Origin of the sequence: Pseudomonas sp. URMO17WK12:I11 (assembly GCF_007677725.1) — a bacterium.
Classification (GTDB): domain Bacteria; phylum Pseudomonadota; class Gammaproteobacteria; order Pseudomonadales; family Pseudomonadaceae; genus Aquipseudomonas.
In genome coordinates this window covers 533338-591008 of sequence record NZ_VEDF01000001.1, presented here as the reverse complement: position 1 = coordinate 591008, position 57671 = coordinate 533338, and the positions used below count along the sequence as shown (strand labels likewise).

The following is a 57671-nucleotide window of genomic DNA, read 5'->3' as shown; positions in this document are numbered from 1 at the left end:
GCTCCAGGAGCGCCGCTTCTGCCGCTTTGCGTCCCGACACGTCGATCGATGAGCCGATCAGGCCGATCACATTGCCGTGCTCATCGAGCAGGGGCGCCTTGACCGAAAGCCAGGTGCGCTCGGAGCCGTCAGGCAGGTCGACGCGCTCTTCGATCTGCACGGTCCTGCCGCCGCGCATGACCTCCTGGTCGGTTTGCATCACTTGCCGGGCCTGACCTTTGTCTTCCAGAAATTCAAGGTCGGTCTTGCCCAGATAGAACTCGGGCGGCTTGCCGATCAGCTCGGTGGCGCCGTGGTTGGCGATGAGCATCCGGCCCTCGAGATCCTTGGCATAGACCACCCCCGGCACGGCAGCGGTGAACGAGCGCAACAGGGCCGAAACGCGGTCGCGTTCGGCTTCGGCGGCGCGTCGCGATTCGATGTCCACGAGCACGCCGGGGAAGCGCACCGGATGCCCCTGGGCATCGAGCTGGGCATGCCCGGTGGCTTCGATCCAATGATACTGGCCATCATCGTTGCGCACCCGGTACTCACAGCGAAACGCGCCGCCGCGCGCCATGGCGTCTTCGATGTCCCTGGATACCCGCTCGCGATCCTCTGGATAAATCGACGCGAAGGCCTCGGCAATCGGAATGCCCGCCTCGCACTTTTGCGCAGGGATGCCAAATGAACGGGAGAAACGTTCATCTGCCGTTACCCGATCATTGGGAATGTCCCATACCCAGGACCCTACGACGCTGGCGGCTTCGAGCACCAGGCGCAGTTTTTCGGACGAATCATCCGAAGTTGTTTCGTTCACGGTTTGTAACCTGCTCAATGGGCTGAGCGCTGTTGCGCCAGCCCGTGTTTATCCATGACTCACCTCGGCCGCGACCGGGGGACCCTCGCTCACGTCATGAACGATTGAACCGAAGAAGACTGACAGACACTCTGACCGCAACGCAATGGCCCCGTTCTGTACCCGTGCGGCAAAGTCATCGTCCACCCGACAGCCCCCTTGCCCGCGCCCTTGAAGCATTTGCGCTGCCTGGCGAACCCATGGCATACATGCAGGTCCAGGTGTTTACCTGCCCGCTTTCGCGCCTATCGAGGAGATCCCTGCATGAGCACGTCCCCCTACGTACCGCCCAAGGTCTGGCGTAACGACGCAGCAGCCGGTGGCCAGTTCGCCAGCATCAACCGGCCAGTCGCCGGGCCCACGCACGATAAAGAGTTGCCCACTGGCGAGCATCCATTGCAGCTGTACTCCCTGGCCACGCCCAATGGGGTCAAGGTCACTATTTTGCTCGAAGAGTTGCTTGCCCTGGGTCACAGCGGCGCCGAATATGACGCCTGGCTGATCCGTATCGGTGAGGGCGATCAGTTTTCCAGTGGCTTCGTCGCCGTCAATCCCAACTCGAAGATCCCTGCCTTGCTCGATCGCAGCGTCGAGCCGCCGGTGCGGGTGTTCGAGTCGGGCTCGATCCTGCTCTACCTGGCAGAGAAATTCTCCGCCTTCCTGCCCACGGACCATGCGGCCCGCAGCGAGTGCCTGAACTGGCTGTTCTGGCAGATGGGCGCTGCTCCCTACCTGGGCGGCGGCTTCGGTCACTTCTATGTGTATGCACCGCTGAAGATCGAATACGCCATCAACCGCTTCACCATGGAAGCCAAGCGTCAACTCGATGTGCTGGAGCGGCGCCTGGCCGAAAGCCGCTACCTGGGCGGCGATGAATACAGCATCGCCGATATCGCCGTGTGGCCATGGTACGGCCAATTGGTGCGCGGCAACCTGTACAACGCCGCCGAGTTCCTCGCCGTGGACGAGTACCCGAACGTCCAGCGCTGGGCGCAAGAGATCGCCGAGCGGCCTGCCGTACAGCGCGGCACGCGGGTCAACCGCACGTGGGGCGACGAGGCCAGCCAGGTGCCTGAGCGCCATAGCGCAGCGGACCTCGACTAGCCAGCCTCGACAGGGTCGCACCGCGGCCCTGACGCCTGCCTGAAGGCGCATCACTGCCTGGTTGCAACCAGCCATTTCTGCGGCGCAAACCTCCCTGTGCCCATCCCTTCTTGTACACTCCTGCGCACTAGCCCCCACCTGCACAAATTTTTGGTGAACGCATGATCGAGGTAACCGAGGTTTCCATCGCCGAGCTGCGCGACGCGCTCGAAAACGGCCGCACTACCGCAGTCGAGTTGGTCAAGGCCTACCTGGCCCGCATCGACGCCTATGATGGCGCGGACACGCCCACTGCGCTGAACGCCGTGGTGGTACGCAACCCCGAGGCCCTCAAGGAAGCCGAAGCGTCCGACGCCCGCCGCGCCAAGGGCCAGACCTTGAGCCCGCTCGATGGCATCCCCTACACCGCCAAGGACAGCTACCTGGTCCAGGGCCTGACCGCCGCCTCTGGCAGCCCAGCCTTCAAGGACCTGGTGGCCCAGCGCGACGCTTTCACCATCGAACGCCTGCGTGCCGCGGGCGCTGTGTGCCTGGGCAAGACCAACATGCCACCCATGGCCAACGGCGGCATGCAACGTGGGGTGTACGGGCGCGCCGAGAGCCCGTACAACGCCCGCTACCTGACCGCGCCGTTCGCCTCCGGCTCGTCGAACGGCGCCGGTACCGCCACTGCGGCCAGCTTCAGCGCCTTTGGCTTGGCCGAGGAAACCTGGTCCAGCGGCCGCGGGCCTGCTTCGAACAATGGCCTGTGCGCCTACACCCCTTCGCGCGGGGTGATCTCGGTACGCGGGAACTGGCCGCTGACGCCCACCATGGACGTGGTGGTGCCGTTCGCCAGAACCATGGCCGATCTGCTGGAAATTCTCGACGTGGTGGTCGCCGACGATGCCGACCCACGTGGCGATCTGTGGCGCCTGCAGCCTTGGGTGCCGATTCCGGCCGCCTCGGCGGTGCGCCCGGCCTCGTACCTAGACCTGGCGGTCGACGCCAGCGCCTTGAAGGGCAAGCGCTTTGGCGTGCCACGCATGTACATCAACGCCGACAGCGATGCCGGCACCTCGGAAAAACCCGGGATCGGCGGCCCCACTGGCCAGCGCATCCACACCCGCGACAGCGTCATCGCGCTGTGGCAGCAAGCCCGCCAGGCGCTGGAAGCTGCCGGCGCCCAGGTACTGGAAGTGGACTTTCCGCTGGTGTCCAATTGCGAGGGCGACCGCCCGGGCGCGCCGACCGTCTACAACCGCGGGATCGTCAGCAAGCAATTCCTCCATGATGAGCTGTGGGAGCTGTCAGGCTGGGCCTTCGACGATTTCCTGCGGGCCAACGACGACCCGCGCCTCAACCGCCTGGCCGATGTCGATGGCCCGCAGATCTTCCCGCATGATCCAGGCACCCTGCCCAACCGTGAAGACGACCTGGCAGCGGGCATGGACGAATACGTCAACATGGCCAAGCGCGGCCTGAAGACCTGGGAGCAGATCGACACGCTACCCGATGGTCTGCGCGGCCTTGAACACACCCGCAAGATCGACCTGGAAGACTGGATGGATGCCCTTGGCCTGGATGCCGTGCTGTTCCCAACCGTGGCCGACGTGGGGCCGGCTGACGCCGACGTCAATCCGGCCTCGGCGGACATCGCCTGGAGCAACGGGGTATGGGTCGCCAATGGCAACCTGGCCATCCGTCACCTGGGGGTGCCGACCGTTACCGTACCCATGGGCGTGATGGCCGACATCGGCATGCCGGTGGGCCTGACCTTCGCCGGCAAAGCCTACAGCGACAACGCCCTGCTCAGCTTCGGCGCCGCCTTCGAAGCCACCGGCTCGCGCCGCCAGGTCCCGCCCCGTACCCCACCCCTGAGCTGACGCGCGTCGCCCTGCGCGCCGACTTGCCGGCGCGGGGCGAAACGGGTATGACTGCCTTCTACATTTATAGATGCGTCGCATTAGAAGGCTGTCATGACCCTGCACATCCAGACCCCGCTTTTCGAATCCCGTCCCCTCTCGCTCGCTGCAGGCCGCGCCGTGTGGCTCAAGCTCGATGCCCTGCAGCCGTGCGGCTCGTTCAAGCTACGGGGCGTAGGCTATGCCTGCGAACTGCACCACGGCCGCGGTGTCCGGCATTTCGTGTCGTCATCGGGGGGCAATGCGGGGCTTGCGGTAGCTTACGCGGGGCGTCAGTTGGGCGTGCCGGTCACCGTGGTGGTGCCTGAAACCACCACGGCGCGGGCCAAGCAGCTGTTGCGCCTGGAAGGCGCCGAGGTGGTGGTGCACGGCAGTTCCTGGCAAGAGGCCAACCAGTTGGCGTTGACCTTGGTCGGCGCCGAGGATGCGTTCATTCATCCCTTCGATGACCCGCTGCTGTGGGCTGGCCACGCCAGCCTGATCGACGAAGTCGCTGCCAGCGCCTGCAAACCCGATGCGGTGGTGCTGTCGGTGGGTGGCGGTGGGCTGCTCAGCGGTGTGGTCGAAGGCCTCAAGCGCAATGGCTGGAGCGATGTGCCGGTGCTGGCGGTGGAGACCGAGGGCGCGGCTTCCCTGCACGCCGCCATGCAGGCCGGGCACACCGTGGAAATTGAGCGCCTCGCCTCGGTCGCTACCTCGCTGGGCGCCAAGCGCGTCGCCGAGCAGGCCATGCGCTGTGTCGAAAGCCATCCCGTGTACAGCCACCGGGTCAGCGACAAGGCCGCGCTGCTGGCGTGCAAGCGTTTTCTCGACGATCACCGGGTGTTGGTCGAACCGGCCTGCGGGGCTGCGCTGGCACTGGCCGCCGATGCTCAGGCGCTGGCCGATTACCGTAATGTGCTGGTGGTGGTGTGCGGCGGCGCCACGGCGACGCTCGAACAGATCGATACCTGGTTGGCCACTGCCCAATAGGGGCACACCGCCACGGGCTCACGCCAGCAGGGGCACGATGCGCGGTGCCAGCCCCTGCCCAGTTACTTCGATGATCGCCACCGTCACCGGCAACTTGAAGCGCCGTGGCCCGGCACTGCCAGGGTTGAGGAACAAGCGCGAGTCACGCCACTGGATCAGCGGCTTGTGCGAATGCCCGGTAATCACCATTTTCAGTGCGTCGTCCAGCACTGCGGGCACATCGGCGATATCGTGCACCAGCAACGTCGGATGACCGCCAAGGTCCAAGCGCAGCTCATCGGCAATGCCTGCGGCCCACGGCAGCTTCACATCGTTGTTGCCGCGGATCACCTGCACTGGCGCAAGCGCGCCGAGTGCATCGAGTACCTGGGGCTTGCCGATATCCCCGGCATGCACGATCAACGCGCAGCCGCGCAGTGCCTCGAGCGCCTCAGGGCGCATCAGTCCATGGGTGTCGGCAATAACGCCAATTCTCATCAGTGTTCACTCGTTGTCAGCCTGAATAAAAAAGCCCGTGACGGACACGGGCAAGAGAGCACCAACGCAGATCGTTCGCCATGCGCCTCAGGCTTTGTGCAAGGCCTCTTCCTTGTGCATGGCCAGGTGACCGGTCTTGTCGCTCTTGACCTCGTACTGCGGCTCGTCCTTCGAGCAATGCCGCTGCCGCCCGAGAAATTCCACATCCTCGGTGTGAACCTTGACCACTTTGCCGTCAATCATGCCGGCCTCGGAATTCCACCGTACGTGGTCACCGCGCTTGAACGTGTGGCTCATCGAATTCTCCAGTTATCGGTGGGCAGATGATTACGATGTTCATACTGTCTTGATCTACTGAACCCGTACTCATCCGATTAATTCACTCGACGTGCACGCGTGCAGACGAAATGCGCATCCCGCCCTTTCGATCTGCGGCCAGTGAAGGCACAATGCGGGTCTTTTTTTTGGCCGGCCTGGCCGGGGGCCTTTAAATGATCAAGACGCCGTACTACCTCATCGACAAAACCAAGCTGCTGAGCAACATGGAGAAGATCGCCTACGTGCGTGAACACTCCGGTGCCAAGGCGCTGCTCGCGCTCAAGTGCTTCGCTACCTGGTCGGTGTTCGACCTGATGCAGCAGTACATGGATGGCACGACGTCCTCGTCGCTGTTCGAACTCAAGCTCGGCCGGCAGAAATTCGCCGGCGAAACCCACGCCTACAGCGTGGCCTGGGCCGATGACGAAATCGATGAGATGCTCGAGAACTGCGACAAGATCATCTTCAACTCGATCGGCCAACTGCAGCGTTTTGCCGAACAGTCCGAAGGCAAGGTGCGCGGCTTGCGCGTCAACCCGCAGGTGAGCAGTTCCGACTACCTGCTGGCCGACCCGGCGCGCCCGTTCAGCCGCCTCGGCGAATGGGACCCGGCGCAGATCGAGCAGGTGATTTCGCAGATTTCCGGCTTCATGTTCCATAACAATTGCGAGAACGGTGATTTCAGCCTGTTCGACAAGATGCTCACGCACATCGAAGAGCGCTTTGGCCACCTGCTGCACCAGGTCGAGTGGGTAAGCCTGGGTGGGGGTATCCACTTCACCGGCGAAGGCTACGCCCTGGATGCTTTCTGCGCCCGCCTCAAGGCGTTCTCCGAGCGCTATGGCGTGCAGGTCTACCTGGAACCGGGCGAAGCCGCCATCACCAACAGCGCTTCGCTGGAAGTGACCGTGCTCGACACCCTGTACAACGGCAAACACCTGGCGGTGGTCGACAGCTCCATCGAGGCGCACCTGCTCGACCTGCTGATCTACCGCCTCAACGCCAAGATGGCGCCCAACGACGGTGAGCACACCTACATGGTCTGCGGCAAATCGTGCCTGGCCGGTGACATCTTCGGCGAGTATCAATTCGAGCGCCCGCTGGCCATTGGCGACCGCCTGTCGTTCATCGACACGGCCGGTTACACGATGGTCAAGAAAAACTGGTTCAACGGTCTGAAGATGCCGTCGATCGCGGTCAAACAACTCGACGGCAGCGTCGAGGTGGTCCGTGAGTTCGGTTTCGACGACTACCTTTCCAGCCTGTCCTGAGACAGGCCTCCCAAGTAAGGAGCAACAGGTAAATTGAAGAAGAACGTTCTTATCATTGGTGCAGGAGGTGTCGCCAAGGTGGTGGCCCACAAGTGCGCGCAGCATAACGACGAACTGGGTCGTATCGCTATCGCGTCACGGAACATCTCCAAATGCCAGGCCATCATCGACAGCGTCAAGGCCAAGGGTAGCCTCAAGGTGCCCGCCGACATCCAGGCCTTCTCGCTCAATGCCCTCGATGTCGAAGCGACCAAGACATTGATCCGCGAAACCGAATCGCAGATCGTGATCAACGTCGGTTCTGCGTTTCTCAACATGTCGGTGCTGCGTGCCTGCATCGATACCGGTGTCGCTTACCTGGACACCGCCATCCACGAAGAGCCGGGCAAGATCTGCGAGACCCCGCCGTGGTACGGCAACTACGAGTGGAAACACCTCGAAGAGTGCCAAGAAAAGAACATTACCGCCATTCTCGGCGTCGGCTTCGACCCGGGTGTGGTGAACAGCTACGCGAAACTCGCGCAGCAGCAGTATTTCGACAGCATTGATTCGATCGACATTCTCGACGTCAATGCTGGTTCGCACGGCAAGTACTTTGCCACCAACTTCGACCCGGAAATCAACTTCCGCGAGTTTACTGGGCAAGTCTGGAGCTGGCAGAACAGCCAGTGGACCAGCAACAGCATGTTCGAAGTCAAGCGCACCGACGATCTGCCGGTGGTGGGCTCGCAGAACCTGTACCTGACCGGGCATGACGAAGTTCACTCGATCTCGAAGAACCTCAACGTGCCGAACGTGCGTTTCTGGATGAGCTTCGGCGAGCACTACATCAATGTGTTCACCGTGCTGAAGAACCTCGGGCTGCTGTCCGAACAGCCGGTGAAGACCGCAGAAGGCCTGGAAGTGGTGCCGCTGAAAGTGGTCAAGGCGGTACTGCCTGATCCTGCTTCGCTGGCCCCAGGCTACACCGGCAAGACCTGCATCGGTGACCTGGTCAAGGGCACCAAGGATGGTCAGCCGCGCGAAGTGTTCATCTACAACGTGGCCGATCACGAAGAAGCCTATGCCGAGACCGACAGCCAGGGCATTTCCTACACGGCGGGGGTTCCACCGGTGGCTGCAGCGCTGCTGGTTGCCCGCGGCGAGTGGGACGCCAAGCGCATGGTCAACGTCGAGGAATTGCCGGCTGAGCCGTTCCTCAAGGCCCTTGACGTGATGGGCTTGCCCACCCGCGTTAAGGATGAAAAGGGCGATCGTCCATGGGACGCTGAAGCCTAAGCTGTGATAACGAAGGGGCGCCAAGATGGCGCCCCTTCTGCTTTCCAGGTACATGACCCTACGCACCCGGCGCCCTGCCGGAAACCCTTCTGGCTTCATGGATCTACGCTTGCCCCTACGATTGAGTCCTACCTCAACCCGTCAAGAGGCATGATTCATGGAAGCTGAAGTACTTTACCCGCACTGGGTCGAAGAAACGTTCTTCGGCAAGCTTTACGTCGACATCCGCGAGCAGCAGATGCCGGTAAGCATCCTGGAGACCAAGCGCGAAGTATTTTATGGACTAGACGAGTATTCACCGCCCCCTACGGTCAGCAAATTCTATCTGGCGGTAAGTTCCAAACCGGCATTCACTTGCCTTTTCAGGATTGATAAAAGCCAGCGCGAGCGGCTGCGTTATCGATTGCTGAAGCCCACGGCCAATGAGCACTTCGCACTGGACGCCAAGGGAAACATCATCATTAGCGATCAACACCCGCGAAGCTTCGAGCTTGAAGTGCTGTCAGCGACCACCGACACCGTGCGAGGTTCGCTGTTCTGTGACAAGCGACCAATTGGCCTGGCCAAGCTGGCCCATGACAATGGACCGGCTCACGTGCTGCAGCAAGGTGCCCATGAGGTCTGCGAGTTCATAATCGAGCGCTGTTGAGGCGCGGCGGCTTTGCCAATTCGATGTTCACCGCCAGCACCATTCAATATCGCAAGGAGTTTCCCATGCCAGCAGATCGACAACCCAGTCCGTGGATAAAACGCTCTTCCTTCATTGGGAAATTGTATTTACTGGATAACGCAGAGCGTATTCCCGTTTCAGTGACGACGTCTGGACTCTTCGACGTTGCTGCTGACGACTGGCTGCAATCCTCAGCCGGCAGCTCGCCGGCGGCCATGCTGTTTCACTATCACTCGCAGACGCCCGAACGGCTTAACTACACGATTTCGCTACTGGATAAACGTTCGGCCACCTTGGATGTCAGCCGCAACCAATACCTTGGTTTCTACGCCAAGCAGACGCGCATTAACTTCTTCAAGCTGCAGCCCTTGAAGTGGAACAGGGATTCACTGCGCTGCCTGATTCGCGACCACCAGGGCCACAAGGTCAAGCGTATAGCCGGAGCACCCGCCGACGTGACACAGGCTGCCTACCTGACGGTGGGCGACGGCGTCGAGCATGAGTTTATGGTGGTACGCATCGATTGATACGTTGCAGAGCATGCATCGAGCGTCGTTGCAGCGGCCTCTGCAAGCCGTGACCGTCTGGCCCCTGGGACTTGCAATCAGACCCGGCGGTCAATACTGTATGAATAGTCAGTATCTAGAGACGACGCCATGCAGCTCATTGCCAAACTCGGCATTCTCGCCGACGCCGCCAAGTATGATGCCTCCTGTGCCAGCAGCGGTGCGCCCAAGCGTAGCTCGCGCGGCAGCGGCGGCATGGGCGCGACCGATGGCATGGGCATCTGTCACAGTTATACCCCCGATGGCCGCTGCGTCTCGCTGCTCAAGATCCTCCTGACCAACTTCTGTCTCTACGATTGCCAGTATTGTGTGAATCGCCGCTCCAGTAACGTGCCGCGCGCGCGTTTCAGCCCGGAAGAAGTGGTGCGTCTGACCCTGGATTTCTACCGGCGCAACTGCATCAGCGGCTTGTTCTTGAGCTCAGGCATCATTCGCTCGGCTGACTACACCATGGAGCAGCTGATCCGCGTGGCGCGCCTGCTGCGCGAAGAACACAATTTCCGCGGCTACATCCACCTCAAGACCATCCCCGATGCCGACCCGTTGCTGATCGAAGAAGCCGGACGCCTGGCCGATCGTTTGAGCGTGAACATCGAGCTGCCCACCGATGCCAGCCTCAAGCGCCTGGCGCCAGAGAAGCACGCGCATACCATCCGCCAGGCCATGGGGGTCATTCATCAAGGCCAGCAAGCAGTCGCCGGCGAGCCGAGGGCGCCCAAGTTTGCCCCCGCCGGGCAAAGTACCCAAGTGATCGTCGGTGCCGATGCGACGGACGACAGTACGCTGCTGCGCAATGCCGAGTCGCTGTACCAGGGCTATGGGCTCAAGCGCGTGTATTACTCGGCCTTCAGCCCAATTCCCGACAGCCCTGGCAGCGTGCCCCTGGCGGCACCGCCGCTGCTGCGTGAACACCGCCTGTACCAGGCGGACTTCTTGTTGCGCGGATACGGCTACAAGGCCGGCGAGCTGCTTGGGCAGACTGGTAACTTGGCGCTGGACATCGACCCCAAGCTGGCCTGGGCACTGGCCAACCGTGAGGTGTTTCCGCTGGATGTCAATCGCGCTGAGCCTGCGCTGCTGGCGCGCATTCCGGGAATCGGCCTGCGCAGTGTCCAACGGCTGGTTGAATTGCGTCGCGAACGGCGGGTGCGCTACGACGATTTGATCCGCCTGCGCTGCGTGCTGGAAAAAGCTCGGCCATTCATCGTCACCAGCGACTACCGCCCGGCCGAAGCGGAACTGCGCAGTGGCTTGCTGCGCTCGCGCCTGCGGGAGCCGCAGGCGCCCGTGCAAATGGGTCTGTGGGGGTGATTGCACTCGATTGCGATGACCAGTTCGGGACGTGGCGCATCCAGGCCCGAGCGCTGTTGGGCCACGGCATCGACCCGGCTCAGGTGACGTGGGCGCAAGGCCCCATGCAGGACTTGCTGGCCGTGCCGGCGACGTTGCCCGAGGGCCCCGGTCCGTTCCGCGCCAAAGTGCCCGCGGCGCTGCTGGAGCAATTGGAACAGGCCGCTCGCTATCGCGGTGAGCAACGCTGGAACCTGCTCTATGAGATTCTTTGGCGCGTCGCCCACGGTGACCGCACGGCGATGTTGGCCGGCGATCGCATTGGCAGCGAATTGCAGCGGCGGATCAAGCAGGTCAGGCGCGAGGCGCACCACTTGCATGCGTTTGTGCGCTTCGTACCGCTGCCGCCTAACCTGGCGGAGCGCCTGCAGTTGGACCTGGTCGCGTTTCACGAACCCGCCCATGACATTCTGCAGAGCGCCAGCGCGCACTTCGCCGACCGACTGGGACGCCAGCGCTGGCTGATCGCAACGCCCCACGATGGCATCCGCTACGATGGCAAGGTGTTTGACTACCGCCGCCACTGCCCAGAAGAATGGCGCCAATGGGCCGAGAACGCCGACGATCCTGGCGCTGATTTGTGGCTTACCTACTATCGGCATATCTTCAATCCCGCTCGCCTGAATCCGGATGTATTGCGCCAACACATGCCTGGCCGCTTCTGGCGCCACCTGCCTGAGGGCATGCTGATTCCGCAGCTTGAGGGGCTGGCCCGCCAGGGTAAACAGCGTGATGGCCAAGCGCAGGAAGTTGCCAAGCAACGCGGTAAGACTATTCTCGGTAAAGCCTAGGTTGTGAAAATTTTGTAATGGATTGGCCGCCGGCCTATCCAAGGTGCGACACATCCTGACAAACTTACTGCTAATCGTTCTCATAAACAGTAACATTAGCAGTTATCAGGAGCCGCCTCGTCATGCCGTTGCCCCTCGCGCACACGCGCCCCTCTTCCGCTCGCAACCTGCTCGCCATGGCCGTATGCATGGCCGTTGCCTCCCCCAGCTTTGCCGACGAAGCGCCCACCACGCTGGAGCTGGGTGCGACTGAAATCAGCTCGGACGTACTGGGCAGCACGACCGAGGGCTCAGGCTCGTACACCACCGGGGCCATGTCGACAGCGACCAAGCTGCCGCTGAGCATGCGCGAAACGCCCCAGGCAGTGACGGTGATCACCCGTCAACGCATGGACGATCAGGCCATGACCACCATCAACGATGTGGTCAAGGCCACCCCAGGGCTGTTCCTCGACTACTCCAACGGTCCGGGCCGTCAGGCCTATTCGGCCCGTGGTTTCAACATCGATAACCTGATGTATGACGGCATCCCCAGCGGCTACACCGGCTGGGTGGTCGGCGCGCAGCCGAACCTGGCGATGTTCGACCGGGTCGAGGTGGTGCGCGGCGCCACGGGCCTGGTGACCGGTGCCGGCAACCCATCAGCCGCCATCAACCTGGTGCGCAAACGTCCGCTGGCGGAGCAGAAGGTCACCTTGACCGGCGCCGCGGGTAGCTGGGACGACTACCGGGGCGAGATCGACGCCTCCAGCCCGCTCAATGACAGCGGCAGCGTGCGCGGCCGAGTGGTGGCCTCCTACCGCGATGCCAACAGCTTCATCGACGGTGTCGAGGACGACCACGGCCTGTTCTATGCCGTGACCGAAGCCGACCTGTCCGACGATACCAGCCTGATGGTCGGGTTCTCGCATCAAAAGGACAAGACCAACTACTTCTGGGGTGCCATGCCCACCGCCCTCGATGGCCACCACATGGGCTTCTCGCGCTCCTACAACCCGGGCACCGACTGGGAGAACAAGGACCAGGAGATCGACACCCTGTTCGCCGAGCTGCGCCATCGCCTGGCCAACGACTGGCAACTGCAGGTCAATGCCAACTATGCCCAACAGCAAGCCACCTTCACCGGTTCCTACCAGTCGCGCTGGGCTGGCCTGGGCGCTCCGCTGTCGCGGACGGTCTACCAGTCCAAGCACCAGGAAAATCAGGCGGGTCTGGATGCCTTCGTCAGCGGCCCGTTCGAGCTGCTCGGGCGCAGCCACGAGCTGGTGATCGGCGCCAGCAAGCGTATCTACGACATGGACACCCGCAACTACAGCCCCTACGACACCAACTGGCCGCTCAACGGTGGCAAGCCGGACTTCGTGCACACCGGCAACAAGCGTGAAGTCACCACCCAGGATGGCGTGTACCTGACCACCCGCCTGAGCCTGGCCGACCCGCTCAAGCTGATTCTCGGCGGGCGGCTGGACTGGTACGACTACGACAACCGTGATGGCGACGGCGACTACAAGGTGACGCGCAATGTCACCCGCTACGCCGGGCTGATCTACGAGCTGGACCAGCACCACTCGGTCTACGTCAGCTACAGCGATATCTTCACTCCGCAAAGCGAGAAGGATACCAGCGCCACGCCCGTCAAGCCGATCGTAGGTAAAAACTACGAGGTCGGCATCAAGGGTGAATACTTCGACGGCGCGCTCAATGCCAGCGTGGCCCTATTCCGCGTCGACCAGGAAAACCGCGCCACCCAGGTGATCGTTCCCAACTGCCCGCAAACCTCCTGCTACGAGGCCTCCGGCGAGGTACGCAGCCAGGGCATCGACATGGAACTGCAAGGCGCGCTGACGCCGAACTGGCAGATCGGCGCCGGCTACACCTACGCGCGGGCACACACCATCAAGGATGCGGCCAACCCCGGCAAGGTCAACCAGCGCTTCGATACCGATACCCCTGAGCACATGTTCAAGCTCAACACGGTGTACCACTTCCAGGGTCCGCTGGAGAAGCTGCGCGTGGGTGGCAACATTTCGTGGCAGAGCCGTATCTACAATGACTTCACCGTGGCCGATGGCAGCGAGTACCGGTTGATCCAGGGCGCTTATGCGGTGACCGACCTGATGGCCGGCTACCGGGTCAACCAGAACCTCGACCTGCAGCTCAATGCCAACAACGTGTTCGACCGCAAGTACTACTCGGCAGTGGCCATGTCGGTGGACTACGGCGGCGATACCTGGGGCACGCCGCGCAACCTGATGCTCACGGCCAAGTACAGCTTCTGAGCCTCGGGCCAGCCTGCCCGCACGCAGGCTGGCCTTGCCGCGCTTCGAGCCGAACGATCCGCGCGCTATACCGTCATAACTTGGGCCGGTGCCGCCACGCAGAGAGGATGCGAAATGACCCAGCCCGACCCGTCTTATGTGAAATGGCTTGAAGAGCGTTCCATGCTCAAGGCCTCGCAGGAGCGAGCCACTCAATATTCCGGCCAGTCCCGTCTGTGGCAGAACCCCTACGCCGAAGCGCAACCGCGCCGCGCCACGGAAATCGCCTCGGTGTGGCTCACCGTATACCCCGATGCGATCATTGCCCCCGAAGGCTGCTCGGTGCTCGCGGCGCTGGGCCACCAGGCGCTGTGGAAGCGCCTGTCCGAGATTGGCGTGCAGGGGGTTCACACCGGGCCGATCAAGCAATCCGGCGGCGTGCGTGGGCGTGAATTCACCCCTAGCATCGACGGCAACTTCGACCGCATCAGCTTCGACATCGACCCACTCTACGGCAGCGAACAGGAGCTGGTGCAGATGAGCCGCATGGCGGCTGCGCACAACGCCGTCACCATCGACGACCTGATCCCCTCGCATACCGGCAAAGGCGCCGACTTCCGCCTGGCCGAGCTGGGCCACGGGGCGTATCCCGGGCTCTATCACATGATCGAGATCCGCGAAGAAGACTGGTCGCTGCTACCGGATGTGCCCGCAGGCCGGGACGCAGTCAACCTGGCGCCCGCGCAGTGCGACGAACTCAAGGCGCGCCACTACATCGTTGGCCAGTTGCAGCGGGTGATCTTCTTCGAGCCTGGTGTCAAGGAAACCGACTGGAGCGCCACGCCGCCGATCACGGGGGTCGACGGCAAGACTCGACGCTGGGTGTACCTGCACTATTTCAAGGAGGGGCAACCGTCGCTGAACTGGCTGGACCCAAGTTTCGCCGCCCAGCAAATGATCATCGGCGACGTCCTGCATGCGCTGGACTGCCTGGGCGCCCGCGGCCTGCGCCTGGACGCCAACGGTTTTCTCGGCGTGGAAACCCGCGCCAGCGGCAGCGCCTGGTCGGAAAGCCACCCGCTGTCGATCGTCGGCAACCAGATCATTGGCGGCATGATCCGCAAGGCTGGCGGCTTCAGCTTCCAGGAGCTGAACCTGACCCTGGACGACATCGCGCAGATGTCCAAAGGCGGTGCCGACCTGTCCTACGACTTCATCACCCGCCCGGCGTATCAGCATGCCCTGCTGACCGGCGATACCGAATTCCTGCGCCTGATGCTCAAGGAGATGCATGCCTTCGGCATCGACCCGGCGTCGCTGATCCACGCCCTGCAGAACCACGACGAGCTGACCGTGGAGCTGGTGCACTTCTGGACGCTGCACGCCCACGACATGTACTTGTACAAAGGCCAGACCTTGCCGGGCAACATCTTGCGCGAGCACATTCGCGAAGAGATCTACGAGCGGCTTTCCGGTGAGCATGCGCCGTATAACCTGCGCTTCGTCACCAACGGCATCTCTTGCACCACCGCCAGCTTGATCACGGCGGCGCTGGGAATGCGCGACATCGAGCAGCTGTCTGCCAGCGACATCGAACTGATTCAGAAACTGCACTTGCTGCTGGTGATGTACAACGCCATGCAGCCGGGTGTGGTGGCGTTGTCTGGCTGGGACATGGTCGGTGCCCTGCCCCTGCCTGCCGAAGCGGTGGCCGAGCGCATGGGCGACGGCGATACCCGCTGGATCCACCGCGGCGGCTACGACCTGGCCGGTCTCGACCCGCAGGCCGAGGCATCGGTTCGCGGCATGCCCCGAGCCCGCGCTCTGTATGGCAGCCTCGACAGCCAGCTGGAGAATCCCGACTCGTTCGCCAGCAAGGTCAAGAAGCTGCTTGCGGTGCGCCAGGCCTACGGCATCGCCACCAGCCGCCAGGTGCTGGTACCAGATGTCAGCAGCCCTGGGCTGCTGGTGATGGTGCACGAGCTCCCGGCCGGGCGCGGAATCCAGATCAGCGCCTTGAACTTCAGCCAGGAGGTCATTGCCGAGGAGCTGCTGCTGACTGGCTTTACCCCAGGCCCGGTGGTGGACATGATCAACGAGACGGTCGAAGGCGACCTGACCGAGGATGGGCGCCTGATGGTCAATCTGGACCCCTACGAGGCCTTGTGCCTGCGTATCGTCAACAGCAGCGGCCACGTCTGAGGCGCGATGCCGGCGCCCGAGCCGGCACCCTCGCCTTGCTTTTGCCGCGCCACAGGCTTAGCGTGCGGGAAATTGTTTTCCCGTGCGCAGGAGCTCTTCATGTACACCGGCATCGTTCAAGCCGTGCGTCCTCTGCTTGAGGTGACCCGCCACCCGGGCCACCACCAATTCACCCTCGACCTGACCCCAGCGCTGCTCGAAGACCTCAAGATTGGCGCCAGCGTCAGCGTCGAAGGCACCTGCCTCTCGGTCACCGAGATCCACGGCAGTCAGGTGCGCTTCGACGCCATGAACGCCACTCTGGAGCGCACCAACCTGCGCTTTTTCAAGCCAGGGCAAGGGGTCAACATCGAACGCTCGGCCAAGATGAACGCCGAAGTCGGCGGTCATCTGATGGCCGGTCACATTGCCACCACCGCCGAGATCGTCGCCTTGGTGATCGAACCGACTGGGGCCTTCATTCGCTTTCGCATGCCGGAACCCTGGGACAAGTACGTATTCCCCCGGGGGTTCATCGGTGTCAATGGCTGCAGCTTGACCGTGGCCGATGTCGAGGACAGCGTGGTGACCATCAACCTGATCCCGGAAACCCTGCGCCAGACCACCTTCCCCCGCTACCAGGTGGGCGAGCTGCTGAACATCGAGGTGGATCACCAGACCATGGTCCTGGTCGATGTGGTGGAACGCACCATCAAGAGCACCCTGGCCCGCGAACTGCCTCGCTGAGGTCTGCGCATGCTGCCCTCCGCTCGCCCTGCCCGCTCCGCCAAACGCCTGCAGCTCGAGCGCCGGCGCGGCCGCGTTGGGCTTGGCCTGGTGGCTGGCCTGTCGGTGCTGGCAGGCATGACCGACGCCATCGGCCTGTTGGCGCTAGGCGATTTCGTCTCGTTCATGAGTGGCAATACCACGCGCCTGGCGGTGGCCATCAGCGAGGCTGACGCGAGCATGGTGCTGCGCCTGAGTGCTGCCGTGCTCGGCTTCGTTGCCGGCAACGCGCTGGGCGTGCTGTTGGCACGGGCCAGCCAGCGCCGCGCGTGGCCACTGCTGTTGGTGGTAACGGGGCTACTGGGCCTGGCTGCCAGCTGGCCTGGCACGACCACGCTGGCGCCGCTGCTGAGCGCGATCCTGGCCATGGGCATGCTCAATGCGGTGGTGGAACAGGTCAACGGCTTGCCCATCGGGCTTACCTACGTGACCGGCGCGCTGTCCAGATTCGGCCGCGGCCTCGGGCGTTGGCTGCTCGGCGAACGTCGCGCTGGTTGGCGGGTGCAACTGGTGCCTTGGGCGGGGATGCTGCTCGGCGCTGCCCTGGGCGCCTGGTTACAACAGCGGATGGGCCTGCAGGCCATGGCCGGGAGTGCTGCTCTGGCCTGCCTGCTGGCCCTGCTCTCGGGCCTGATTCCGCGCGTGTGGCAGCGCGGCTACATGCCTCGCTGAGCCTCAGTCGATGCGCGGGTGTTGCTGCACCAGCAGCTTGCGCTTGGCCTCAAGCTCCGCAATCTGCTCGTCGATGTCTTCGATCTTCTGCTCGATATTGTCGTGGTGCTCTTGCAGCAGCTCGCGCGCCTCGTTGATGTCCGAGGCGGCTGGGGCCGCGCCGCGCAGAGGCTTGTTGGCGGTTTCCTTCATGGTCAGGGCAGTGATGAGGCCAACCACGGCGATGACCATCAGGTAGTAAGCGGGCATGTAGAGGTTGCCACTGGTTTCCACCAACCAGGCCGCAAGCGTGGGGGTGAGGCCGGCGATCAGCACCGAGATGTTGAACGCGCTGGCCAGCGCACTGTAGCGGATGTGCGTGGGGAACATCGCCGGCAGGGTCGAGGCCATCACGCCAATGAAGAAGTTCAGCAGCACCGCGATCATCAGCAGACCGGCGAAGATCAATCCCAGTACGCCGCTGTTGATCAGCATGAAGGCCGGAATTGCCAGGGCGAACAAGCCGATGCTGCCGACCATGATGAAGGGCCGACGGCCGAACTTGTCGCTCAGCAGGCCGATCACCGGCTGCACGAACAACATGCCGACCATGATCGCGATGATGATCAACACGCCGTGGTCTTCGCTGTAGTGCAGGTTGTGCGACAGGTAGCTGGGCATGTAGGTGAGCAGCATGTAATAGGTGACGTTGGTCGCGATGACCACGCCAATGCAGGTGATCAGACTGCGCCAGTGCTTGGTCGCCACTTCCTTGAACGACACTTTCGGGCCGGACGCCAGACCCTCGCGGTCCCCCTGCTCAAGCTTCTCGACGTGTTGCTGGAACGCCGGCGTTTCTTCCAGCGCATGGCGCAGGTACAGGCCGATGATGCCCAGCGGCAGCGCCAGGAAGAATGGCAGGCGCCAGCCCCATTCGAGGAACTTCTCTTCACCCAGCACGGTGGAGATCAGCACCACTACCCCAGCGCCGAGCACGAAGCCTGCGATCGAGCCAAAGTCCAGCCAACTGCCGAGGAAGCCGCGTTTGCGATCCGGGGCGTATTCGGCAACGAAGATCGAAGCGCCGGTGTATTCACCACCGACCGAGAAGCCCTGGGCCATCTTCGCCAGTAACAGCAAGATCGGCGCCCAGATACCAATCGAGGCGTATGACGGTATCAAGCCGATGGCGAAGGTGCTCAGCGACATGATCACGATGGTGGCGGCGAGGATTTTCTGGCGACCGAATTTGTCGCCCAGTGCGCCGAAGAACAGACCGCCCAGCGGGCGGATCAGGAATGGCACCGAGAAGGTAGCCAGCGCAGCGATCATCTGGATGCTGGGGTCGGCGTTGGGGAAGAACACCTTGCCCAGGGCGTAGGCGACAAAACCGTATACACCGAAGTCGAACCATTCCATGGCGTTGCCCAGCGCAGCGGCGGTGATCGCCTTGCGCATCTTGGCATCATCGACAATGGTGATGTCTTTCAAACCGATCGGTTTGACGCTTTTTTTGCGGGATCTCATGCCTGTTTTTTCCTGTTACTGAAGGCTCTATGGCATCAGATACAACAGGACACTAAATAATTCAGCGCTTAGTGTTTTTTTGTGCGTGCGCCCCGTCAGGCCGAGCAAAAACGGTTCCGCACGCGCGGCACAAGGGTCGATGACAGCCCTGCGCTGCTGCTACAGCGCAGGGCCAGGCGGCGGTCAGATACCGTCGCGGGCCAGGTCCATGGCGAAGTAGGTCAGGATCAGATCGGCCCCGGCGCGCTTGATCGCGCCAATGCTCTCGCGCATGACCCGGCCCTCGTCGATCGCACCCGCCAGGCCGCCGAACTTGATCATGGCGTACTCGCCGCTGACCTGATACGCCGCCAGCGGCAAGCGCGACGCGGCGCGAATGTCGGCAATCACGTCCAGGTAGGCACCGGCCGGCTTGACCATGAGCACATCGGCTCCTTCTTGCTCATCGAGCAGCGACTCGCGTACCGCTTCACGGCGGTTCATCGGGTTCATCTGGTAGCTCTTGCGATCACCCTTGAGCGCGGTGCCGCCAGCTTCGCGGAACGGACCGTACAGCGACGAGGCGAACTTGGTGGAATAGGCCATGATCGCCGTGTCATGGAAACCGGCGCCGTCCAAGGCGCTACGGATGGCCTGGACCTGACCGTCCATCGCCGCCGAAGGAGCAATGAAATCGGCACCTGCGGCAGCGGCAATCACCGCCTGCTTGCCCAGATTGGCCAAGGTAGCGTCGTTGTCCACGCCGTGGTCATGCAGCACCCCGCAATGGCCATGGCTGGTGTACTCGCAGAAGCAGGTGTCGGACATCACCACCATTTCCGGTACGGTGTCCTTGCAGATGCGCGACATGCGCGCCACCAGGCCGTTCTCGTTCCAGGTGTCGCTGCCGGTGGCGTCGAGGTTGTGGGAAACGCCAAAGGTCATCACCGACTTGATGCCGGCGCGGGCGTAACGCTCGATCTCCTGGGCCAGACGTTTCTCCGGAATGCGGTTGACACCCGGCATGCTGGTGATCGGCACGAAGTCATCGATGCCTTCCTCGACGAAGATCGGCAGGATCAAGTCTTCGAGGCGAAACTCGGTTTCCTGGAAAATCGTGCGCAGGGACTCGTTCTGGCGCAGACGGCGTGGGCGAACGGAGGGGAAACGGTTGGACATGACAGCTCCAGGGAATTTGAACGGCGTATACCTTATGCCTGTAGCGGGCCAGTGAAAAGGCCAAATGACGAGATAGTGCCTTGCGTCAAAGGCAACAGCCGCCAGCTGCCTTTGTCGCAGACGCAAGAAGGCTTTTGCAAAACGCCACCGTCCTCACCGCCTCACTGCAACCACGGCGGCGTCGGTTCCTCGGCTTTGCCTGACCCATGCTCGGCCTCATCACGCGCGGCCCTGCGGCGTGCTTCGTCGCGCAGGGTGGCGTCGATCTCGCGCATCACACCGGCGACGTCGGCGGCCTGGGCGTCATCCTCGAACTGGCCGGTCAGTGGGCTGTCCGCACGCAACTCGCCGGCTTCGTACAGCGCCCACATTTCATCGGCAAAGCGAGTGGTCTTAAGTTCGGGTGCGAAGCGGCCGAAATAATGCGCCATGTTCGCCACGTCGCGCTGCAACATGCTGAACGCGTGGTTATTGCCCGCCGCGTCCACTGCTTGCGGCAGGTCGATGATCACCGGGCCGTCAGGGCCGAGCAGCACATTGAATTCGGACAGGTCACCATGCACCAGGCCTGCGCAGAGCATCAGCACGATCTGGCGGATGACGAAGGCGTGGTACTCGCGCGCTTGATCGGCATCCAGGTGCACGTCATTCAGGCGCGGGGCCGCATCGCCGTCGGCGTCGGTGACCAGCTCCATCAGCAGCACACCGTCCTGGAAGTCATAGGGCTTGGGTACGCGCACGCCGGCACTGGCCAGACGGAACAACGCCGCCACTTCGGCGTTCTGCCAGGCATCTTCGGCCTCTTTGCGGCCGTACTTGCTGCCTTTGGCCATGGCCCGGGCCTGGCGGCTGTTGCGCACCTTGCGCCCTTCCTGATACTCGGCTGCCTGGCGGAAGCTGCGTTTGTTGGCCTCTTTGTAGACCTTGGCGCAGCGCACCTGGGCACCGCAGCGCACCACGTAGACGGCCGCTTCCTTGCCGCTCATCAGGGGCCTTAGTACTTCGTCGACCAGGCCATCTTCGATCAGTGGTTCGATTCGTTTTGGTGTCTTCATCAGGCTGCGTTCGGGGTCCTGGCTGGGGTGGTGGACATCCTCTCACAGGTGCGCAGGAGTTGCTCGTTTGTCTGCAGCGGCCCTTGCGCAATCGCGCCTTGTCGCACAAGGGCCGCCAGCGTCAGGCCAGCGCCTGGCGAGTATGCTCGCCGTTGACCAGGCGCAACAGGCCCAGCGGATTGCCATCGCGCAAGGCCGGCGGCAGCAGCGCATCGGGGTAGTTCTGGTAGCACACAGGCCGCAGGAAGCGGTCGATGGCCAACGTGCCCACCGAGGTGCCACGCGCGTCCGAGGTAGCCGGGTACGGCCCACCGTGCACCATCGCCTCGCTGACTTCGACACCGGTCGGGTAGCCATTGACCAGCAACCGCCCCGCCTTGCGTTCAAGCACCGGCACCAGCGCCGCGAATTGCTCGAGGTCGGCGGGCTCGGCGATCAGCGTCGCCGTGAGCTGGCCGTGCAGCGCCTCGAGGGCCAGGCGCAGTTGCTGTTCATCCGCAACTTCGACCAGCACCGTGGTCGGCCCGAACACTTCTTCTTGCAGCAGTGCGTCGCCTTCGAGCAACAGGTGCACATCGGCCTGGAACACCTGCGCATGGGCCTGTTCGCCGCTCTGCTGCGCACCGGCCAGATGGCGGATGCCCGGATGCTGGTGCAAACGCGCCAGGCCCGTGGCGTAGCTGCGCAGGGTACCAGCGTTGAGCATGGTCTGGGCCGGCTGATCAGCCATGCGGGCGCACAAGGCGGTAACGAAGGCTGACCATGCCGGACTGGCGATACCGACCACCAATCCTGGGTTGGTGCAGAACTGCCCGCAACCGAGCACCACCGACGCCGCCAGCTCGCTGGCCACCTGCTCGCCCCTGCCCTGCAACGCAGCCGGCAGGACCACCACCGGATTGATGCTGCTCATCTCGGCGAACACCGGTATCGGCTGCGCACGCGCGGCAGCCAGGTCACACAAGGCGCGCCCGCCCTTGAGCGAGCCGGTGAAGCCTACCGCCTGAATGGCCGGATGCCGCACCAGCGCTTCACCGACGCCGGCACCAAAGATCATGTTGAACACACCTGCCGGCATGCCCGTGGAGACGACTGCACGCTCAATCGCCTCGCCCACATATTCGGCGGTCGCCATGTGGCCGCTGTGCGCCTTGACCACCACCGGGCAACCGGCGGCCAGAGCCGCGGCGGTATCGCCTCCGGCGGTGGAGAACGCCAGCGGGAAATTGCTCGCGCCAAACACCGCCACCGGACCGACGCCGGTGCGGTACTGGCGCAGGTCCGGGCGTGGCAGCGGCTGACGCTGGGGCAGCGCCGTGTCGATGCGTGCGCCCAGGTAGTCGCCGCGGCGCAGCACCTGGGCAAACAACCGCAGCTGGTTGCTGGTGCGGCTGCGCTCACCTTGAATACGCGCGGCGGGCAAGGCGGTCTCGCGGCATACCGTGTCGATGAAAGCACTGTCGAGCGCATCGACCTCGGCCGCGATGGCGTCGAGGAACTGGGCACGGCGCTCTGGCGCCAGGCTGTGATATTCAACGAACGCCTGCTCGGCAGCGCGGGCGGCAGCATCGACCTCTTCGGGCGTTGCCTGGGTGAACTGGATTGGCAGTGCCTCTGCGGTGTGCGCATCGAGGCTCTGCAGCCGCACGCTGCCGGTGGCACTGCGGCGGCCACCAATGAAATTGCTTCCCGACATGGCTGTCTCCTGTGGCGAGGTTTGAAGGTTCATAGGCTTTTCACCTGGCCGGGGCGCAGGGCCTGCTCGGCAGCGACGATGCCGTTGCGCAGGGGCTGACCGAAGGCATCTAGGCTGACTTCGAAAGTGTCCCCGGGCCGCGCCTGAATGCCGTCGGCGAACGACAGCGTTGCGGTGCCGAAATAATGCACGTGCACATCGCCAGGGCGCAGGAACTGGGGGTACTTGAAATGATGAAACTCAAGGTTCTCGAAGCTGTGACACATGTTCTGCTCGCCGGACAGAAACGGCTTGCTCCATAGCGCCTGGCCGTCGCGCAGGATGCGGCTACGGCCCTCCAGGTGCGCCGGCAGCGCGCCCAGGCGCAGCTCCGGACCGAAGCTGCAGGCACGCAATTTGGAATGGGCCAGGTAGAGGTAATTACGCCGTTCCATCACATGGTCGGAAAACTCGTTGCCCAGGGCATAGCCCAGTCGAAACGGCGTGCCACATGGGCCGATCACGTACAGGCCCACCAGCTCAGGCTCCTCACCGGCGTCTTCGGCAAACGCTGGCAGCGGCAGGTCGGCACCAGGGCGCACGACGATGCCGCCATCGCCTTTGTAAAACCACTCCGGCTGTGCGCCCTGCTCGCCCGCAGCGGGACGCCCGCCTTCAAGGCCCCACTGGAACATGCGCATGCTGTCGGTGACTGCTCCGTCGGCCTGTTGCTGGTGCATCTTGTCGCGGGTGGCGGCGCTGCCCAGGTGCGTCAAGCCAGTGCCGGTGACCAGGCAATGGGCCGGGTCGGCATGGTCCAGTGGCGGCAGTACCCGCCCCGCGGCCAGCAAGGCGAGGTAATCGTGCACCTCCCCGAGGCCCGCCACCTGCACCTGAGCCGCCAGGTCACGCCCGGCGGCGATGGCCTGCAGCGCCAGTTCGCGGGTCGTGTCGACACCGCAGATTTCCAGGGCGCGCTCGCCCTCCACCACGCCGACCCGGCGCTGACCGGCGGCGGTTTCGAATTGGATCAATCGCATGCTTGAGCTCGCTTGTCGGTTGCAATGTTATCGGATGCCAGGCGCTGACGGCGCTCCAGGCGGTTGTAGACGACCCCGGTCAGCACCAGCCCGAACAGCATCACGACAGCCAGGAAGTACAAACCCGAGGACAGCTGCCCGGTGTGCTCCTTGAGCGCGCCGATGCCGAACGGACCCAGGTAACCACCGAGGTTGCCGATCGAGTTGATCAGGGCGATGCCGGCTGCTGCGCTGGCGCCGGAAAAGAAGCGTCCAGGCAAGGTCCAGAAGATGGCGGTGCAGGAAAACAGCGCGAAGGCGACCAGGCACAGGGCTGCCAGTTGCAACGCCGGCACGCTCAGCCAGGCGCTGAGGAACAGGCCCAGCGCACCCAGGGCATAGAGCAGCGCCAGATGCCCATAGCGGTCGTTGAGGCGGTCGGAGCTGCGCGGGATGATCAGCAGCCCGATGATGCCGAACAGGTACGGTACTGCGGACACGAACCCGGTCATCAGGTCACTGCCGCCAAACTGGTGGATCAGTGTGGGCAACCACAGGCCCAGGCCGTAGATGCTCAGGGTCACCGGCAGGTAGAACAGTGCGAGCAACAGCACCCGACCATCCTTCAAGGCGTGCAGCGGGTTGCCGTGCCGGGTCTGGCCGAACTCGCGCAGGTCGTTGGCCAGCTGCGCTTGCAGCCAACTGCGTTGCGCGTCGGTCAGCCACCGCACCTTGTCCGGCCCGTCAGGCAGCAGGCGCAAGGTCGGCCAGGCCAGCAGCACGGCAGGGGTACCGATGCAGATGAACAACCACTGCCAGCCATGCAGCCCCAGGTTGCCATCAAGGCCCAGCAAAGCCCCGGACAGCGGCCCGGTGACCAGCATCGCCAACGGCTGCGAAAGAATGAAGAAGCCCAGGATCTTGCCGCGATGACGCACCGGGTACCACTGGGTGATGTAGTACAGCACGCCGGGGAAGAAGCCCGCTTCGGCGGCGCCGAGCAAGAAGCGCATGACATAGAAGCCGTTAGGGCCAGTGACGAACGCCATACCGATGGTGATCGCACCCCAGGTCAGCAGAATGCGGGCGAACCAGCGGCGCGCGCCGAAGCGGTCGAGCATCAGGTTGCTGGGCACCTCGAAAAAAAAGTAGCCGATGAAGAAAAGCCCGGCACCCATGCCATAGGCCGCATCGCCGAGACCGATATCGGCCCCCATGTGCAGCTTGGCAAAGCCCACGGCCGAGCGATCGACATAGGCCACCAGGTACAGCAGGACCAGGAAGGGGATGAGTTTAAGCGTGATCAGGCGGACGAGCCGCTGCTCCTGAATCATGGCGAAGTCTCCGATTGTTCTTGTAGTGGGGACAGCACATGGCTGGGGTCTCCACGGGGGAGCTCCAGCGCGGTGGCCAGATCATATAGTAATACTATTTAAAACGACAACCCTTCACACCGGCGCTTTTTGTAGTTACATTTGGCCCATAACGACAATTAGTAATACTAATAAAGGTGACTGCTATGTCTGATCCCAAACGCCCCCTGCGCTCGGCCCAATGGTTCGGTACCGCCGACAAGAACGGTTTCATGTACCGCAGCTGGATGAAGAACCAAGGCATTCCGGACCATGAGTTCCAGGGCAAGCCGATCATTGGCATCTGCAACACCTGGTCCGAGCTGACCCCGTGCAACGCGCACTTTCGCAAAATCGCCGAGCACGTGAAAAAAGGCGTGCTCGAAGCCGGCGGTTTTCCCGTGGAGTTCCCGGTGTTCTCCAGCGGCGAGTCCAACCTGCGCCCCACCGCCATGCTGACGCGCAACCTGGCCAGCATGGATGTCGAGGAAGCCATTCGCGGCAACCCGGTCGATGCCGTGGTATTGCTCACCGGCTGCGACAAGACCACGCCGGCGCTGCTGATGGGGGCGGCGAGCTGTGACGTGCCGGCGATCGTGGTCACCGGTGGGCCGATGCTCAACGGCAAGCACAAGGGCCGCGACATCGGTGCCGGGACCATCGTCTGGCAGATGCACGAGGCGTACAAAGCCGGGCAGATCGACCTGAACGAATTTCTCTCGGCCGAAGCTGGCATGTCGCGTTCGGCCGGTACCTGCAACACCATGGGCACCGCCTCCACCATGGCCTGCATGGCCGAGGCGCTGGGCACCTCGTTGCCACACAACGCGGCGATCCCGGCGGTGGATGCGCGCCGTTACGTATTGGCGCACCTGTCCGGCATGCGCATCGTCGAAATGGCCTTCGAAGACCTGCGCTTGTCGAAAATCCTCACCCGCGAAGCGTTCGAAAACGCCATCCGGGTCAACGCCGCCATCGGCGGCTCGACCAACGCGGTGATCCACCTCAAGGCGATTGCCGGGCGCATCGGCGTCGACCTGCAGCTCGAAGACTGGACCCGGGTCGGTCGCGGCACGCCGACCTTGGTCGACCTGCAGCCATCCGGGCGCTTCCTGATGGAAGAGTTCTATTACGCAGGCGGCCTGCCTGCGGTGATTCGTCGGCTGGGCGAGCACGCCCTGCTGCCCCACCCCGAGGCACTCACCGCCAACGGCAAGAGCCTATGGGACAACTGCCAAGCTGCACCGCTGTACAACGAAGAAGTGATCCGGCCGATCGACCAGCCGCTGGTGGAAGACGGCGGGATTTGCATCCTGCGCGGTAACCTGGCGCCCAAGGGCGCGGTGCTCAAACCCTCGGCCGCCACCCCGGCGCTGATGCGTCACCGTGGCCGTGCCGTGGTGTTCGAGAACTTCGAGGACTACAAAGCCCGCATCAACGACCCGGACCTGGACGTCGATGCCAACTCGGTGCTGGTGATGAAGTACTGCGGGCCGAAGGGCTACCCCGGCATGGCCGAGGTCGGCAACATGGGCTTGCCCGCCAAGCTGCTGGCCCAAGGCGTCACCGACATGGTTCGGCTGTCCGATGCGCGCATGAGCGGCACCGCCTATGGCACCGTGGTGCTGCATGTGGCGCCGGAGGCCGCCGCCGGTGGCCCGCTGGCGGCAGTGCGCGAAGGCGACTGGATCGAACTCGACTGCCAAACGGGGCGCCTGCACCTTGAGGTCAGCGATGAGGAACTGGCCGGCCGCCTGGCCGACCTGCAAGCGCCGCCGCAGTTGATCAGCGGCGGCTACGCCAAGCTGTACCTCGACCACGTCATGCAGGCCGATGAAGGGTGCGATTTCGACTTTCTGGTCGGCTGCCGCGGTTCGGCTGTGCCCAAGCACTCGCATTGAGCGCCTCAGCGCCCTGCTTCGCCCGCCCCGGCAGGCGAAGCGGTCGCCCCGCCAGGCAGTGATGCTATGATGCCGATCCCGCTCCGATGGACCGCCAACGCCGCACATGAATTACCGCCAGCCCACCAAGCGCAAAAGCATGCATGCCACGTTGGTCCAGGACCTGGGCCTGCAGATCGTCTCCGGGCAGCTGCAGCCCGGGCAAAAGCTGCCTGCCGAAGCCAGCTTGTGTGAAGCCTACGCGATCAGCCGGCCGGTGTTCCGCGAGGCCATGCGCGCCCTGACCGCCAAAGGCCTGATCGAGGCTCGCCCACGCGTCGGCACTTTGGTGCGTCCGCGCCATGACTGGCACATGCTCGACCCCGATGTGCTGCATTGGCTGATGCAGGCCACCCCGCAGCAGGAGTTCTTCCACACCCTCTCCAGCGTGCGCTGGGTCATCGAGCCAGCCGCCGCCGCGCTCGCGGCGACCAATGCCAGCCCTGCCGACGTCGAGTCGATCAGCGAGGCCTACCAGCGCATGGAAGCCGCTCGCAGCCATGAAGAGCGCCTGCAGCCAGACCTGGATTTCCATGCCCGCATCGCCGATGCCACGCACAACGACCTGCTCGCCTATCTGTGCAACATGTTGTCGCTGGCGCTGCGTGAATCGGTGCGCTACTCCAACCAGCGCCCCAATTTCGACGAGTTGGCCCTGCCCCGGCACAAGGCCATTCTGACCGCCATCCAGAACGGTGACGCCCTCGGCGCGCGGCATGCGGCGCTGGTGCAGCTGGAAGATGCGCGGGTGGCGTTGAGCAAGGTGCTGGGGCAGGATCCGATTGGGTAGCTGCTTTTACAGGGCTGAACGGCGCTGCGTCAGGGCGCGACGACTGCGCTCAGCGGTCCATGACTTGAAGAGTGCGAACCTGGGTGGGCAAGGCAGGAAAAAGGAACGCCAATAGTAGCCTGGCCGGCTGCCGCTTTTGCATCGACTAAACGACTATCACGTCAGAGTCTAGGTTCTGTACGAAATCCCGGGAACCTGAATCGACGCCCCTTGGAAGCTGAAATTCTGTGGGGTTCGCCGCCATCTACGGAAAGGAATTCTGTAATGGCAAAGCGGTACGAATTCTCGGACGACGCCTGGGTTGTGGTCTCCAATCTTTTCATCGAAACCCATGGCCGGGGGCGACCGCTTCGGAGCAACCGCTTGATGCTCGATGGCGTGCTCTGGGTGGCTCTGCTCTGGTGCTACTTGGCGAGATATGCCGGATCGATTTGGCCCATGATCAACGGTGTATCATCGATTTCGGGGCTGGCGAAACCAGGGGACGTTCGATCAGATGCTCAAACGCTTGCACCTGCGATTGAATGAGCAAGGCTCGATCGATCCTCAAGCCTGGATGATCGACCAGCCGCAGTACGTGCAACCCGAGCTTCATCTGGCGCCGGGAAAAAAAGGCGGTCTGACGAGCCTGCCGATCACGCTTTAGGCCGCAGTCGCAGCGGCCTGACAACCAAAATCCACATGCTCTGCGACGCCAGTGATGAAAAACTGACGTCAACAAAATCACGCCTCAACGCCACCCTCAGCCCAACCGCTCGACATGCGCCGGCGTACGGCGCATCAGCACCTGGCCATTGCGCACCGATACCAGCGCATGACCTTGGCTACGCACCATCTCGTAGTCATCTGGCGCCGAGAGAAGCAGCAGATTGGCCGGGCGGCCCACTTCGATGCCATAACGCTCGCCCAGATTGAGCGTGCGGGCGCTGTTGTCGGTGATCAGGTCCAGGCAGCGCTGCAGGTCTTCGTAACCGAGCATGTGGCAGATGTGCAACCCGGCTTCGAGGATGCGCAGGATATTGCCGTTGCCCAAGGGGTACCACGGGTCGACGATCGAGTCCTGACCGAAGCATACATTCATCCCGGCGCGGTCGATTTCGGCGACGCGGGTCAGGCCGCGACGCTTGGGGTAGCCGTCATAGCGCCCTTGCAGGTGAATGCTTTCGGTCGGGCAGGACACGAAGTTGATTCCCGACATTTTCAGCAGGCGGAACAGCTTGTAGCAGTAGGCGTTGTCGTAGGAGCCCATGGCCACGGTATGGCTGGCGGTGACGCGCGCGCCCATGCCGCGCACCCGCGTCTCCTCGGCCAGCACTTCGAGAAAGCGCGACTGCGGATCGTCGGTTTCATCGCAGTGCACATCGACCAGGCAGCCGGTGCGCTCGGCCAGGTCCATCAGGAACTTGATCGACGACACGCCTTGATCGCGGGTGTTCTCAAAATGCGGGATGCCGCCGACCACATCGGCGCCCATGGCCACCGCTTCGGTCATCAAGGCGCGGCCATTGGCAAATGACTCGATGCCTTCCTGGGGAAACGCGACGATCTGCACGTCGACCCAATCGCGCACCTGCTCGCGCACTTCGACCATGGCCTTGAGTGCGGTGAGGCTGGGATCGGTCACATCGACGTGGGTGCGTACGTGCTGGATGCCATGGTCCACCAGCATGCCGATGGTTTTGGTAGCACGTGCCTTGATGTCCTCGTGGGTGGTCAGTTGCTTGCGTTCGGCCCAGCGTTCAATGCCTTCGAACAAGGTGCCGCTCATGTTCCAGTTAGGCTCGCCGGCCGTCAGCGTGGCGTCCAGGTGAATGTGCGGCTCGACGAACGGCGGCACCACAAGGTTCTGCTGGGCATCGAGGTCGCCAGGTGCACCAGGCGCCGCGCCATCGCCCTGGGCCACGATGGCGGCGATGCGCTGGCCCTGCACCTCGATGCGGTACAGCCCTGGCTTGCCCCGCAGGCGGGCATTGATGATGTTCATGGCGTTGCTCCTTGGCTGTTGTTCTCAGGCTCGCCCAGGGGGTAGCAGGCTCGATAGTCACTATCGACAGCACCAATTTCTAAGCGAGGCAGGCAATCAATATTCTAGCTCCATCGAAACATACACCCTTTCTGGAGCTTCCCGATGACCGCCACGGCCCGCTTGCTGCTCGCTGCCCTGACCGCTACCGCCCTTGCCGTGCTCACCGGTTGCGCCAACCACCCCGAATTGCGCCCCTACACCGCGCAAGAAACCCGCCAATTGCAGCTGGAGTCGCTGCAGCGGCGCGGGCTGTCACTGGATCAATATGAATTGCACAAACGCGTGATCGAGCGCTCGGGCAGTCAGCAAGTGGTCACCGAATCGGCCGAAGCCGACCTGGCCATCAAAGGCTGAACAACCGCGTCGGCGCCTGGCGGCTAGCGCCAACGGTCGCGTGGCGACCGGCACAGGTAGCGCCGCGGTGGCCGACGCAGGTATGCTCGAGCGCTCAAGAGCAAGCCTTCCAGGACGGTGACCATGACCAGGCCACTGCTGATGCTGACTGCGGCCTTCCTTTGCAGCCCGGCACTGCATGCGCAGCAAATCCAACGTCAACTTGGCGATTTCGATTTCAAACTCGGCACCACGCCCTCGCGCAGCATGGCGCAGGGCTTGATCTCGCCGAGTGCGGTCGGCGCCTTTCATGGCGGCCTTGACCTGAGCCACCCCAGCGGCTGGTACATCGGCCAATATGCCCCAAGCATGGGCATGACGCCCGATTCGACCCTGCGCCTGGACAGTTACCTCGGCTACAAGCACCACTTCGACAGCACCCTGGGCTATGAGGTCGGCCTGATTCATTACAGCCAGCCCAAGCTCACGGATGCAGACAGCTACGCACTGTATGGCGGTATTTCGGTGATGGGCAGCCGCTTCGGCGGCGCCTGGCGCGACAATCCCGACAACCGCACCGGCACTCTCTTCGCCGACTTCGGCCGGCTGCCGCTGTTTGACGTCGACCTCACCGTCAAGGTCGCTCACCACAGCCTGGGCACACCGTTCACCATCGGCGATGGCAGCCGCGTGAGTGGCTTCTCTGACTGGTCGCTGGAGCTGTCACGGCCCTGGTTGGGCCTGGATCTCAACCTGATCTACAGCAACTCAGACCTCAGCGGCGGCGGCTGCGATGCCTACGCCGGGATCAATGCCTACTGCGAGAGCGTGGTTACGCTCAAGGCCCAGCGCAATTTCTTCTGATGCGCTGCAGCCTGGAAGCGCGCAAGCGCATGCCGGCTAGATCCCGCCACCTGCCAGCAACTCGGTCATCACCCCGGCCAGCGCCTTGACCATCGCATCGGCGGTCGGCTTGTGCACGATCACGATCTCGTAGCTGTTCACCTCCGGCAAGCCCTGCTGCGCGCCTAGCACCCGGTGTTCGCCGCTGGCCGCGCGCGGCGGCAGCAGGCTGATGCCCATGCCATCGGCGACCGCCGCCTGGATGCCGCTGAGGCTGGAGCTGGTGAAGCTGATGCGCCAGCGCCGGCCCATGCCTTCGATGGCGCTGATCATGTCTTCGCGGTAAAGGCCTCGCGGTGGGAACGTCACCAGCGGGACCGGGTCGAGCTCGAAGGCCGGGAGTCGCGCGCTGTCGATCCACTGCAAGCGTTCAGGCCAGCAGGCCACGCCCTCGCGGCTGTTGCGCCGTTGCTTGAGCAGCACCAGGTCAAGCTCACCATTGTCGAAGGCCTGGCTCAGGTCACGGCACAGGCCACTGGTGACCTCCAGCTTGACTTGCGGATGCTGGCGGCTGAATGCCGACAGTGCGTTGGTGGTGCGCCCGCCGACAAAGTCCTCAGGGACGCCCAAACGTACGGTGACGCCGACCATGGCGCCGGCCAGGGCTTCGAGCATTTGGTCGTTCAGCGCCAGCATGTGGCGGGCATAGCCGAGCAGTGTCTGCCCGGCGTCGGTGGGCAATACATCGCGATTGCCGCGCACCAGCAGGCGGTGGCCGACCATGTCTTCGAGCCTGCGAACTTTCTGGCTGATGGTGGACTGGGTCGAATGCAGCCGGGCCGCCGCGGTAGTGAAGCTGCCGCAGTCGGCCACGACGACGATCGCGCGCAGCAGGTCGAGGTCGAACAGAGCTCTATTCGATTTAACGCTGGTGGACATCTGGGTATTCATCTTTCGAATGGCGAGCGCGACTTCTACCATGGCGCTGTCGGCCCGGCAACGTGCGTTCGCTAATCGCCGAGCGCCACGCCTTCACGCCTTGGATCGGCACCGCCCTCCCAGCCCTGCTCGGTACGCTGAATGATCTGCATGCCACTGGTCATCACCATGGGCGTGACCGGGTGTCCGCGCGCTGCCAGCTGACGCATCAGCGCAGGGCTGATCAACCCTGTCTCCACTTCCGTGCCGGCGTTGCGGCTGCCGAAGTTGGGCAGGTTGGCCGCTTGCTGGGGGTCCAGCCGCCAGTCCAGCAGCGCGATTAGCGCCTTGTTCACATAACCGATGATCTGTGACCCTCCCGGTGACCCGAGGCTGGCCAGCAACTCGCCGGAGCTGCGCGAGAACACCAGCGTCGGTGCCATCGCCGAAAGCGGACGCTTGCCGGGCTGGACCCGATTGGCCACAGGCCGGCCGTTTTCCTCAGGCAGGAACGAGAAGTCCGTCAGGTGGTTGTTGAGCAAGAAGCCGCCGATCATCACATGCGCACCAAAGGCTGATTCAACCGACGTGGTCATGGCCAAGGCCTGGCCCTGGTCATCGACGGCGGACAGGTGCGAGGTGGCAATGCGCAGCGGCGAGCGGTCCGGGGCCATGGCCAGATCTGCACCGGGCGGTGTGCCAGGGCTGGCGCGTTGCATGCTGCGCGCGCCGACTTGCCGGGCACGCTCAGCCAGGTAAGCCGGATCGAGCAGGGCCTTGACCGGCACTGCTACGTAGTCGCTGTCGGCCAGGTACTGAGCGCGGTCGGCGTAGACCAGGCGTTCGGCTTCGGCGATCAGGTGCACCGCCTGCGGCGCAGGCTCGAACCCCGCCGGCGAGGTAATCGGCTGAGGCGCCAGCTTGGCCAGATCATGCGCGGGCGACTGGCGCTGCAAGGCCTCTAGTATGCCCAAGGTTTGCAACACGCTGACCCCACCCGAAGAGGGCGGCGGCATGCCGCAGATGTTCCAGCGCTTGTAGACGGCGCATACCGGCGTGCGCACCTTGGCCTCGTACTGCTGCAGGTCGTCGAGCGACAGCTGCCCTGGGTTGGCGTGGGCGTGCACCGCCGCCACCATGGCGCTGGCGATCTCGCCTCGATAAAACGCCTGTGCGCCCTGCTCGGCGATGTGTTCGAAGGTAGCGGCAAGCGCGGGATTGCGCAGCAGCGTGCCAACGGCCAACGGCGCCCCTTGCTCGTCCAGAAAGTAGTCAGCCATGACCGGCGCGCTGGCGATGAAGCGGTCTTGCGCAATCAGGGTGTGCAGGCGTTGCGACACGGGAAAGCCTTCACGGGCCAGCTTGATCGCTGGCTCGAACAATACCCTCCACGGCAGCTTGCCGTGCTGCTCATGGGCCAGCTCCAAGGCCCGCAACACGCCCGGCACGCCGACCGATCGCCCGCCGATCTGGGCGTCGCGAAAGGCCATGGGCGAGCCATCGGGCTGCAAGAACAAGCGCTCGCTGACCCTAGCCGGTGCCGCTTCGCGGCCGTCATAGGCCTGAACCTGCTGGCCGTCCCAGTACAGAATGAAAGCGCCGCCGCCGATCCCGCTGGACTGCGGCTCGACCAGCGTCAGCACCATCTGCATGGCGATCGCCGCATCGATGGCGCTGCCACCGGCACGCAACATGGCCCGTCCGGCCTGGCTGGCCAGAGGATTGGCAGCCGCAACCATGTGCCGTTTGCCCTGCACTGGCGCCAGGCCGCTGCGGTAGCCCGATTGCGACTCAGGCGCGATGGCTAGCCCTGGCCCGTCGGCCCAGGCCGGCAGCGCGGCGGCGCCCAGGCAGAGAATAAAGATGGACGCGGCAGCGTAGCGGAGCATCGGCGGCTTCCTTGCGCGGGGTGGCAGCTGTGGGTCGCCTGCACGAGCGCTTCGCGCCCTGGCGGCGCGCTACAGCACTTGCTCGTACGGCAACCCAACGTAGTTCTCGGCAATGTTGGCCAAACCGGCGGGCGAGGACAAGAAATACTCGCGATCGGCCTCCTGCATCTTCTGGTCCCAGGCATCCTTGTGTTCGCCGAAGTCGTGCAGCAACTGGGTCATGAACCAGCTGAAGCGCTCGCCCTTCCACACCCGTCGCAAGGCCATCGGCGAGTATTGTTGCAACAGGTCGGTGCGCCCCTCGCGGTAGACCTTGACCAGGATCCGGTACAGATAGTTGACGTCAGAGGCCGCCAGGTTGAGCCCTTTGGCACCTGTAGGCGGCACGATGTGCGCAGCATCGCCGACCAGGAACAGCTGGCCGTACTGCATCGGCTCGACCACCAGGCTGCGCAGCGGGGCAATGCTCTTTTCCAGCGCCGGGCCGGTCACCAGGCGCTGCGCCACATCAGCGGGCAGGCGCGCCTTGAGCTCTGCCCAGAAACGCGCGTCCGGCCAATCCTCCACCTGTTCGCCCAACGGCACCTGCAGGTAATAGCGGCTGCGGGTCTGCGAGCGTTGGCTGCACAGGGAAAAGCCGCGCGCATGATGGGCGTAGATCAGTTCATGGTTGACCGGTGGCGTGTCCGACAACAGGCCGAGCCAGCCGAATGGGTAGACCCGCTCGTAGGTCTGCAGCACCCCGGCCGGAATGCTCTGCCGCGACACGCCATGGAAGCCGTCGCACCCGGCAATGTAGTCGCAGTCCAGGCGCCGGCGTTGGCCGGCGTGCTCGAAGGTCACGTACGGTTTGCCGCCCTTGAGCTCATGCAACTGCACATCGCTGACGTCATGCAGGATCGCTGCGCCATTGGCGGCGCGCGCTTGCATCAGGTCGCGGGTGACTTCGGTCTGGCCGTAGACCATCACCGTCTTGCCGCCGGTCAGCCCCTTGAGGTCCAGGCGCTGCCGGCGCTCGCCCAGCACCAGCTCTACCCCGTCATGAACCAGGCCTTCACGGTCCATGCGCTCGGCGACACCCGCTTCGCGCAGCAGATCGACCGTGCCTTGTTCGAGCACGCCCGCACGAATGCGGCCCAGCACATAGTCAGCGCTCTGGCGCTCGAGAATGACAGTGTCAATGCCAGCGTTGTGCAGCAACTGGCCGAGCAGCAGCCCGGACGGACCTGCGCCAATGATTGCAACCTGAGTGTTCATTGTTGTTATCTCGTGGGTGTTCGTGCTTGCATTTTTACTGACGACAAAGGCCCAATTAATGCGCTTTTTCCGGTTAAACCTGCACTTTTACAAAAATGGTTCGATTAACGGACAGGCCAACCTCCATGAAATCCATTCTAGGCAAGGTGCCGCTGTTTCAGCTCTACGGCGAAAACCACCCCTGGCCGGGCACGGACCTGCTGCATTGCGAGCCCATTCATGCGCGCAGTCGCCCGCATCGCTGGGAAATCAAGCCGCATCAGCACGCCGAGCTGTTTCAACTGCTGCACGTGCAACGCGGGCAGGCCGAGGTGGAAATCGAAGGCGTGCGCAGCACCGTCGCCGAGGCGGCCATCCAGGTGGTGCCGCCACTCACGGTGCATGGTTTTCGCTTCAGCGAAGATATCCAGGGGCATGTCCTGACGTTTGGCGCAGCGCTGGTGGCCGAGCTTGAACAGCGGCTGGGGGCGCCGCTTGGCGTGTTGGCAAAGGCTGCCTGCTATCCGCTGGGCCAGGACCGAGCGCGCCTGCGCGCATTGGTCGAAACCTTGCAGCATGAGTACCAGGGCACCGCGCCGGCACGGGCGACGCTGCTCGAATCACTGATGACCGCACTGATGGTGTGGATCAGTCGCCGCCAGCAGTCAGGTCAGGCACCGCGGACCCGCGATGAGCGCGACCGGCAGGTGCTCGGCGCCTACCTGCGCCTGGTCGAGGCGCATTACCGTGAGCACCTGTCGGTCGAGGCCTTGGCCGGGCGCCTGAACGTCTCGAGCCTGCAACTCAACCAACTATGCCGCACCCTCACCGGGCAAAGCGCCTTGCAGGTCGTGCATCAGCGCCTGCTGCTCGAAGCCCGGCGCAACCTGGCCTACAGCCGCATGAGCATCGGTCAGCTTTCCGATAGCCTGGGCTTCAGCGACCCGACCTACTTCGCCCGCTTCTTCAAGCGCATGAGCGGGCAGACGCCCAATGCCTACCGACGCTCGGTGCAAGCCCGATAAGCGCCGCCGCTGACTTGACGTATACGTCAAGCTGGCTTCAGGATACCGTCATCCATACCCCTCGAGCCCGCGCATGAGCAGCCAGACCTACAGCATCTCCGACCTTTCCCGCGAGCTGGACATCACCACCCGCGCTATCCGCTTTTACGAAGAACAGGGCTTGCTCAGCCCGGAGCGACGGGGCCTGGAACGTATCTACTCAGCTCGTGACAAAGTCAGCCTGAAGCTCATCCTGCGCGGCAAGCGCATCGGCTTCTCACTGGCAGAATGCCGCGAGCTGATCGAGCTGTACGATCCCAGCAGCGGTAACCTCAAGCAACTCAACAGCATGCTCGCCAAGATTGCCGAGCGGCGCACTCAGCTCGAGCAGCAGATGCTCGACATCCACCAGATGCAACTGGAACTCGACACCGCCCAGGAACGCTGCGAGCAAGCCTTGGCGGCCACCTTGAACACTCCAGACAAACGCTGACAGGAAGCTTATCCATGTCCATCCCCACCACTGTGCGCGTAGTCGAAGTCGGCCCGCGCGACGGCCTGCAGAACGAAGCCCAACCGATCAGCGTCGCCGACAAGGTGTGCCTGGTCGATGCGTTGGCCGACGCCGGGCTGCGCTATATCGAAGTCGGCAGCTTCGTCTCGCCCAAATGGGTGCCGCAAATGGCCGGCTCTGCCGAGGTGTTCGCCGCCATCGCGCAGCAGCCCGGGGTCACCTACGCGGCGCTGGCGCCCAACATGCGTGGCTTTGAAGCTGCAGTGGCCGCCGGGGTCAAGGAAGTGGCGGTGTTCGCCGCCGCAACCGAGGCGTTCTCGCAGCGCAACATCAACTGCTCCATCAGCGAGAGCCTGCAGCGCTTCGAACCGATCATGGAGGCTGCCCAGCGCCACGACGTGCGCGTGCGCGGTTATGTGTCGTGCGTGCTGGGCTGCCCCTATGAAGGCAGTGTCAGCGCCGAGCAAGTCGCCCCTGTAGCCAGCGCCCTGTATCAGCTGGGCTGTTACGAGGTGTCGCTGGGCGACACGCTGGGCACCGGAACGCCCGGGGCTACTCGACGGCTCTTCGAAACCGTGGCCGATGTGATTCCGCGCAAGCAATTGGCCGGGCACTTCCATGACACCTACGGCCAGGCACTGGCCAACGTCTATGCCAGCCTGCTCGAAGGCATCAGTGTGTTCGACAGTTCCGTGGCGGGCTTGGGCGGCTGTCCCTATGCCAAGGGTGCAACGGGCAACGTGGCTACCGAGGATCTCGTGTACCTATTGCAGGGCCTGGGCGTCGAAACCGGCATCGACCTCGAACGCTTGATTGTTGCCGGCCAGCGCATCAGCGATGTCCTGGGCCGGGTCAACGGCTCGCGTGTGGCCCGAGCACGTCGGGCACAATGAATTTCATTAAGGTGTCACATGAGTGTGGGTGAGTGTTACCGGCCCCACATCGCGGGGCGAAATATCGGGTAACAGGGAAACAGATAAACCGTCGCGCTGCCTGATGAGCATCCACCAATTTTCATAAATCATTGATTTAAAAGGCTTTTCAAAAGTTGGCACGGCACCTGCTATATCTTTGGTACAAGAACAAGAAAAACGCGAAACCAATAAAAACAACAGGCAACGGCTCTGACATAACAAGAACAACACGGCAGAGGCGCAGCAAGCAGATTTTTTTGGAGTCGACAGGCTTTTCAGGGGCTCGCCCCGCGAACTGACACAGAACAACAAAACCACCGCCAGGTGGCGACAGTCAGATCGGACCCTTTGGGTAAAAGCAGTTCAGCGCTCAAAAAAATACGTTTGCTCTTGATCCCGGATGGGGGTCACCCGCGACATCAAGGCAGGCCTACAAAAACAACAAAAGGCCGGCCTCAATAATAAAAAAGAGCAGGCAACAACGCTTTGGGGGGAGCTTCGGCTCCCCTTAGTGCTTCTTGCCCCCCTCCTCATGTTGCTTCTCCTCGTTCTGCCCCTCGACCTTACCCACCAACAGCGGCATCGTGCCCAGCACCAGTAACGCCAGCACCGTACTGATCAGCGCGGTGGCTTCGCGCCCCATGCCGGCAGCCGTGCCGATGGCGGCGGTCATCCACAGCCCCGCAGCGGTGGTCAGGCCTTTGACATGGCTGGGGTCCTTGCCGTTACCCTTGAGAATGGTGCCCGCCCCCAGGAAGCCGATCCCCGCCACGATCCCCTGGATCACCCGGCTCAGTGCCTGCTCGTCGGCGCCGGCCATGCTTGGCGCAAGCACGAACAAGGCCGCGCCCAGCGACACCAGCATGTGTGTACGCACGCCGGCTGACTTGCCTCGGTGCTCACGCTCGAAGCCCAGCACCGCGCCCAGCAGCGCGGCCATCATCAAGCGCACGAGGATGCGAACCACCTCCTGCACATCGGTGATGTCGGCGAATTCAGCTTCTACGGCTTCCCAGATCAATTCCATGCGTGGTGTTCCACTTCAAACGGCGACTCCTGAGCGATTGACCCCCAGTCAGTGCGCAAAGTGCCCATCGGGCGCCTGCATTGAGCATCCTGCAGCCCCCTGCGGTCACAACCACCATCAGCCCTGGAGCATCACACCATGCCTATCGAAATCGAAGAAAACACCCCACACTGCACGTTGATTGGCGACACGCTTCGTATCGACGCCATGGGACCGGAAATCGAGATCGTCACCGATGAACAACTGCGCATGTCAGTCGCCGTGCTGGTGGGTGAGCGCTTTCCCATCACTGAGGCCGAAGCCGATGCACTGACCGTGGCAGGTGCCAAGGACAACCGCAAGCACCTCAAGGCCAGCGTGCCGGGTTCAGTCATTTGATCGCAGGCGGCCGCTCGGCTGATCTGATATGGTTTTCAGTCGCCGACCTGAGCCTGTGCTGAAAACAGTTTGCAGGTCATAGTGTCTGGGCTATCTCCGGCCCGGCGCAGTGCTGCGTAGAACACTGCTGCGCCCTTCCCCGCCGTTACCCCTGCTTGCGAGCCGCCATGAAACGTTACGAACGCTTTGCCGATGACATCGCCGAACTCATCCGCACCGGCGTGCTCGGCCCTGGCCAACGCGTGCCATCGGTGCGTTATGCCAGTCAGACCCACGGCGTCAGCCCGTCCACCGTCTTTCAAGCCTACTACCTGCTGGAGCGGCGCGGACTGATCCGCGCGCGCCCGCGCTCGGGCTACTTCGTCAACGCCTATGCGCCGCGCCAGATCAGCGAGCCTCAGGCCCAGCCAGTGCTGAGTGAGTCGACCGAGGTGGATGTCAGTGCCCTGGTGTTCTCCATCCTTGAGTCGATCAAGGACCCCCACACCGTACCGTTCGGCTCCGCCTTCCCCAGCCCCGAGCTGTTTCCGTTGCAACGTCTGTCACGCTCGCTGGCCAGCGCGACCCGCGCGATGGACCCGCGCATGGTGGTCACCGACCTGTCACCGGGCAACCCACAACTGCGTCGGCAGATCGCCCTGCGCTACATGGTCGGCGGCTTGATGCTGCCGATCGAAGAACTGCTCATCACCAATGGCGCCTTGGAAGCCCTGAACCTGTGCCTGCAAGCGGTGACCGAGCCGGGTGACCTGGTGGCCATCGAGGCGCCAGCGTTCTATGCCTGCCTGCAGGTATTGGAGCGGCTCAAGCTGAAGGCGGTGGAAATTCCGGTACACCCTCGCGAGGGCATGGACCTGACCGTGCTGGCGCAAACCTTGGACAAACATCCGGTCAAGGCGGTCTGGTGCATGACCAACTTCCAGAACCCGGTAGGCGCGAGCATGCCCGAAGCCAAGAAACAGGCGTTGGTCGAATTGCTGGCGCGGCATCAGGTGCCGTTGATCGAAGACGACGTCTATGCCGAACTGTACTACGCCCAGCAAGCGCCGAAACCGGCCAAGGCCTTCGATACCCAGGGCCTGGTGATGCACTGTGGCTCATTTGCCAAGAGCCTCGCGCCTGGCTACCGCATCGGCTGGGTCGCGGCCGGGCGCTTTGCGCAGAAGATCGAGCGCCTGAAACTCATGACCTCGCTGTGCGCTTCGATGCCCGCCCAGGCCGCGATTGCCGACTACCTGCAGCATGGTGGCTACGATCGCCACCTGCGCAAGCTGCGCTATGCCCTGGAGGGCCAACAAGCCAACATGCTCGCCGCCATCGCTGAACACTTCCCCGCACAGACGCGGGTCAGCCAACCGTCCGGGGGTTACTTCCTGTGGCTGGAGTTGCCCGAGCATGTCGACGCGCTGAAACTGTTCCACCTGGCCTTGGCCCAGGGCATCAGCATTGCGCCGGGTCCGATTTTTTCGCCGACCCGGCGGTTTGGCAATTGCATCAGGCTCAACTACGGCACCCCCTGGCATGCCGGCAGTAGCGAGGCCATGCGCACGCTGGGCAGGATCGTGCGATCGTTTTGATGGCGCTTGGCGAGGCGCTTTTCTATAGTTAGGGCGAGTTTTCATCGAGTCAGCGCCATGTACATCGCCTCGCCATCCGACCAGCACGCGGCCCTCGAAGCGCGTATCGCCCAACTCGAGCAGGAGCTGGAAGACGCACGCTTGAAGGCTACGTGCTTCGAGCTGATTTCCTCGCGAATGGACGAAGGATTCTGCGTGGTCGAATTGCTGACCGACGAGCACGGACGCTATCACGATTACCGCTACCTGCTGACCAATGGCGCGTGCCTGCATCACACCGGCCACCCCAAGAAAATGGGCCAGACCGCCCGGCAGATCATCCCGGCTGAAGCTGATCAGTGGCTGGAATACTTCGCCGAGGTCGCACGTACCGGTCAACCGATCAGTTTCGAGAAACGCCTTGAAGTCACCAACCGCCTGTTGTTTCTGACCGTGCAACGCCTGGAGCCTGCACAGCTCAACCGACTGGCCATCCAGTTCACGGCGCAGACCGCCGGTGAACCCGAACGCGACCGCCTGTGGCAACGTAACGCCGACCTGAACCAGCGCGTCACCCAGGCCCAGGCCAACAGCAAGCTGCTTGGCGAATTGGTCGATCACAGCCTGGCCAACGTGTTCGCAGCCGACCGCAGCCTGCGCTTGCTGGCGATCAACCGCACGGCCCAGGAGACCTTCAAGCGCCTGCGCGGTTTCGCCCCTCAGGTCGGTGACTTCATCCCGCAATTTCTTGCCCGGCATCCTGACCTGATGAGCCGGCTGGAACCGGTGTGGCCGCGCCTGATGTCCGGTGAGGCTTTCACTGAAATACTCGCCGTGGGCATGCCCGATGCACTGCGCCACTACGAGATTCTGTATAACCCATTGCGCGATGAACAACAGCGCATCCAGGGTGGCTATCTGTTCGCCTATGACATCACCGACCGGGTCAACGAGCAGGAACGCCTGCGCGAAACCGAGCGGGCCCTGCGCCAATCGCAGAAGATGGAGGCGGTCGGCCAATTGACCGGTGGCATCGCCCATGATTTCAACAACTTGCTCGGCAGCATCATGGGTGCGCTGGAAATGGCCGCCAAACACCACGGCAAGCAGCGCCATCACGAGACGTTGCGCCTGATCGGTGTGGCGCAGCACGGCGTGCAGAGTGCCGCCTCGCTGGTACAGCGGTTGCTGGCGTTTTCGCGCCAGCAGACCTTGATGCCGCAGCCTGTGGATGTACACGCGCTGGTTGGCGGCATGCAGGACCTGATCAACAGCTCAACCAACCGCAACATCGAATTCGTCAACCAGACCGTGCCTGGGCAATGGCCGATTCTGGTCGACCCCCCGCAGTTGGAAAGTGCACTGATCAACCTGTTCCTCAACGCCCGCGACGCCATGCCATTGGGCGGTGTGCTAAGCATTGCCAGCGTCAACGCCCGTTTCGATGCTGCTAGCGCGCAAGGCCTGGAAATGCCCCCCGGCGAATACCTGCACATTCAGGTCAAGGACAGCGGCGTGGGCATGCCAGCGGAGGTGGCGCGGCGCGCGCTCGATCCATTCTTCACCACCAAACCCCTTGGCGAGGGTTCAGGCCTGGGGCTATCGATGGTCTATGGCTTCGTGCGCCAATCCGGTGGGCAATTACACATCACCAGCGCCTGCGGCGAGGGCACCGTCATCGATCTTTACCTGCCCAGACACCTCGGTGCTGCGCAACCGCCGACGGTAGCCGCGCCCAGCATGGTCAACCTGCCCAGCACCCCTTTGCATCTGTGCACGGTCTTGGTGGAAGATCAGGACGTGTTACGCCTGCTGATCACTGACCTGCTGGAAGACTGTGGCCATGACGTGCATTCCTATGCCAATGCGCGCCAGGCACTGGCGGCAGTCAAGGCAGGGCTGAGCCCCGGCCTGTTGATCACCGACGTCGGTTTGCCAGGGCGCTTCGACGGCCACCAACTGGCCCACGAATGCCGCCAGTTGTGCAGCGACCTGCCGGTGTTGTTCATCAGCGGCTACAGTCCCAATGCGGCCTTGCCGGCAACAGCGCTGGGCGAGCGCGACGATATCCTGTTCAAGCCGTTTGAGCTGACCGTACTCAAGCAGCGCATCGCCCAGCTACTACAACGCCAGCCGCTGCGCAGCGAGCGGTAACAGCGCTTTCACGAGGCTACCGCCCGCCAGGTGTCAGTGGCCTGCCGAAGGCGGCCCGGCCTTGGCAGTAAACGGTGGCTTGGCCAGCCATACCAGTAGAATCAGCCCCGCGAATATCCAGGTCATCAGCGTGAAATAATCCACGGTCGACATCATGTAGGCCTGGGCGTTGACGATACGCTCCAGTTGGGCGTAGTTCTGCATGTTGGCCCCGCCCAACTGCTCGAGCGTATGGCGCGTGGCCGGGTCGAACTGGCTGATGTGCTCACTGAGGTAGGCATGATGCTGGTCGGCGCGGCGAATCCAGATCCAGGTGGTCAAGGAGGCCGCGAAGCTGCCGCCAAGCGTGCGCAGGAACGTCGCCAGCCCGGAGCCATCGGCGATCTGCTGCGGCGGCAGGTCCGAGAGCAGGATGCTCAAGGTCGGCATGAAGAACAGCGCCACGCCAATGCCCATGAACAGCTGCACTAGGGCGATATGCTGGAAGTCCACCTCACTGGTGAAGCCCGCACGCATGTAGCAGCTGGTGCCGATGGCCAGAAACGCAAGCCCGGCCAGCAGCCGCAGGTCGAAGCGGTGCGCGTACTTGCCCACGAACGGAGACATGATCACCGGCAGCAGGCCGATCGGCGCAACCGCGAGCCCTGCCCAGGTCGCGGTGTAGCCCATCTGCGTCTGCAGCCACTGGGGCAGGATCAGGTTGATACCGAAGAACCCGGCGTAGCCGCCGACCAGCACGATGGTGCCGACCCGGAAATTGCGGTACGCAAACAGGCGCAGATTGACCACCGGGTGACGGTCGGTCAGCTCCCAGATGACGAAGATCGCCAGGAATACCACCGAGATCAGGCTGCCGATGATGATGAACGAGGACTCGAACCAATCCAGGTCATTGCCTTTGTCCAGCACCACCTGCAGTGCGCCTACGCCGACGATCAACGTCAACAGGCCGATGTAGTCCATCGGTTGCCGGCTGGTGACCACCGGGCGCGCCCGCATCTGCTGACGCACCACCGCTGCAGCGAACAAGCCGATCGGTACGTTGATGAAGAAGATCCACGGCCAGCTGTAGCTGTCGGTGATCCATCCGCCCAGTATCGGCCCGGCGATCGGCGCCACCACGGTCACCATCGCCAGCAACGCCAGGGCCATCCCCCGCTTGGCCGGCGGATAGACGGCGATGAGCAGGGTCTGGGTCATCGGGTACAGCGGCCCGGCCACCACCCCCTGCAGCACTCGGAAGCCCACCAGCTCCGGCATCGACTGGGCGATGCCGCACAGAAACGACGCCAGCACGAACAGCAATGTGGCCCAGATGAACAGCTTCACTTCGCCAAACCGCCGGCTCAGCCACCCGGTCAACGGCAAAGCGATGGCGTTGCTCACCGCAAACGAGGTGATCACCCAGGTGCCTTGCTCGTAACTGACGCCAAGGTTACCGGAGATGGTCGGCAGCGCGACGTTGGCGATGGTGGTGTCGAGCACCTGCATGAAGGTCGCCAGCGACAGGCCGATGGTGGTCAGCAGCAAGCTCGGCGGGGTGAACTGCGCCTTGGCATTGTCGCTCATCGGTTGGCCGTCTTGCCTTGGGCGCTGTTGTCATGGATCAGCCGCGCGATCAAGGCATCGGCCTCGACCAACTGGCGGTCATACACCTGGGTGGTGTAGCTGGCCTGCTGCGGCGGTTGCTGGGCCAGGGCCGGGCCGCTCTGATCGTGCAGGTCGACCTCGACCACGGTGGACAGCCCGATGCGCAGCGGATGGTCCTTGAGCTGGTCCGCGTTCAGGTGAATACGCACCGGCACGCGCTGAACGATCTTGATCCAGTTGCCGGTGGCATTCTGCGCCGGCAACAAGGCGAAAGCGCTACCAGTGCCGGCGCCCAGGCTGTCTACCGTGCCGCTGTACTTGACGTCGCTGCCATACAGGTCGGCGCTGATTTCGACTGGCTGGCCGATGCGCATGTCGCGCAATTGAGTTTCCTTGAAGTTAGCGTCGATCCACACCTCGTTCAGCGGAATCACCGCCATGGTCGCAATGCCTGGCTGCAAGCGCTGACCGAGCTGCACGGTACGCTTGGCGACATAGCCGGTAACCGGTGCCACCAAGGTCGTGCGCGCATGGTCGAGGTAGGCCTGGCGCAGATCGGCAGCGGCTGCCATCACTTCGGGATGCGATGAGATGACGGTGTCGTCGACCAGTGCCGTGCTGGTGTTGAGCTGCTGGCGCGCACTGTTCACCGCCGCCTGCGCAACAGTCAGCGCATCACGGGCGTGGGACAGTTCTTCGGCGGCGATGGCGCCGCTTTGCGCCAGCATCTTGCGGCGGTTGTAGTCCTGCTGGGCCTTTTGCAGTTCGGCCTGGCGGGTTTGCAGCTGAGCCTTGAGCGAATCGACATTGCTATACAGCCCGCGCACCTGGCGCACGGTACGCGCCAGCTTGGCTTCGGCAGACTGCAAGGCCACCTCGCTGTCGGCGGGGTCGAACTGCAGCAGCACTTGGCCGGCATGCACCAGGTCGCCGTCATCGGCGCCAATGCTGGTGACCGTGCCGGTGACCAATGGGGTGATTTCCACCACGTTACCGTTGACGTAGGCGTCGTCGGTACTCTCGTGCCAGCGCCCTACCAGGCTGTACCAGGCCCAGGTGCCGGCACCTGCGAGCAATACCAGCACCAGCAGGCCGAGCAGCCACAGTTTGCGCTTGCCCGACGCGGGTGCGTCGGCGGAGGGGGATGAGGTGTCTGTGGGAGTGGCCATGACAATACCTTGGAATATGCGTAACAGGGATCAACGATCGCCGAAACGGCGGATCGTGAGGGGGTCGCCAGCGCCCAGGAGGACCTTGGCCAGCAACCCTTCAAGACTTTTCAGCTCGTCAGGCTGCAATACGCCGACCAGCTCATTCAGCGCCGCCGCGCCAATCTCTGGCAAACGGTCGGCCAGGCGCTGGCCATCGGCGCTCAAGGCCAGACGCACCTGGCGACGGTCATCGGCGCAGCGGTTGCGCACGATCAAGCCCTTCTGCTCCAGGCGGTCGAGCATGCGCGTCATCGATCCGCTGTCCAGGCCCAGGTAGCGACACAGCTCTGCTGGCGTGTCCACCTCATATTGAGTGACGATGATCAGCACCTTGAACTGCGCTGCGGTCACCCCTTCCGATTCCAGGTGCCAATCAAGAATACGGTCCTTGAGGATCGCCGCTCGGCCCAACAGCACGCCAATGGCACAGCTATGGAAATTCTCCGGGGTGAAATGCGACATCGGTATCGACTCGGGCAATTGTTTTAAAATATTACTGCCTAGGCAGTGAATGTCAAAGCTTTGATTAGCGGCCTATGTAAAAATCCTACCGCCGGTATGGACCCCTCCCACGCCCGGATGGGCGCGAAATGTTCTCAAACGTGGAATATTCCGTGTTCATCAGTCAAAAACGCAGTGGAATGATAGTCATTCGCCATTACCTTGGTTCTCGCAGGACGCCCGCCAAGGGTAGAATGCGCAAAACCTGGAGCCACGATGAACCACGACAGCCTCATTCCCAGCCAAGACGACGCCATCACCGACGCCGCCGCACATTGGTGCATGCGCCTGCATGCCGATGACTGCACCGAGGCTGAGCGCGAAGCCTTCGCCCGCTGGCTGGCCGCGAATCCGCGGCATGCCGAGGAATACCAGGCGATACTGGAGATCTGGCAAACCGCCGATCTGCTACCACGAAGCGCGACGCCGATCGACCTTCCTGCGCTGGCCCGCCCCTCGCGCCAGGCCCGCAACTGGCGGCCGATGGCTTCGGCTGCCGCGCTGGCATTGCTGGTTCTACCCTTGGGCGCCTGGATCGGCTGGGAGCAAGGCTGGCTGCCCAATGACTACCAGCATTTCGAAGCGGGCAGGCAGCGGCAGACCGTGCAGTTGGGCGACGGCAGCACGGTCGAGCTGAACCTCAACACGGAACTGACCTACCTGAACTTCAAGGATCGGCGTCAGGTCACCCTTGGCCAGGGCGAGGCGTTCTTCAAAGTGCACCACGACAGCAGCCATCCTTTCGTGGTGCGCGCCGGTCGCGGGCAGACGCGAGTGACCGGCACCCAGTTCAACGTCTGGAAGTACCAGGACCAGGTCAAGGTCACCTTGGTGCAGGGCTCGGTGCTGGTCAGCAGCGATGGCGATGCCGGCGGCTACCGGCTTGGCCCGGGCATGCAGGCCACCTACCACACCGGCGACTTCGAGCCGCAATTGGCCGAGCACGACGACTACGCCAACAGCCTGGCCTGGCGATCAGGCAAGCTGGTGCTCGACAACCTGCCGTTGGAGCAGGCACTGCCGGTCATCAACCGTTACCTGGACGCCCCGCTGCTGCTGGCCGATGCCGGCACCGGGCGCATCCGCATCAGCGGGATCTACAACACCGGCGAGGTGGCACGGCTGGTGGACAACCTGCCCAAGGTGCTGCCGGTTTACCTGACCCGCAGCAAAGACGGCAGCACCGTGCTCAACAGCATATCGCCGCCGCCGCGCAGGGGCTGAACCTACAGCGTCATCGCCGCCAGCCAGCCGAAGGCCAGCAGCGGCAAGTTGTAGTGGATGAAGGTCGGGACCACCGTGTCCCAGATGTGATGGTGCTGGCCATCGACGTTCAACCCCGAGGTCGGCCCCAAGGTCGAGTCTGAGGCCGGTGAGCCGGCATCGCCCAGTGCCCCTGCCGTCCCCACGATGCACACGGTCGCCAGCGGATCGAAGCCCAGCTGCACGCACAACGGCACGAAGATCGCCGCCAGGATCGGCACCGTCGAAAACGACGAACCGATGCCCATGGTCACCAGCAGCCCCACCAACAGCATCAACAGCGCACCGACACCTTTGCTGTGATCGATCCACTGCGCCGACGCCTCGACCAGCCCTTTGACTTCGCCGGTGGCCTTCAACACATCGGCGAAGCCCGAGGAAGCGATCATGATGAAGCCGATCATGGCCATCATCTTCATGCCCTCGGTGAACAGGTCGTCGGTGTCTTTCCAGCGCACGATGCCCGACAGCGAGAAGATCAGGAAGCCGACCATCGCCCCGATGATCATCGAGTCCAGCCACAGCTGCACGATGAACGCCGAAGCGATGGCCAACCCGGCTACCAGCAGGGTCATGGGGTTGTAGCTGACGCTGACCTGCTCGACTTGCTCGATGCGCGCCAGGTCGTAGTCACGTTTCTTGCGGTAGCTGATGAACACCGCGATCAGCAGGCCAACCAACATGCCAGCCGCCGGGATGGCCATGGCATGGGTCACGTTGACGCCACTGATGTCGACGCCGGCGCGGGCGACATTGGCCAGCAGAATCTGATTGAGAAAGATATTGCCGAACCCTACTGGCAGGAACATGTACGGCGTGATCAGGCCGAAGGTGATAGTGCAGGCGATCAACCGGCGGTCGATGCGCAGGCGGGTCATTACGTACAGCAGTGGCGGCACCAGCAGCGGGATGAAAGCGATGTGAATGGGCAGGATGTTCTGCGAGCACACTGCCACCACCAGCATCAGGCCAATCAACAGCCACTTGAGCTTGCCGCCCTCGCCGTGACCTTGACGGTCGACCAACGCCAGGGCGCGGTCGGCCAGGGCATGCGCCAAGCCAGACTTGGCAATCGCGACAGCGAAAGCGCCCAGTAGCGCATAGGACAGCGCCACCGTTGCGCCGCCTCCCAAGCCGCCATTGAACGCTTTGAGGGTACCCTCGATACCCAATCCACCGACCAGGCCACCGATCAATGCGCCGATGATCAAGGCGATCACCACATGCACCCGTGACAGGCTGAGAATCAGCATGATGCCTACAGCGGCGATCACTGCATTCATGGTTTGGGGTTCCTCGCGACGGACAAAAAAGCGCGCACTCTGAAGCAATGGCCACGGGATGTCAAAAGCGCCACGGGGCGGCGCATTACCCGCGAGCGTTTAAATTGAATGCTCGAATAAAGAAAAACCGGCGTGGGTCGATACAGCGATGGGCCGGCGTGCATGTCTTGCCCTGTCACCATCAAAACCCTGCAATTGAAAAGGGACTCGACACCATGCCTTTGCGACAACTTTCCATCCAGTGGAAAATCACCCTGCTCGCCGGTCTGTGCCTTGCCGGCATCGTCACCCTGCTGGTCGGCCTATCGCTGTACCGCATGGATCACAGCTCGGACCTGGTCAAGGCCAGTAGCACCCAGATGCTCAGCGAGTCGGCGCAGGCGCGCATCGAATCGCAGGGCGAAGTCCAGGCGCTGAACATCCGTCGCCAGTTCATGGATGCCTACCAGTACGGCGCCGGGTTTTCCCGCCAGGTGTTGTTCTTGCGTGAACAGGCGGAAAAACGTTTTCTCGATGCCTTCGACCTGCGCGAGGACATGACCCGTCAGGTGCGTGCGGCATTGCAGGCCAACCCCGACCTGCTGGGCCTGTCGCTGGTGTTCGAAGCCAACGCCCTGGACAACAAGGACAGCCTGTTCGTCGGCAAGCCCGAGCTTGGCAGCAACGAAACCGGGCGCTTTGCCCTGTACTGGTCGCAGCCGCGTGCTGGCCAACTGACCGCCTTGGCCTTGCCCGAGCACGACATGGCCAACACCGACATCGGCCCCAGTGGGCAGCCGGCCAACACCTGGTGGACCTGCCCGCGCAGCAGCGGCAAGGTCTGCGTCGTCGAGCCTTATTTCTACGACATCGACGGCCAGCGCGTGCTGATGACCAGCATCGTCTTCCCGCTGTCGGTCGACGGCAAGATCATCGCCACCCTGTCGGTGGACATCAACCTCAACAGCCTGCAAGCCTTGAGCGAGGACGCCAGCCGCGGCCTGTACCAAGGCAAGTCCACGGTGGGTATTTTAAGCCCGGTCGGCTTGCTCGCCGGCTACAGTGCCGATGCCAGCAAGCTGGCGCAGCGCTTCGACCAGATCGACGCTCGCCAGGGCGCAGAGCTGGTACGCACGCTCGCTCAGGGCAAGCTGACCATCCACCATGATCAGGCTCGGCTCAAGGTGCTCGCAGCCTTTGCCCCGGTACCCGGCGCGCAACCGTGGGGCGTGCTGCTCGATGTACCGGAAAATGCCCTGACCGGCCCTGCCGAAGCGCTCAAGCAGGAGCTGGACAGCCTCAACACCAGCGGCACCCTGTTGGAATTGAGCCTGGGGGTGGCCGCGGCGGTGCTTGGCCTGCTGCTGATATGGCTGATGGCACGTGGTGTGACCAAGCCGATTCTAGGAGTCGCGGCCATGCTCAAGGACATTGCCAGCGGTGAAGGCGACCTGACCCGCCGCCTGGCCTATGACAAGCGCGACGAGCTGGGTGAGCTGGCCGGCTGGTTCAACCGCTTCCTCGACAAGCTGCAACCGACCATCGCCGAGGTCAAGCAGTCGGTGCACGCCGCGCGCGGGACCGCCGACCAGTCATCGGCCATCGCCAGCCAGACCAGCGCCGGCATGGAGCAGCAGTATCGCCAGGTAGACCAGGTGGCCACCGCCTCGCACGAAATGAGCGCCACCGCCCAGGACGTGGCGCGCAGCGCCGCGCAGGCTGCACAAGCGGCGCGCGATGCTGACCAGGCGACCCGTGAGGGGCTGGCGGTGATCGATCGCACCACCACGCGCATCGACGCGCTGGCGGCCAATATGAGCGAGGCCATGGCCGAGGTAGAAGGCCTGGCGCAGAACAGCGAGAAAATCGGCTCGGTGCTCGAAGTGATTCGCTCGATCGCCGAACAGACCAACTTGCTGGCGCTCAATGCGGCCATCGAAGCGGCGCGCGCCGGCGAGGCCGGTCGAGGCTTTGCCGTGGTTGCCGATGAAGTGCGCAACCTGGCGCAACGCACCCAGGAGTCGGTGGAAGAAACCCGCCAGGTGATCGAAGCGCTGCAGAACGGTACCCGCGAAGTAGTGGGTGCCATGGACAACAGCCACCGCCAGGCCCAGGGCGGTGTCGAGCAGGTCGGCCAGGCAGTCACCGCGCTACAGCGCATTGGCCAGGCGGTGAGCGTGATCACCGACATGAACCTGCAGATCGCCTCGGCCGCTGAGGAACAGAGCGCGGTGGCCGAAGAAATCAACAGCAACGTGGCGACCATTCGTGACGTCACCGAATCGCTGTCCGGGCAGGCCAATGAGTCGGCGCGGGTGAGCCAGTCGTTGAACAGCCTGGCCAATCAGCAGCAGGCGCTGATGGACCAGTTCCGCGTCTGACCTGCCGGGGCCGTACGCGGCCCCGAACACTTCGTCGTCTACACTTGCCCGCAATCAAAGGCGCAGTAACCGACGAGGCTCCCCATGAAGAAAATCCATGCGCTGCTGGCCAGCCTGCTACTCGCAGCAGGCCTGGCCAGCACCGAAAGCGCTGCAGCGGCAGACGCCAACAAGCCCATTCACTTCGGCGCCCTCACATGGGAAAGCGGCGCCCTGACCACTGAAATCCTGCGCTACATTGTCGAGCACGGTTACGGTTACCCCACCGATACCCTGCCCGGCAGCACCGTGAGCCTGGAGGTGGCACTGGCCCGCAACGACCTGCAGGTGATCGCCGAGGAGTGGGCCGGGCGCAGCCCTGCCTGGGTCAAGGCCGAACAGGCCGAACAGGTATTCGCCCTGGGCGACACGGTGAAGAACGCCGAAGAAGGCTGGTGGGTGCCTGAATATGTGATCAAGGGCGACCCGCAGCACGGCATCGAGCCACAAGCCCCGGAACTGGTCAGCGTGCAAGACCTCAAGCGCTACCCGCAGGTATTTCGCGACCCTGAATCGCCAGACCAAGGCCGATTCCTCAACAGCCCCAGCGGCTGGACCTCCGAGATCGTCAATAGTCAGAAGCTCAAGGCCTACGGGCTGGATAACCTGTACACGAACTTTCGCAGCGGTTCCGGTGCCGCGCTGGACGCTGAAATCAGCTCGGCCATTCGTCGCAGGCAACCCGTGCTGTTCTACTACTGGAGCCCTACCCCGCTGATTGGCCGCTACAAGCTGGTACGTCTGCAGGAACCTGCGTTCGATGCGGCAGCCTGGGCTACCTTGACCGACGCAAAAAACCCCAACCCGAAAGGCAGCCAATCGTTGCCAGCGAAGCTGTCGATCGGTGTCTCGAAGGCATTTCGCGATGGCTATCCGCAACTGGTAGCGGTGTTCGAGAAGGTCGACCTGCCCATCGATCTATTCAACAAAACCCTGGCCGAGATGAGCGAGAAGCGCCAGCAGCCTGCCGATGCCGCGAAGGTGTTCCTTCAGGCCCACCCGGATGTGTGGAAAGCGTGGCTGCCCGCTGAAGTGGCCGACAAGGTCGAGGCCAGCCTGTGAGCGCGGGCTTCCCCAACGCTCTGCAAGTGTCGTTCGCCGACACCATCAACCGCTGGGTCGACTGGCTGGTGCTGCACTATGGCGACCACCTGCGCAACGTCTCCGACCAACTGTTGCAGTTGCTGGTCGGCCTGGAAAACCTGCTCCGCCTGATGCCCTGGTGGCTGCTGTTGCTGTTGGTGGGCCTGCTGGCCTGGCACGCCAGCCGCAGTGTCCTGCGCAGCGCGGTGCTGGTGGCACTGCTGGCCTTCATTGGCATGCTCGGCCTGTGGGACAAGCTGCTACAGACCCTGGCCCTGGTGCTGGTCAGCACCGGCCTGTGCGTGCTGGTCGGGGTGCCGCTGGGGATACTGTTGGCCACCCGCGCGCTGGCTCGGCGCTTGCTGATGCCAGTGCTGGACGTGATGCAGACATTGCCCGCGTTCGTGTACCTGATCCCGGTACTCATGCTGTTTGGCCTGGGTAAGGTCCCGGCGGTGTTCGCCACCTTGATCTATGCGCTGCCGCCGCTGGTACGGCTGACTGAGCTGGGGCTCAGCCAGATCGACCCGTCGCTGCTGCGCGCCGCACACGGCCTGGGTGCCGGACGCTGGCAGCGGCTGCGGCGCATTGCCCTGCCGCTGGCGTTGCCGAGCATCATGGCCGGGCTCAACCAGTCGGTGATGATGGCTTTATCGATGGTAGTGGTAGCGTCGATGATCGGCGCGCGTGGGCTGGGCGAAGATGTGCTGGCCGGCATCCAGACCCTCAATGTGGGCCAAGGGGTCGAAGCGGGACTTGCTATCGTCGCGCTGGCGATGGTCATTGACCGCATCAGCCAGGCCTATGGTCAGAGCAAACGGTGACGTAACTAATAATTAAGACATAAGAATAGATTTTTATATTCTTTTCCATGGCGGCCGGGGTTTGGTTATTAATAGGCCCACTGCACAGCCGCCCGTGCCCGGCCAACTGCTCGCAGCCCCGCATCCTTTGAATTTTGCCACGACGATTGCTCCAGCAAAGTCTGCGCTCCTCAAGACCCGGAGACCTGCATGGGCACCCCTTTGAACGTCGTCGCCTTGTCCGGTGGCACCAGCCGCCCTTCGCGCACCCTGGCCCTGACTCAGGCCATCGTGGCCGAACTCAGCCAGCATCTGCACATCAAGACGCACCTGATCGAACTTGGCGACATCGCCCGGCCGCTGGGCGCCGCACTGTGGCGCAGCGAGCTGCCCGACACGGTGGAGCAGCAGCTGCGCCTGGTAGAAAAAGCCGACCTGCTGGTGGTGGCCGCACCGGTATACCGCGGCAGCTTCCCCGGCCACTTCAAGCACCTGTTCGACCTGATCGGCCAGGATGCCCTGGTCGACACCCCAGTGCTGCTGGCAGCCACCGGCGGCAGCGAACGTCACGCGCTGGTACTCGACCACCAATTGCGTCCGCTGTTCAGCTTCCTGCAGGCCCTGACCTTGCCGATCGGCGTGTATGCCAGCCAGGCCGAGCTCGCTGACTACCAGATTTCCAGCAGCGCTCTGGATGCCCGCATCCGCCTGGCTGCCGAGCGCGCGGTGCCGTTGTTCGGCGCACACTACGCCCGGCGCGAGAGTGCCTGAAGGCAGGCGATGAACGACTCAGGCGGTGCGGGGCATCAACTCATACGGGTGCTTCCACCCCGGCATCGCCTGGATGCGCTGCTTCCATGCCTCGACGTGGACGAATTCGCCGAGCACGATCCCGGTGTCCTCGGGCATGAACACATACCCCGCCAGCGACAGGTCGGCGATGGTCAACCGCCTGCCAACCATAAATGGCTCCTTTTGCAAATGTGCATCGACAATGCGATAGGCCGCCGTGGCCCGTTCACGCAGAAAGCCTGTCACCTCGGTTTCGCCGGTTTTTTTCAGGCACAGCAGGAAGCGTAGGGCCGCGTAGTAACTGGTGAACTTGTGGTTATCGAACAGCATCCAGCGCCAGATCTCACGCTTTTCATGGTCGTCATGCGGGCCGAACTGGCCGGTGCGCTCGGCCAGGTAGTCGAGAATCAGCGCCGACTGGGTAAGCCGCTGCCCGGCGTGCTCCAGCACCGGCACCTCACCCTGTTCGTTGACCTCTTCGCGCCATTGCCGGTCGCGGGTCTGGCCGCTGAAGAAATCGACGAACACTGGTTGCCAGTCCTGGCCGGTGAGTTCAAGCATCAGCGCAGCCTTGTAGGCGTTACCGGATTCGGCGAAGCAATGCAGCGTGTAGTCAGGCATAGGAGGACCTTCGGTTTTTTGATTGATCACTGCACCCTGTTCGCGCAGAAAACCGCGAGTTTTTAAAGGAAATCACGCCCAGCCAACCTCGGTCAACCAGCCATCAGTGCTGCGGAAGGCTGGCATAAATCACAATCATCGACGGCCTAGCATTTTTGACAGGTGACAAAAAGGCACAACATCGCAAAATAGACGAGCGCAAAATAAACTTCCGCCACACAGCAAGCAGTGACGCAATCTGCTCTTCATGTTTTCTCAAACCTTACTAAGGAGTGAAGCATGGGCCGGTTTTCCGATATGACCAAAGTGGGTTATAACAAAAAAATAATTGAAAACGCGCACCTCAAGAAAGGTGACCGTGTGAAGCTCGATGAGTCCAACAGATCGGCGTGGTTCATCAGCGCCGATGACGCCGGCATCACTGTAGACTATGAAGACAAAGACGGAAAATATCCTGTACGGCGTCTATATGACGACTTCAACATGAGGGGGAAACAGGGAGAACATTCAGGCATATTGACTGGTATCGACGGCATCCCGGCAGAGGTAATCAGCGTCTACAGCACCAACCCATCCCTTTACTGCAACTATAATGATACTTACGACCACTTACTCAATAAACTCATTAACGCGGGCATCAAGAAACGAGCGCTTACAGATCTGCTAGAGCTCTCTGCCCCTCATACTGTAGTCCTGCTTGAACTCGCTCAACCGATGGAATTTCCAGAGGCCGAGCAGTGGCCGAGTTCAGGACTTCATGAGGGCGGGCTCAATGATTCCATTCTGCCAGATTTCATGAAAGCCTATGGCCTACTGGCCTTTATAAAAGACATTTCGTTCACGAGCGACCTAAGTGAAATTACGCTAGCCTCTGACCCGTTGCTAACTTCACTGCATGAAAAGCTCGCCTCAGAATACGACTTAATCAGCTACTTCCCCACTCCTACCGAAGAAATAGTAATACCCACCAACACAATAGTCACCCTCTATTCACTGGCCGGCCTGGAAGGCGTCGCGCCAGTAATGGCAAAATCAGTTGCCGCAGAGCGTGCGCTCCGAGCGCCGCTAAAGGACGAGGCCTCCAATCCGACAGGCGCAGAAGAAGAAGTCATAGAGTTGCCCTTTGCGCCCCTGCAATGGGGGCAGTCCTTCGACCGCTTCGTTGATGATCTCCTACCCGATATGACGGGATTCGAACCCGCCACTCTAGGGGCAGGTAGACACCTCTGGAACAGTCCGGGCTTTTTGTTGGCCGATCGAGATCTCCAAGTGGGCGAGTGTGTGAAGGCCTGGGCTGTAGATACACGTAATGGGTGCGTGCTCAAGTGCGTTCACTTCACAGCGGATAAAGGCAACCTCGCCAAGGAGGCATGGCCGACGGCATTACTTTCAGCGATCAACCTTGCGCCTGTGGATGCGAAAGGTAACAAATGGTTAGATGCGGGTTATTTGACAGAGGTCGGCAATCTGGATATTACCAAAGTCGGGCTGCGCACAGCCGGCTTGCTGAAGAAGACCCCTGCAGATAAACGTAGCCTTGATCGGCTCTGGCACTACGCAGATGGTTGTAGATTAATCACTAACGCCCCATTCCAAGCCAACCAGGTAATAGCAGGCCATCTGCCCGACCTACCCCCGGCTCAGGGCGATATTGTCTCGGTGCAGGTGCGAGACAGAACGACACTGCGCCTGTATGAAACTCACCTGTATAAGCCCGGCGTTGTGAAAGGCGCCAATGCAAGCGATTGGCCCAAGGGGCTTTGCGAAGTGATTAACGGTCGGCACCTGGCGGTCACCAGTGCGTATGGGATGCTCCGTGCAGGAGCGCTGGGCTCGGACAGGGTCACTATCGAAGCGGCAGCCAGTGGCAATGCCCTGTGGATTCCACAGAACTCCAACCTATCGGTCGAGATTGACGCCCTGGCTTGGAGAAAGCACCACTCAGTGAGTGCATTCACGCCGCGTGCAGGCGAGGTTATCAAATTCTATTATTTCGACCAATACAGCAGCACTCAGTTGCCAGGCTCCCCCTTCTGCTACACCGTCCCACAGTCCGACCGCAGCGCTGAACAATGCCTCAGTTCAATTGCCGCAGCTCTCAAGGCATCAGACTTGGGCGATTATCTGCGCCTAGGGGATAGCCATTCGCCAGACGACAGACCCAGTTCAATCCTTGACTGGCATCTCTGGGTCATGCCACTCCCTGCGCGAGTCATCGTGCAGGGCCTGCCCGGGCTAGCCGAGCATTATGAGCCGGCGCTGGAAACGCCGGAGGGAGAATCACTAACGCTCGAGCAACTGTACAACGGTTACAAGGAAGGCTTGAGTTTGATGTTGAGAGAGCGCTGGAACGGGCAGGTGGTTAACAGCTGGACTTTCCAGCCGGACACGGAGCAGGTCGATGATCTTGGACTTTGGGTCCAGGGCTTGGCTGCGACATTTGACGAGCCATTGGCATTGTGGGGTATAGCCGAAACGCTTTCACCACAGCCAGAAAGAGAGTTGCACCGCTTATCAGCGCATACCCTCTGGCTTCCTCAGGGGCTGCAAAGCGTCATCACCGCCGAAAGGGCTAGTTTAGCACCTACCCCGAGCATTAACGCGATCCCCGATCTCCATCCTGAATTCACTTATTTACGTGACTATCTGATGTGGGAGGAAGCTGAAAAATACGCTCAGCTCAAACCTGAAGAAAACGCTTATGTGACCAACTATCATAAATACTTTTCGGCAATCATCGCTCTGGGCGAAGCGCCTCTGACTCCACGCGACCGGAAAGAAGTCAAAAATCGCCCCCATTCTGAGTTCACCCGTCAGCTGATTGAACGCCCTAACTTTGGATTTTACATTCCCTCTGCCAATGTACCTGCATTGGTCGCATCCAGACTGTCGCAGCGTGATGCGCACTATCCGCAAAAAGACGTATGGCAGCTGCGCATGACGTCATCCCCTCCCCATTACACCAGCGCAATGAACAGTTATCAAAGACACTGGACAGAGTGCATATCAAGTAACGAGTATCAGTTAGTCATCGCTTTCTCGGAACCCAAAGATGACGCCCCGCTCAGCGCAGTCTCCAGCGAGTACCTTCACCTGCAGCTGACCCCCAGCGTTATCGACAAAGGTGTTCGCTTCATTTCTTATACGTCAGATTTCGCACCTGACCTGCCACCCGATTGTCGTACTGCACTCGGCGGTTTCCGGTTGTACATTCCTACTTCGTGCGATCTTGAAGCAGATGAAGTGTTGTGCAGCGCTAGCCGAGTAAGCCGTGCGGGAATAACCCCTCCCCGCCGTTGCCTCTCGCTCGAAGGCGTTCGATACCCGCAAACAGCTTTTAAAATACACCCCCCCTTCTGTGGACGTACTTTTACGCCGAAGGACTCGCTGTGTGCGGATTAT

At 62.7% G+C, this 57671-nt stretch carries 48 protein-coding genes and 2 pseudogenes (2 of these 50 only partly in view); 31 read left to right on the top strand and 19 right to left on the bottom strand.

Annotation, left to right across the window (positions count from 1 at the left end; all coding sequences use genetic code 11):
• A protein-coding gene (locus FS665_RS02925) for a PAS domain-containing sensor histidine kinase (RefSeq protein ID WP_256674908.1) crosses the window boundary here: on the bottom strand, nt 1-799 show its 5' portion. It extends 1232 nt beyond the left edge of the window; the window shows 799 of its 2031 coding nt (coding positions 1-799); it begins with the start codon at nt 797-799; its stop codon lies off the left edge, out of view.
• 303 nt (nt 800-1102) lie between these two features.
• On the opposite strand from FS665_RS02925, the gene yghU reads away from it, so the two are divergent.
• The 3 genes from yghU (at nt 1103) to FS665_RS02910 (ending at nt 4818) form a co-directional block, all read left to right on the top strand.
• Nucleotides 1103-1942, top strand: a complete 840-nt coding sequence (gene yghU, locus FS665_RS02920; RefSeq protein WP_145183094.1) for a glutathione-dependent disulfide-bond oxidoreductase — start codon at nt 1103-1105, stop codon at nt 1940-1942.
• A 161-nt stretch (nt 1943-2103) separates the two neighbouring features.
• Nucleotides 2104-3807 (top strand): amidase, encoded by a 1704-nt coding sequence (locus FS665_RS02915; protein WP_145183092.1) that lies wholly within the window; start codon nt 2104-2106, stop codon nt 3805-3807.
• A gap of 93 nt (nt 3808-3900) precedes the next feature.
• The gene (locus FS665_RS02910) at nt 3901-4818 is read left to right on the top strand and encodes a pyridoxal-phosphate dependent enzyme (RefSeq protein ID WP_145183089.1); all 918 of its coding nucleotides are present in this window, start codon (nt 3901-3903) and stop codon (nt 4816-4818) included.
• An 18-nt stretch (nt 4819-4836) separates the two neighbouring features.
• Here FS665_RS02910 and FS665_RS02905 read toward each other — a convergent pair whose 3' ends face one another.
• A complete protein-coding gene (locus FS665_RS02905) occupies nt 4837-5295 on the bottom strand; it encodes a metallophosphoesterase family protein (RefSeq protein ID WP_145183086.1) in 459 nt (152 codons plus the stop codon).
• An 87-nt stretch (nt 5296-5382) separates the two neighbouring features.
• The gene (locus FS665_RS02900) at nt 5383-5592 is read right to left on the bottom strand and encodes a DUF2945 domain-containing protein (protein WP_145183083.1); all 210 of its coding nucleotides are present in this window, start codon (nt 5590-5592) and stop codon (nt 5383-5385) included.
• Between the two features lie 194 nt (nt 5593-5786).
• Between FS665_RS02900 and FS665_RS02895 the strand changes: the two genes are divergently transcribed.
• The 10 genes from FS665_RS02895 to FS665_RS02850 all read left to right on the top strand — a co-directional run bounded on the left by FS665_RS02895 (nt 5787) and on the right by FS665_RS02850 (nt 17436).
• On the top strand, nt 5787-6884 hold the full coding sequence (locus FS665_RS02895; protein ID WP_145183080.1) for a carboxynorspermidine decarboxylase: 1098 nt from the start codon (nt 5787-5789) through the stop codon (nt 6882-6884).
• A gap of 33 nt (nt 6885-6917) precedes the next feature.
• Nucleotides 6918-8162, top strand: coding sequence for a saccharopine dehydrogenase family protein (locus FS665_RS02890; RefSeq protein WP_145183077.1), 1245 nt, complete (start codon nt 6918-6920; stop codon nt 8160-8162).
• Between the two features lie 157 nt (nt 8163-8319).
• On the top strand, nt 8320-8811 hold the full coding sequence (locus tag FS665_RS02885; RefSeq protein ID WP_145183075.1) for a hypothetical protein: 492 nt from the start codon (nt 8320-8322) through the stop codon (nt 8809-8811).
• 65 nt (nt 8812-8876) lie between these two features.
• On the top strand, nt 8877-9359 hold the full coding sequence (locus FS665_RS02880; protein ID WP_145183072.1) for a hypothetical protein: 483 nt from the start codon (nt 8877-8879) through the stop codon (nt 9357-9359).
• Between the two features lie 129 nt (nt 9360-9488).
• Complete coding sequence (locus FS665_RS02875) at nt 9489-10709, top strand: putative DNA modification/repair radical SAM protein (protein WP_145183069.1); 1221 nt, start codon at nt 9489-9491, stop codon at nt 10707-10709.
• Complete coding sequence (locus FS665_RS02870; RefSeq protein WP_145183066.1) at nt 10700-11539, top strand: TIGR03915 family putative DNA repair protein; 840 nt, start codon at nt 10700-10702, stop codon at nt 11537-11539. The genes FS665_RS02875 and FS665_RS02870 overlap by 10 nt, the downstream gene beginning before the upstream one ends.
• A 122-nt stretch (nt 11540-11661) precedes the next feature.
• Nucleotides 11662-13818, top strand: coding sequence for a TonB-dependent siderophore receptor (locus FS665_RS02865; RefSeq protein ID WP_145183063.1), 2157 nt, complete (start codon nt 11662-11664; stop codon nt 13816-13818).
• A gap of 114 nt (nt 13819-13932) precedes the next feature.
• Nucleotides 13933-15999, top strand: coding sequence for a maltose alpha-D-glucosyltransferase (treS, locus tag FS665_RS02860; protein WP_145183061.1), 2067 nt, complete (start codon nt 13933-13935; stop codon nt 15997-15999).
• 99 nt (nt 16000-16098) lie between these two features.
• Nucleotides 16099-16725 (top strand): riboflavin synthase subunit alpha, encoded by a 627-nt coding sequence (locus FS665_RS02855; protein ID WP_145183058.1) that lies wholly within the window; start codon nt 16099-16101, stop codon nt 16723-16725.
• Between the two features lie 9 nt (nt 16726-16734).
• Entirely contained in the window at nt 16735-17436 is a 702-nt protein-coding gene (locus FS665_RS02850; RefSeq protein WP_145183055.1) for a YoaK family protein, read from the top strand.
• 3 nt (nt 17437-17439) lie between these two features.
• Here FS665_RS02850 and proP read toward each other — a convergent pair whose 3' ends face one another.
• The 6 genes from proP to FS665_RS02820 form a co-directional block, all read right to left on the bottom strand.
• Nucleotides 17440-18942, bottom strand: a complete 1503-nt coding sequence (gene proP, locus FS665_RS02845) for a glycine betaine/L-proline transporter ProP (protein WP_145183052.1) — start codon at nt 18940-18942, stop codon at nt 17440-17442.
• A gap of 183 nt (nt 18943-19125) precedes the next feature.
• Nucleotides 19126-20100 carry a porphobilinogen synthase gene (gene hemB / locus FS665_RS02840; protein WP_145183049.1) on the bottom strand — a complete coding sequence of 325 codons (975 nt, stop codon included), beginning with the start codon at nt 20098-20100 and terminating at the stop codon, nt 19126-19128.
• Between the two features lie 161 nt (nt 20101-20261).
• Nucleotides 20262-21155, bottom strand: coding sequence for a PA4780 family RIO1-like protein kinase (locus tag FS665_RS02835; RefSeq protein WP_145183046.1), 894 nt, complete (start codon nt 21153-21155; stop codon nt 20262-20264).
• A 121-nt stretch (nt 21156-21276) separates the two neighbouring features.
• Nucleotides 21277-22884, bottom strand: a complete 1608-nt coding sequence (locus FS665_RS02830) for an aldehyde dehydrogenase (NADP(+)) (RefSeq protein WP_256674904.1) — start codon at nt 22882-22884, stop codon at nt 21277-21279.
• Nucleotides 22881-23870: an AraD1 family protein gene (gene araD1, locus FS665_RS02825; protein ID WP_145183040.1), complete on the bottom strand. Its 990-nt coding sequence runs from the start codon at nt 23868-23870 to the stop codon at nt 22881-22883. Before araD1 ends, FS665_RS02830 begins: the two co-directional genes overlap by 4 nt.
• Nucleotides 23861-25183 (bottom strand): MFS transporter, encoded by a 1323-nt coding sequence (locus FS665_RS02820; RefSeq protein WP_145183037.1) that lies wholly within the window; start codon nt 25181-25183, stop codon nt 23861-23863. The genes araD1 and FS665_RS02820 overlap by 10 nt, the downstream gene beginning before the upstream one ends.
• 185 nt (nt 25184-25368) lie before the next feature.
• Here FS665_RS02820 and FS665_RS02815 point away from each other — a divergent pair, with 185 nt between their 5' ends.
• The 3 genes and pseudogenes from FS665_RS02815 to FS665_RS02805 all read left to right on the top strand — a co-directional run.
• Entirely contained in the window at nt 25369-27102 is a 1734-nt protein-coding gene (locus tag FS665_RS02815) for an IlvD/Edd family dehydratase (RefSeq protein ID WP_145183034.1), read from the top strand.
• Nucleotides 27103-27208: 106 nt separating this feature from the next.
• Nucleotides 27209-27931, top strand: a complete 723-nt coding sequence (locus FS665_RS02810; RefSeq protein ID WP_145183031.1) for a FadR/GntR family transcriptional regulator — start codon at nt 27209-27211, stop codon at nt 27929-27931.
• Nucleotides 27932-28195: 264 nt separating this feature from the next.
• Nucleotides 28196-28630 (top strand): annotated as a pseudogene (locus FS665_RS02805) (IS5 family transposase); the annotation flags it as partial.
• Between the two features lie 43 nt (nt 28631-28673).
• On the opposite strand, the gene codA reads toward FS665_RS02805, so the two are convergent.
• Nucleotides 28674-29915: a cytosine deaminase gene (codA, locus tag FS665_RS02800; protein WP_145183028.1), complete on the bottom strand. Its 1242-nt coding sequence runs from the start codon at nt 29913-29915 to the stop codon at nt 28674-28676.
• 144 nt (nt 29916-30059) lie between these two features.
• Between codA and FS665_RS02795 the strand changes: the two genes are divergently transcribed.
• Both FS665_RS02795 and FS665_RS02790 read left to right on the top strand, forming a co-directional pair.
• On the top strand, nt 30060-30311 hold the full coding sequence (locus tag FS665_RS02795) for a hypothetical protein (RefSeq protein WP_145183025.1): 252 nt from the start codon (nt 30060-30062) through the stop codon (nt 30309-30311).
• A 123-nt stretch (nt 30312-30434) separates the two neighbouring features.
• Nucleotides 30435-31154, top strand: a complete 720-nt coding sequence (locus FS665_RS02790) for a TorF family putative porin (protein WP_145183022.1) — start codon at nt 30435-30437, stop codon at nt 31152-31154.
• Between the two features lie 36 nt (nt 31155-31190).
• On the opposite strand, the gene FS665_RS02785 is transcribed toward FS665_RS02790, so the two are convergent.
• From FS665_RS02785 to pobA, 3 genes are all read right to left on the bottom strand, one after another.
• On the bottom strand, nt 31191-32072 hold the full coding sequence (locus FS665_RS02785; protein WP_145183019.1) for a LysR substrate-binding domain-containing protein: 882 nt from the start codon (nt 32070-32072) through the stop codon (nt 31191-31193).
• A 71-nt stretch (nt 32073-32143) separates the two neighbouring features.
• Nucleotides 32144-33940, bottom strand: coding sequence for a gamma-glutamyltransferase (gene ggt / locus FS665_RS02780; protein ID WP_145183016.1), 1797 nt, complete (start codon nt 33938-33940; stop codon nt 32144-32146).
• Nucleotides 33941-34009: 69 nt separating this feature from the next.
• Nucleotides 34010-35197 carry a 4-hydroxybenzoate 3-monooxygenase gene (gene pobA, locus FS665_RS02775; protein WP_145183013.1) on the bottom strand — a complete coding sequence of 396 codons (1188 nt, stop codon included), beginning with the start codon at nt 35195-35197 and terminating at the stop codon, nt 34010-34012.
• A 125-nt stretch (nt 35198-35322) separates the two neighbouring features.
• Between pobA and FS665_RS02770 the strand changes: the two genes are divergently transcribed.
• The 3 genes from FS665_RS02770 to FS665_RS02760 all read left to right on the top strand — a co-directional run bounded on the left by FS665_RS02770 (nt 35323) and on the right by FS665_RS02760 (nt 37587).
• On the top strand, nt 35323-36201 hold the full coding sequence (locus tag FS665_RS02770; protein ID WP_145183010.1) for a helix-turn-helix domain-containing protein: 879 nt from the start codon (nt 35323-35325) through the stop codon (nt 36199-36201).
• 73 nt (nt 36202-36274) lie between these two features.
• Nucleotides 36275-36673, top strand: a complete 399-nt coding sequence (locus FS665_RS02765; protein WP_145183007.1) for a MerR family DNA-binding transcriptional regulator — start codon at nt 36275-36277, stop codon at nt 36671-36673.
• A 14-nt stretch (nt 36674-36687) separates the two neighbouring features.
• Entirely contained in the window at nt 36688-37587 is a 900-nt protein-coding gene (locus tag FS665_RS02760) for a hydroxymethylglutaryl-CoA lyase (RefSeq protein ID WP_145183004.1), read from the top strand.
• A gap of 529 nt (nt 37588-38116) precedes the next feature.
• On the opposite strand, the gene FS665_RS02755 is transcribed toward FS665_RS02760, so the two are convergent.
• The gene (locus FS665_RS02755; RefSeq protein WP_145183002.1) at nt 38117-38635 is read right to left on the bottom strand and encodes an MgtC/SapB family protein; all 519 of its coding nucleotides are present in this window, start codon (nt 38633-38635) and stop codon (nt 38117-38119) included.
• 138 nt (nt 38636-38773) lie between these two features.
• Here FS665_RS02755 and FS665_RS02750 point away from each other — a divergent pair, with 138 nt between their 5' ends.
• From FS665_RS02750 to FS665_RS02740, 3 genes are all read left to right on the top strand, one after another.
• Nucleotides 38774-39013 carry a DUF3203 family protein gene (locus tag FS665_RS02750; protein WP_145182999.1) on the top strand — a complete coding sequence of 80 codons (240 nt, stop codon included), beginning with the start codon at nt 38774-38776 and terminating at the stop codon, nt 39011-39013.
• A gap of 167 nt (nt 39014-39180) precedes the next feature.
• Nucleotides 39181-40590 carry a GntR family transcriptional regulator MpaR gene (gene mapR, locus FS665_RS02745; RefSeq protein ID WP_145182996.1) on the top strand — a complete coding sequence of 470 codons (1410 nt, stop codon included), beginning with the start codon at nt 39181-39183 and terminating at the stop codon, nt 40588-40590.
• A gap of 57 nt (nt 40591-40647) precedes the next feature.
• Nucleotides 40648-42723 carry a PAS domain-containing sensor histidine kinase gene (locus FS665_RS02740; RefSeq protein ID WP_256674900.1) on the top strand — a complete coding sequence of 692 codons (2076 nt, stop codon included), beginning with the start codon at nt 40648-40650 and terminating at the stop codon, nt 42721-42723.
• Nucleotides 42724-42756: 33 nt separating this feature from the next.
• Here FS665_RS02740 and FS665_RS02735 read toward each other — a convergent pair whose 3' ends face one another.
• From FS665_RS02735 to FS665_RS02725, 3 genes are read right to left on the bottom strand one after another with little or no spacing between them, the layout of a single operon-like run.
• Entirely contained in the window at nt 42757-44292 is a 1536-nt protein-coding gene (locus tag FS665_RS02735; RefSeq protein ID WP_145182992.1) for a DHA2 family efflux MFS transporter permease subunit, read from the bottom strand.
• Nucleotides 44289-45482, bottom strand: coding sequence for an HlyD family efflux transporter periplasmic adaptor subunit (locus FS665_RS02730; protein ID WP_145182989.1), 1194 nt, complete (start codon nt 45480-45482; stop codon nt 44289-44291). The genes FS665_RS02735 and FS665_RS02730 overlap by 4 nt, the downstream gene beginning before the upstream one ends.
• 30 nt (nt 45483-45512) lie before the next feature.
• On the bottom strand, nt 45513-45986 hold the full coding sequence (locus FS665_RS02725) for a MarR family winged helix-turn-helix transcriptional regulator (RefSeq protein ID WP_145182986.1): 474 nt from the start codon (nt 45984-45986) through the stop codon (nt 45513-45515).
• Nucleotides 45987-46241: 255 nt separating this feature from the next.
• Between FS665_RS02725 and FS665_RS02720 the strand changes: the two genes are divergently transcribed.
• Nucleotides 46242-47249: a FecR family protein gene (locus FS665_RS02720; RefSeq protein WP_145182983.1), complete on the top strand. Its 1008-nt coding sequence runs from the start codon at nt 46242-46244 to the stop codon at nt 47247-47249.
• Nucleotides 47250-47251: 2 nt separating this feature from the next.
• Here the strand turns inward: FS665_RS02720 and FS665_RS02715 are convergent, their stop codons facing one another.
• Entirely contained in the window at nt 47252-48571 is a 1320-nt protein-coding gene (locus tag FS665_RS02715; RefSeq protein ID WP_145182980.1) for a Na+/H+ antiporter family protein, read from the bottom strand.
• Nucleotides 48572-48618: 47 nt separating this feature from the next.
• Here FS665_RS02715 and FS665_RS23860 point away from each other — a divergent pair.
• From FS665_RS23860 to msuE, 5 genes and pseudogenes are all read left to right on the top strand, one after another.
• Nucleotides 48619-50073, top strand: a pseudogene (locus FS665_RS23860) (HAMP domain-containing protein); the annotation flags it as partial.
• A 102-nt stretch (nt 50074-50175) separates the two neighbouring features.
• Nucleotides 50176-50931 carry a methyl-accepting chemotaxis protein gene (locus FS665_RS23855; RefSeq protein WP_371921219.1) on the top strand — a complete coding sequence of 252 codons (756 nt, stop codon included), beginning with the start codon at nt 50176-50178 and terminating at the stop codon, nt 50929-50931.
• An 84-nt stretch (nt 50932-51015) separates the two neighbouring features.
• A complete protein-coding gene (locus FS665_RS02705; protein ID WP_145182974.1) occupies nt 51016-52032 on the top strand; it encodes an ABC transporter substrate-binding protein in 1017 nt (338 codons plus the stop codon).
• Nucleotides 52029-52877 (top strand): proline/glycine betaine ABC transporter permease, encoded by an 849-nt coding sequence (locus tag FS665_RS02700; protein ID WP_145182971.1) that lies wholly within the window; start codon nt 52029-52031, stop codon nt 52875-52877. The genes FS665_RS02705 and FS665_RS02700 overlap by 4 nt, the downstream gene beginning before the upstream one ends.
• 189 nt (nt 52878-53066) lie before the next feature.
• Nucleotides 53067-53627, top strand: coding sequence for an FMN reductase (gene msuE / locus FS665_RS02695; protein WP_145182968.1), 561 nt, complete (start codon nt 53067-53069; stop codon nt 53625-53627).
• Nucleotides 53628-53645: 18 nt separating this feature from the next.
• Here msuE and FS665_RS02690 read toward each other — a convergent pair whose 3' ends face one another.
• On the bottom strand, nt 53646-54269 hold the full coding sequence (locus tag FS665_RS02690; RefSeq protein ID WP_145182965.1) for a glutathione S-transferase family protein: 624 nt from the start codon (nt 54267-54269) through the stop codon (nt 53646-53648).
• 279 nt (nt 54270-54548) lie between these two features.
• Between FS665_RS02690 and FS665_RS02685 the strand changes: the two genes are divergently transcribed.
• Nucleotides 54549-57671, top strand: the 5' portion of a protein-coding gene (locus tag FS665_RS02685; RefSeq protein ID WP_145182962.1) for a hypothetical protein. The gene runs 1440 nt beyond the window's last position; 3123 of the gene's 4563 nt are visible here — the first part of the coding sequence; the start codon lies at nt 54549-54551; its stop codon lies beyond the right edge, outside the window.

Excerpts from the sequence above, each read along its gene's own strand:
- yghU (WP_145183094.1), top strand. The coding sequence starts at position 1,103 with ATGAGCACGTCCCCCTACGTACCGCCCAAGGTCTGGCGTAACGACGCA.
- FS665_RS02915 (WP_145183092.1), top strand. The coding sequence starts at position 2,104 with ATGATCGAGGTAACCGAGGTTTCCATCGCCGAGCTGCGCGACGCGCTC.
- FS665_RS02910 (WP_145183089.1), top strand. The coding sequence starts at position 3,901 with ATGACCCTGCACATCCAGACCCCGCTTTTCGAATCCCGTCCCCTCTCG.
- FS665_RS02905 (WP_145183086.1), bottom strand. The coding sequence starts at position 5,295 with ATGAGAATTGGCGTTATTGCCGACACCCATGGACTGATGCGCCCTGAG.
- FS665_RS02900 (WP_145183083.1), bottom strand. The coding sequence starts at position 5,592 with ATGAGCCACACGTTCAAGCGCGGTGACCACGTACGGTGGAATTCCGAG.
- FS665_RS02895 (WP_145183080.1), top strand. The coding sequence starts at position 5,787 with ATGATCAAGACGCCGTACTACCTCATCGACAAAACCAAGCTGCTGAGC.
- FS665_RS02885 (WP_145183075.1), top strand. The coding sequence starts at position 8,320 with ATGGAAGCTGAAGTACTTTACCCGCACTGGGTCGAAGAAACGTTCTTC.
- FS665_RS02880 (WP_145183072.1), top strand. The coding sequence starts at position 8,877 with ATGCCAGCAGATCGACAACCCAGTCCGTGGATAAAACGCTCTTCCTTC.
- FS665_RS02875 (WP_145183069.1), top strand. The coding sequence starts at position 9,489 with ATGCAGCTCATTGCCAAACTCGGCATTCTCGCCGACGCCGCCAAGTAT.
- FS665_RS02865 (WP_145183063.1), top strand. The coding sequence starts at position 11,662 with ATGCCGTTGCCCCTCGCGCACACGCGCCCCTCTTCCGCTCGCAACCTG.
- treS (WP_145183061.1), top strand. The coding sequence starts at position 13,933 with ATGACCCAGCCCGACCCGTCTTATGTGAAATGGCTTGAAGAGCGTTCC.
- FS665_RS02855 (WP_145183058.1), top strand. The coding sequence starts at position 16,099 with ATGTACACCGGCATCGTTCAAGCCGTGCGTCCTCTGCTTGAGGTGACC.
- FS665_RS02850 (WP_145183055.1), top strand. The coding sequence starts at position 16,735 with ATGCTGCCCTCCGCTCGCCCTGCCCGCTCCGCCAAACGCCTGCAGCTC.
- proP (WP_145183052.1), bottom strand. The coding sequence starts at position 18,942 with ATGAGATCCCGCAAAAAAAGCGTCAAACCGATCGGTTTGAAAGACATC.
- hemB (WP_145183049.1), bottom strand. The coding sequence starts at position 20,100 with ATGTCCAACCGTTTCCCCTCCGTTCGCCCACGCCGTCTGCGCCAGAAC.
- FS665_RS02835 (WP_145183046.1), bottom strand. The coding sequence starts at position 21,155 with ATGAAGACACCAAAACGAATCGAACCACTGATCGAAGATGGCCTGGTC.
- FS665_RS02830 (WP_256674904.1), bottom strand. The coding sequence starts at position 22,884 with ATGAACCTTCAAACCTCGCCACAGGAGACAGCCATGTCGGGAAGCAAT.
- araD1 (WP_145183040.1), bottom strand. The coding sequence starts at position 23,870 with ATGCGATTGATCCAATTCGAAACCGCCGCCGGTCAGCGCCGGGTCGGC.
- FS665_RS02820 (WP_145183037.1), bottom strand. The coding sequence starts at position 25,183 with ATGATTCAGGAGCAGCGGCTCGTCCGCCTGATCACGCTTAAACTCATC.
- FS665_RS02815 (WP_145183034.1), top strand. The coding sequence starts at position 25,369 with ATGTCTGATCCCAAACGCCCCCTGCGCTCGGCCCAATGGTTCGGTACC.
- FS665_RS02810 (WP_145183031.1), top strand. The coding sequence starts at position 27,209 with ATGAATTACCGCCAGCCCACCAAGCGCAAAAGCATGCATGCCACGTTG.
- codA (WP_145183028.1), bottom strand. The coding sequence starts at position 29,915 with ATGAACATCATCAATGCCCGCCTGCGGGGCAAGCCAGGGCTGTACCGC.
- FS665_RS02795 (WP_145183025.1), top strand. The coding sequence starts at position 30,060 with ATGACCGCCACGGCCCGCTTGCTGCTCGCTGCCCTGACCGCTACCGCC.
- FS665_RS02790 (WP_145183022.1), top strand. The coding sequence starts at position 30,435 with ATGACCAGGCCACTGCTGATGCTGACTGCGGCCTTCCTTTGCAGCCCG.
- FS665_RS02785 (WP_145183019.1), bottom strand. The coding sequence starts at position 32,072 with ATGTCCACCAGCGTTAAATCGAATAGAGCTCTGTTCGACCTCGACCTG.
- ggt (WP_145183016.1), bottom strand. The coding sequence starts at position 33,940 with ATGCTCCGCTACGCTGCCGCGTCCATCTTTATTCTCTGCCTGGGCGCC.
- pobA (WP_145183013.1), bottom strand. The coding sequence starts at position 35,197 with ATGAACACTCAGGTTGCAATCATTGGCGCAGGTCCGTCCGGGCTGCTG.
- FS665_RS02770 (WP_145183010.1), top strand. The coding sequence starts at position 35,323 with ATGAAATCCATTCTAGGCAAGGTGCCGCTGTTTCAGCTCTACGGCGAA.
- FS665_RS02765 (WP_145183007.1), top strand. The coding sequence starts at position 36,275 with ATGAGCAGCCAGACCTACAGCATCTCCGACCTTTCCCGCGAGCTGGAC.
- FS665_RS02760 (WP_145183004.1), top strand. The coding sequence starts at position 36,688 with ATGTCCATCCCCACCACTGTGCGCGTAGTCGAAGTCGGCCCGCGCGAC.
- FS665_RS02755 (WP_145183002.1), bottom strand. The coding sequence starts at position 38,635 with ATGGAATTGATCTGGGAAGCCGTAGAAGCTGAATTCGCCGACATCACC.
- FS665_RS02750 (WP_145182999.1), top strand. The coding sequence starts at position 38,774 with ATGCCTATCGAAATCGAAGAAAACACCCCACACTGCACGTTGATTGGC.
- mapR (WP_145182996.1), top strand. The coding sequence starts at position 39,181 with ATGAAACGTTACGAACGCTTTGCCGATGACATCGCCGAACTCATCCGC.
- FS665_RS02740 (WP_256674900.1), top strand. The coding sequence starts at position 40,648 with ATGTACATCGCCTCGCCATCCGACCAGCACGCGGCCCTCGAAGCGCGT.
- FS665_RS02735 (WP_145182992.1), bottom strand. The coding sequence starts at position 44,292 with ATGAGCGACAATGCCAAGGCGCAGTTCACCCCGCCGAGCTTGCTGCTG.
- FS665_RS02730 (WP_145182989.1), bottom strand. The coding sequence starts at position 45,482 with ATGGCCACTCCCACAGACACCTCATCCCCCTCCGCCGACGCACCCGCG.
- FS665_RS02725 (WP_145182986.1), bottom strand. The coding sequence starts at position 45,986 with ATGTCGCATTTCACCCCGGAGAATTTCCATAGCTGTGCCATTGGCGTG.
- FS665_RS02720 (WP_145182983.1), top strand. The coding sequence starts at position 46,242 with ATGAACCACGACAGCCTCATTCCCAGCCAAGACGACGCCATCACCGAC.
- FS665_RS02715 (WP_145182980.1), bottom strand. The coding sequence starts at position 48,571 with ATGAATGCAGTGATCGCCGCTGTAGGCATCATGCTGATTCTCAGCCTG.
- FS665_RS23855 (WP_371921219.1), top strand. The coding sequence starts at position 50,176 with ATGGAGCAGCAGTATCGCCAGGTAGACCAGGTGGCCACCGCCTCGCAC.
- FS665_RS02705 (WP_145182974.1), top strand. The coding sequence starts at position 51,016 with ATGAAGAAAATCCATGCGCTGCTGGCCAGCCTGCTACTCGCAGCAGGC.
- msuE (WP_145182968.1), top strand. The coding sequence starts at position 53,067 with ATGGGCACCCCTTTGAACGTCGTCGCCTTGTCCGGTGGCACCAGCCGC.
- FS665_RS02690 (WP_145182965.1), bottom strand. The coding sequence starts at position 54,269 with ATGCCTGACTACACGCTGCATTGCTTCGCCGAATCCGGTAACGCCTAC.